The following is a 57,671-nucleotide window of genomic DNA, read 5'->3' as shown; positions in this document are numbered from 1 at the left end:
CCGGGTGGTGGATCCGTGGGGATCGGCTTTGCCGTGCCATCCGATTTGGTTAAGAACATCGTAGCGGATCTGTCGGATGATGGCAGTGTGACACGCGGCTGGTTGGGTGTGAGTATCCGCCCGATGTCGGCGGAAGTCGCTCAGGTGTTGGGCTACGACGCACCCAAAGGTGCCGTTGTTGAGGCCGTGAGCACCGACAGCCCCGCCGCCAAGGCCGGCTTGCAAAAAGGCGACATCATCCTGTCCTTCGGCAGCACACCGATCGACGAGTTGCGCGACCTCACCCGCGCAGTGGCCCAGACCACACCAGAGCAATCCGCCGAAGTTACGTTGCTGCGCAAAGGTGCGGATGTGACCTTGGATGTGACCATTGGCACCTTGGCTCCCAAAGGGGCCTAACACACCGAATACCCCGGCGCTCGGATCCCCCCTATCGCCAGGGCACTTGCCACCCAAACTTGGCGTGGCGCCATATGCCCCGGCACCAATTTCTGGCTGCCGGGGCATGTGTGACAGCGGCATCATTTGCAATATTTACAATGCGGCAGGTGTCCAACGACCTTATCCTCAGCCAATATCTCTGACATAGCAGAACCCAAGGCGCAGCTTGCGTCCGCACCGATTGCACGCGACGGGTCAAAAAAGAGTTTTGCGACACAGTATGGGCCGGCACATGGCAAACATCGCCAACGACGGTCTAATTGAAGCCTAGAGGATTAAAAATGAAGCGGTCTCGGATAAATCAAATCATGGCCGAAGCGGATGAGATGATCCGCTCTTACGGTTTCGTCTTGCCTCCTTTTGCCAACTGGACACCAGAAGAGTTCAAGGAGAAGGCGGATGCAGCGCGCCACGTCATCGACGCGCGTTGTGGCTGGGACATCACCGATTATGGTGCTGGAAAATACGACGAATTTGGGCTGTTTCTGTTCACCTTGCGCAATGGTCGCCTGGCCGATCTGCAGCGCGGGGGTGGCATGTGCTACGCTGAAAAATTGCTCATCTCAAAGCGCGATCAAATCTCGCCGATGCACACCCATGTCATCAAAGCCGAAGACATTATCAACCGCGGCGGAGCCACCCTGGTGATTGAACTCTTCGGTTCCGACGATAACGGTAATTTCGCCGAAGATCGTGGCGGCATTGTGTGGTGTGACGGGATCAGGCAGCCCTTCAAGCCCGGTGAAAAGCTACGCTTTGCGCCCGGTGAAAGCGTCACATTACAACCCGGTGACTGGCATGCATTCTGGGGTGAAGACGGCGATGTATTGATCGGCGAAGTGTCGACCGTCAACGACGACGAGACCGACAATATTTTCCGCGAACCCATCGGCCGGTTTAGCAATATCGACGAAGACGAAGACCCGACGCATCTGTTGGTCAGCGACTATCGCAGTTGGCTCAGCTGAGACCGGTTATCGGCGGGCACCCAACGTAAGTGCCCGCCTTAAATGTTCTGATGGCCTACGGCTTTTTGCCCTAAGGCCGACCCGCACAATCAAACGTAGCGATTGACGACATTCTCCAGTTTTTCTTGCTGGCCTGAAACTGGCTGCGGGTTGACCCCACGTGCTTCAGCGTCATCGGCGATTCCATCAAGCGTCGCCCCTTCGGCTAGCATTGCCTGAGCGGCTGGCGTTTCCCAACCAGCATAGCGCAGATCCCGCGGCCCTTCGAGAGCACGGTCTGCAATCATCGCATGGGCAGATTTCAAACCACGTGCACAGATATCCATGCCGCCCACATGGGCCGCAATTAGATCGCTCCCATCCAGCGATTGACGCCGGAGCTTGGCGTCAAAGTTCGTGCCCCCCGTGGTAAACCCGCCCGCCATCAGGACCTCGTAATAGGCCAATGCCGCCTCAGACGGAGAGTTCGGGAACTGATCTGTGTCCCAGCCGGATTGATAATCATTACGGTTCATGTCGATTGAACCGAAAATCCCCAAAGCATGCGCTGTTGCCAACTCGTGCTCAAACGAATGGCCCGCCAGTATCGCATGGCCCTGTTCGACATTGACCTGCACCTCATTCTCAAGTCCAAAGCGCTTGAGGAAACCGTAGACCGTCGCCACATCAAAATCATATTGATGCTTGGTCGGCTCTTGTGGTTTCGGCTCGATCAGGATCGCGCCTTTGTAGCCAATTTTGTGCTTATACTCGACCACCATATTCAGGAAACGGCCCATCTGCTGCAACTCACGCCCCAGATTGGTGTTGAGCAACGTCTCATACCCTTCGCGACCGCCCCAAAGCACATAGTTTTCGCCTTCAAGCCGGTGCGTTACATCCATGCAGGCCCGCACAGTCGAGGCACAATAGGCAAAAACATCCGGGTCAGGGTTCGTCGACGCGCCGGACATATAGCGCCGGTTGGAGAACATATTTGCCGTTCCCCAAAGCAGTTTCGGGCCGCCATTCGCCATCTTCTCAGCAAAGTAATCAGCCATCTCATTCAGGCGTTTATGGCTTTCTTTAAGCGTGTCACCTTCAGGACGGACGTCGTGGTCGTGAAAGCAAAAATAGGGCACGCCAAGGATGCGAAACATATCGAACGCATCATCTGCTTTTTGCTTGGCCAGCGCCATTGTGTCAGCAGGAAACCAAGGTCTTTCAAAGGTTTGCCCGCCAAAGGGATCGTTCCCCTCCCAGACAAAATTATGCCAATAGCAGACTGCAAACCGCAGGTGGTCCGACATCGTTTTATCGCCCAGCTTTTGGGACGGATCATAGTGGCGAAACGCCATCGGATCGTTGCTGTCTGATCCTGCAAATGTAATTGGCTCAATGCCCTCAAAATAACGACCCATTAGATGTTCTCCCGATTATAAATATTCAGTCTGATTTTTCCGACCTCTGCCGGGACGGCGCGTCCTTCTGTCAGGTTGCGCATGATAGTGATGGCCGCCACGATTTCGGCCGTTGGATCCTGATCAAGAACCAGATCGATGCTCCCGTTGCGCAGTCCCGCGCGCGAGGTTGGCGTCAACTCGTGCACGATTTTGACAAGCGGCGATTGTATGTCTTTCGTCGCGTTCACAAGGCCTCGGTTGCCTGCGCCAATGGCGTAAATTCCTGCCAAGGGACCTGCCAGTTCAGCATCCCGAACTAACTTTTCTACGGCCTCCGGATCGTCTTGCCCTTCAACAGCGGGCAGCAGAGTAAGGGCAGGAAAGCGTTCTTCCATGACATTGCGAAATCCCATCAGGCGTTCGCTGTGATCGCGCGCGCTCAGCGATCCTGCGATCATCAAAACGGGGCCAGGTTCCCGAATGAAACGCCCCATGAAATCCGCCGCCGTCCGGCCCGCACCAACATTATCAAGGCCTACATAGGCCTCCCGATCAGACCTAGGCAGATCAGCCACAAGGGTCAGCACACGAACGCCTTCCGTCCTCAAGCGGCGCACTTCTTCTTGCAAAGCAGGCGCTTCGCTGGCCATCAAAGCCACCGCATCGCAGTCCAGATCGCGCAACGCAGCAACCTGACTGTTGATATCAAAGGCACGTGTTAGCCGTATCTCGATCAGGATTTGTTCTTCCATCAACCTGAGCTGTTCTCGCTCAAGCGCCGCACGCAACAGAGCAGAAAATCCCGTCTCTCCCCCCGGCACGACAAAACAAAACCGGTATACTCGACGGCGCGCAAGATTGGCAGCCGCCAAATTACGAACATACCCAGTTTGGGCCACGGCGGCTTTCACACGCTCCGCAACTTTGGTCGACACCCCGCCACGGTTGTTCAAAACCCGGTCTACGGTGGCCACGCTTACCTGCGCAGTCTGTGCAACATCTCGAACGGTTGGCGCTGACATGATTCCCCCTAGCTTAGGTTTCAGTCAAACTTTGAGGTACGTCAATCAAAAATTAGAAGTATGACCTCAAAAGTACCTGCGTGCGAGCCCACACTGACCGCCGATTGGCACGAACGGCCCCGCATGAAGTTTAGGAATTTGTTTTAGGTGCGAAATGCCTCCCTGCGGATCACGCCACCCCAACCGACACCACAGAGGCACATCAGTATGGCTTTACTAACTCACGGGCATTAACCAGTATGGATACGCAAGTTCGACTTCTGGAGCAGGCCCATCGAAAAGACGCTCTTCTCCTTTATTTGGAAATACTCAAAACGCGAGCAGATGGTCCTATTGCTGGTGACACTGACGCTATTTCCACTGCTTTATTTGACGCTGGAACTGCCCAAGCGGATCATCAACGACGCCATCGGTGCAACAGATTCAACCGTCACTGTCTTGGGCATCAACTTGGGTCAGATCACCTTCTTAATTGTGCTCTGCGTTTTGTTTTTGACGGCAGTCCTTGTGCACGGCCTGATGAAAATGCGCGTAAATACGATGAAGGGCATGATGGCCGAACGCCTGCTGCGCAGGTTGCGGCATTCGTTGATCGCCCGTATTTTGCGCTTCCCGCCGCCGGTCATGGCCCGCACCAGCGAAGGCGAATTAGTGTCGATGGTCATGTCTGAAACCGAGCCAATGGGTGGCTTGATGGGCGACGCGATTGCACAACCCGTCCTGCAAGGCGGTCAGATGTTGACGATCCTGACTTTTCTCTTTGCACAATCTGCAACTTTCGGCTTCGCGGCGATCGCCTTTATACCGCTGCAGGCCTGGCTCATCCCCAAATTGCAGCGCCGGGTGAACCTATTGAACAAAGAGCGCGTGATCGAAGTGCGCGCGCTCGCTGGCGAAATTGGTGTAAACGCCGTTGCGGCCAGTGCGCTGCGGACCAATGGCGGCTGGCATCACCGCACAGAATTGGTGTCGGCGCGTTTGGCGCGGCTATTGGCGATCCGGTTTGAGATCTTCCGCAAGAAGTTCTTTATGAAGTTCGTTAACAACTTCATCTCGCAACTCACGCCATTTTTCTTTTATGCCGTGGGTGGTTATCTGGCCATTACGGGTGAGATCAGCATCGGTGCACTGGTTGCCGCGCTTGCCGCTTTCAAGGATCTCTCGGGGCCCTGGAAAGAGCTTTTGACATATTACAACCAGTCGCAGGAGATGTCGCTGCGCTGGGACATGATCCGAGATAAATTTACCCCGTCGGGTTTGATAAAGGCGCATTTGATTGACGGTCAGCCGACCGAGAACCCAACGCTATCGGGTGATCTTGAACTTGCAGATGTGAGCTTGCGCACCGCCGACGGCAGCGTCGTACTTGATGGGGCGGGCGTGATTATCCCCCAAGGTCAGACGGCCTCAATCGTGGCCCCCACAGCTGAGGACCGGCAGGCTCTGTGCAGCCTGCTACAGCGTGAACTCGCCCCCAGCTCTGGCACAGTCACGTTGGAAGGGCGCAATCTGGCTGACCTGCACCAGCTGACGATTGCGCGGCGCATCGGACGAGCGAATGCACAACCGATGATCTTTGATGGCACCTTTCGGGATAACGTACTGATGCCGCTCACGGCGTCCAGCGTACCGAAAGTCACCGCGCTCGTAGCAGAAGGCATGCCAAACACCACGGCACTGGTGCCCCAAGACCATCCACTTGCGCCCCCGGAGGCGCTGCGCGATTGGTGGTTCAACCTGCTGACGGTGTTGGGCATCGACCGCCCCTTGTATGAACGCGGCCTGATCCTGAGTATGCCCGACGACCCAGCCAACCCGCTTGCCCAAATGGTTCCCGGGCTGCGATCAGATGTGGCGGCGGCCATTGCAAAGGCTGACCTACAAGACAGCGTTGGGTATTTTACACCAGATATCTACAACACTGCCTTGCCAGTTGCGGAAAACCTACTGTTCGCACTCTCCAACACCCGGTTGAGCTGGCAGGTCATTGCCGAGCAACGTGGTTTTCTTGCTGCCCTCGCCGCGGTCGATGCCGAAAGCGAATTGCTAGAGCTTTCGAAGGTCATCGTAGGGTCACTGCTACAGGTATTTGGTAAAGATGGAGATGATCATCCCCTCTTTCAAAAGTTGGAATTGGACGTTGAAACCTATTACCACGTGGTCCGCTTGGTAGAGCAGGAAAGCCCGGTATCTAGCGCGAGCAAGACAGACAAGGCGCATTTGATTGCAGTGCTCTTTGCGATCTCGTCGGACAAATTAGGCAGCGCGTTTGAGCCCGAAACCATTGACCGTATTTTGAACAGCAGAACACGCTATGGCGCGCAGTTGCGAAAAGCCCTTTTGGGTGTGGTTACCCCCATTGAGCACGACACTGCCATCCCGGGCCTGTCGGTGTTCGAAAATGCGCTATTTGGTAAGACCCACGCCCGCACCCGGCGCGACGAGCAGGCATTGCGAAATCTTGTCGGCGAGGTCTTGCACAAAGCGGGATGTGCACGCCCCGTGTTAGATCTGGTTCTCGATATGCCCGTGACACGCGCCGCCGGGCTGCCCGCGTTCCTCGGAGAAGTGTTGTCGCTAAGCAGGGCTACGGTCAAAGAACCTAGTTTGATGTTGCTGGACAATGCACTTGCCAGTTTTGACACTGAGGTCCGCGAGAGCCTACCAGCCAAACTGCGCACCCTTTTGCCCGACGCGACGGTGATTTTTTTCGACCTTCAAAACCCGCAGTCAGAAGGTTTTGACAGCCATTGGCGCTTGCAGCACGGGCGCATAATTCCCGCAACCGACGCGGGGGCTGGTGAGGACGGCGGCGTGGTCCCAGCCGAGTTGAGCCGCAAAATGCAGGTCCTCCAACAATCCGATCTTTTCTCAGGCCTCCCACGCAAACAACTTCGCCTGCTTGGGTTTGGCGCGCGCTGGTATGAAGTGCAGGCAGGCGAATATGTATTTCGCAAGAATGATCCCTCCGACAGCGGAGCGTTTTTGGTGGTCAGCGGGTCGGCAGATTTGCTGATGCCTGACGACAACGGCAAAGAAACCCGCGTGACAACTGTCTCTGAGGGCACGCTTGTGGGCGAACTTGGCCTCATCCGTCATGAGCCACGCTTTTTGGGTATGCGCGCAACCCAAGACCTTGTTTGCCTCAACATCGGGCGCGAAGAGTTTCTGGCGGTTGTGGAAAATGATGCCGCTACAATGCTCAAACTGCTTCAGGTTTTTGCCGGATACATCGCGGACTAGCGCCGAGGGTCCGGAAAAGTTTTGGGCTTTTGCCGTTTTTTAGGTCAGGATTGGCCCATTGTTCTCTGCAAGGATATTTGAAGCGATGAAACCTGTGTCGACAGACGCGTCTCAAGCCGGCTTTAAGCAACGCTCCCTTTTGCCCCCACACATTCTGGCGGCCGTTTTGAGCGCGTTCATGCTGTGCAGCTTGTCTTCGACCCAAGCCACAGCGGAGGACCGTGTTTGCATCATCGATAAGGTCTCAAACGGGTGGGCAGAAATTCTGCGGGGCGGAGATACGATAGTCGACCCGCAGGGCCAAGCAATCCAGCAAGGTGATCGGCTGCGCAAAAATCGTAAATCGCAAATCTCGATCTCTTGCAGCGATGAGGGCGAGATTACGATTGGCCAAGACACAGAAATCGACTTGGACGACCTTGTTAAAGCTCCCATCGGCGAACCACGCGTGTTTCGCATTTTACGCGGTATTTCTGGCTTTGTGATGCCTGGTCGTGCGGCACCTGTTCAGGTCAAAACCCTCAATGCCGTGGCATCCGTTCGATCCACCGAATGGACGGTGGAGGTGGAAGGCAAGATGACCCACGTCTTTGTGCGCAAAGGCTTGGTTGATGTGAGTGCCAAGAACGGTCAAACCGCTGCTTTGTCGACAGGCGAAGGCGTCACGGTGATGGCTGATGGCACGATGGGCCCGGTCGAATCTTGGGGGCAGTCGCGCATCACCGCAATGAACGGACGGCTGGGTGGGCGCTGGCGTTGACGCCGATCCGGCGGGCTATTGTTGCCTCATTTTACTTTGCGATAGTGTTTGCGTGGCTCCAACCTGGCAATCAGGGCGGTGCGCTCTCACGGTTTGAAGGACGGCTGCTGGACATCCGGTTTACCCTGCGCGGCGAGCGCCCCTCCCCTGCAGATGTCATAATCTTAGCGATTGATGACGCCGCGTTTGAGAAAGCCCAAACTTTCCCCTTGCCCCGCACGGATATCGGTAAAGCCATTGAAATTGCCACTCAAAAAGGTGCCAAGGCAGTTGTGTTGGATCTCTTGCTCGTTGGTGAAACCGCAGATGATGCAGCACTGGCGTCAGCACTAGCGGCGGCTGTGAACCCTTCGATCGCGCTATCGCTGATGGACGAGGGCACGCCGCCGTTAGGCCCCATTGCAGATAAAATCGCCGACAGTAGTTTTGCCTTGGCCCGCAATCCGGTGCCGGCAGGTCCAAAAGGTACCCTTGGTCCGGAATTTAGTTTTGCGCAACACGCGCAGCTCGGCCACGTTAATCTGATGCTTGAGGATGACGGGGCATTGCGGCGTATCCCTGTGGCGCTCAGACTGGGCGATCAAGGGCCGGTTTTACCTTCACTTGCCGTCGTCGCAGCGCGGCTTCAGTCCGGCGCAGACCCATCGGACATGACGCTCATTTCCGGCGAGATGCTTATTCTGGGCAATCAACGTATTCCCTTAGACCGGCAAAACCGCGCAGCCCTGAATTTCTTTGGACCTGCGGGCACAATCGAGACGTGGTCCATTACACGCGCTGCAGAGGCTGACCTTGCCGGCAAACTGATCTTTATCGGGGCCACCTCGGAAGGCTACAAAGACGCATTTCTCACGCCATTTGATCCCGCACTGCCGGGTGTTGAAGCTTTGGCAACGATGGCCGCAAACGTTTTGTCACAAACGACCTTGCGGCGTGATGAAACCACGTGGGTCATAGATACCCTTCTCGCGATGATCGCTGGCCTGTTGGCTGCTTGGCTCGCTTCGCGGAGCAATGCGTGGGTGGCGGGCATCGGTACCCTTGCCTTGTGGTCCGTTGGTCTGGCCGGTCTGCAGACTGCGCTGTCATGGAACATGTGGCTGGATGGGGCGACGTTGATCGGTGCGCTAAGCATCGGCGCAATATTGGGTTTCGCGGGCCGTTGGGTGGAAAACAAGCAGCGCGCCGCAAACCTGTCGCGCTATCAGTCGCCACAAATGATCGAAGCCCTCGCCGCGCAGGCCAACCCCGAGTTCGACGGTCGCATGCAAAATGCCGCTGTTCTATTTGTCGACATCGCGAATTTCACTCACCAAAGCACCCAGATGACGCCCGCGGAAACTGGGCGATTCCTCAACAGATTTCACACAATTATCAACGCAGTTTCGGCCCAATGGGGCGGGATGATCCCATCAACGGCAGGCGACGGTGCCATGATCGTCTTCGGTCTGCCCAACGCGGAACGCGATGACGCGGCGCGGGCATTGGCCTGTGCGGATGATCTGCTAGGAAAATTTGCCGGAACCGATGCGACGGCCCCGCAAAATCAATCGATACCGGTTCGCATTGGCGGGCATTTCGGAGAGGTTTACGCGGTGATCTTAGGCGAAGAGGGTCGCTCCACCCCGACCGTCACGGGCGACATCGTAAACGCGGCAAGCCGTCTTCAAGAAGAGGCCAAGACCCATCATGCTGTGCTGGCCATTTCAAATGCGCTTTACCTCGCCGCGGGGCAGCCAAAGGTGGCCGGGCTGACGTATGCAGGACCCACCCTATTGCGTGGCCAAGCAAAAGAAGTCGATATCTGGCTCCGGGTGTAGGACCCTGTACAAAACGCGAGTCTAGAAACCTAAGTCTCGCAGCAGCAACGTTGTGTGGTTAAGTCGTCGCGCCATGTGCCGCGCGATCAGCTTGTGAAACGCCGCCGCAACTGCGGGGTTTTGGCGCTCTAACCCCTCGAGCCGGCGGGCATCAATGCGTGTCAGTTCTGACGTCCGATCTGCGATAATATCCGCTGACCGAGCGCGGCCTGTATAATATGCCATTTCGCCGATCACAGAACCGGGCCGGATCAAAGCAACAATTGCCGGGGCTCCGTTTTCCTGGGGAACCGAGACGACAAGCTGTCCGGATTGCAAAATAAAGATGTCGTCTGATGCAGACCCCCGCTCGATCACCGTCTCACCTGCGCGCAACTTTATGGTTTCGACATAGGCGTTCATGCTGCCTTGCAAAAACATCTCTGCCACTAGGCCAGAGACTTCTCCCTCATCGCTCGGATTTGTGGATAGCAAAATGTCTTCAATATGCTCAAGCGCCTGATCAAGCGTGCCAAAGCGTTCGCATTGCATGGTGCGCTGCACGAGGTCCATATCGGTCCTGCCCGTGTCGTTAATCCCGCTGAGCACCAAAGTAACGTCACCTTCAGCGCAATCCCTCGCCACGCGCTGCAGCGTATGCCACGTCGAAATATCGATGCCACTGACGTGCTTGAAATCTACGACCAGCCAGCGCGGAGATTGGGTGCCATTTAGCAGCAACGCCTGCACCCCCTTACGCAGCACATTTGCAGACCCAAAGAACAGATACCCCGAAAGCTCAATAATCTGTGCCTGCCCGCCCACTTTGGACAGAACTGCCAATTGGTCGTCTGGCCGCTCCACAAAGGATCTGCGCACCGCACCACTGCTCTGCGATCGGATGACATCAAGCTTCGCATAAGCGATCACAAAGAACCCAAAGGCCATAATCAACCCGGCAGCAATCGCCGCCAAGAAGCTGAACGTGATCGCGATGACGGGGATTATCGCCACAATCCCGTAATCGCGAAGCGTCAATTTGCGGCGCTCTTCCCAAAGCCAAGTATAGAGCAAGTCCACACCGAGAAACGCGATCACACTGGCAAACAGGCCAACAGGTAGCACCTCTAGAATATGCACGCCCAAAACCAGCACAGCGGCACATCCCATTGCAGCGCTAATTCCCGCCAACGGCCCAATGAGGCCAAGGCGGCGCGCGAGGATCGTCTCGCCCAGCAAGTGATATCCAGGTATCCCGCCAACAAAAGCGCCAAGTGCATTGGCAATACCAACGCCCTTAGTCTCGCGGTTAATGTCCATATCCTGACCCAAGCTCAGCTCCAGCCCAGTAGCGTTCAGGGTCGTTCCTATCATTGACACTGCAACGATTGTGACGATGACAGGCGCCTGCGCAAAAACAGCACCCCAATCTGCGCCTTGAAGGGTTTTCGGGGCCAACCCACCCAGCAGACCACCATCCTGAAACGGACCCAGCAAGAACCCAGCGCTGCGCGCGGCATCCATCGACAGACCCAAAACGCCAATATATGCATAAAACCCTAAGGCGGTGACTAAGAGTGCCAAGGGTAGTGTTAAGCTGCCGGGAAACAGCCGCGTCGCTAATACGATGCCGATTGCAGCAATGCTGACAGGTACCCATTTTTGCAACGCATCAGGGGATGCCAGCGCGGATAAATGTTTAATCTCCGGAGACAGCCCAGTTGCCACACCAATCGCACCCAGAAACAGAAGCAAGCCCGTGGCAGCGAGAAATCCGGCAAGCACGGGATATGGAATAAACCGGGCCAAATTGGCGAATTTGAAATGCCCAAAGAGCATCGCTGCAAGCCCCATCGACAAGGAAGCAAGCGCGGTCAGGCTGGCGGTGCTGGCAAAGAGCACCTCGCCCGACAACTCGTTCTTGGCGACCAGTGACCCGGCGGCCCCCGCAAGCAATATAGCCGGCACGTCCTGTGCCTGTAAAATCGAACCCCGGTAGGACAGCGTAAATGCACCGCACACACCCAAAACAACGCACCCCATCAGCGTCAGACCAATTCCGCGATCCAGATAGGGCGTCAGATCGCCAGAATAGATGATAGCGGCGAAGGAAATAGCAAAAACCGCTGAAACAGCCGCAATGAAAACCGCGCCGAACGCGTTTCGCAGGAGGGTGACCACTTTAACTCTGCCCCTTCAATCCCTGCGTTCCCAATAGATTGACCTGAGGTCAATTCTGCGTCTGACTTTGTTGCAATCTGTGCGCTTTGGCAATGCTGGCGCGCAGCCGTATTCTGGCACGACACCGATTTGGAGCCACGATGAGTTTAGCGACCACCGGGCAAGGAGCGGTAGATTTCCTTGGCACATAGCTGAAGAATGCTCAGGCAGGTTTCATGTGTGGCGGGGTCTTTCATGAAGGACACGGGGGCAGATATACCAAGCGCCATTCGCGCGGCGTCGGGGCGTCCAACCGGAACAGCCAGACCTGCTATTCCCCCTTCGAATTCGTTGCTCACAACGGCAAACCCATGCGCCCGCGCGGCTGTGATCTGATCGCGAATGGCATCTCGGTCTTGCAAACTTTCTGAGGTGTAGAGCGATAGATCAGCATGCTCGATAAGGGAATTGGCATGATCCGGCGGCGCATAAGCCAGCAGCATGCGCCCAATTGCCGAATGCAACAGCGGCAGGCGACTGCCCACGGTAAAGCCAAAGGAGACATTCGAGCCGGCAACAATCGACTGCGCAATATAGACAGCGGAAGTGTCCGCAATCGCCGCAACAGAGATTTCACGCCCCAGCGTTTGGGAGTGTCGGTTCAGGGTTGGCTGGACCGTCGCACCTACGCTATTGCCCCGCAAATAGCTGCCCGCCAGCGTCAGAACCTTTGGCGTCAACGAGAAATACTTATCCGCCTTTTCGACATAGCCAAGGTCAACCAAGGTGATCACCAACCGGCGCACGGCGGCTCGGTCAAGCTGCGTGGCCTTACCGATCTCAGGCAGAGTAAGTCGCGCATAACCATCATCAAAGGCGGCGAGCACTTTTAGTCCCTTCACAAAGGTCGTGGAAATATCGCGCTCAGCGTACCACCCCTCATCCTGACCTGAGTTCATCTCAATCCCCTCGGTATAGCGCTTGACATGTGGGCGCAGCATTCGCCTAATATATATACAAACGTGCGATATATGAACATATCTAATTTGACGCAAAAGGACCCCAGCCATGATCAGCCAGGAGTTGAACGACACGCTTACCCTCACAGGCCCCGGTACAGATGCCGGCGCTGTTATGCGCCGCTATTGGCAACCCGCAGCCCTCAGCGACGAGTTGGCGGGCAATCGTCCCGTCGTTCCCGTCAAGCTGCTGGGCGAGGGTTTGGTGCTGTTTCGGGACAGTGACGGCAAGTTGGGCTTGATCGGGCGCGCCTGCCCGCACCGCGGCGCGGATCTTTGTTATGGGCGGCTTGAGGACAACGGGTTGCGTTGTCCTTTTCATGGCTGGCATTTCAACCGCGACGGTCAATGCGTCGAGCAACCCGGAGAGCCCGAAGGCTCAGCGATGCACGAACAGATCCAGAATACATCCTACCCCGTTGTTGAAAAAAACGGCATCATCTTTGCCTATATGGGTCCGGGCACCCCGCCAGAATTTCCTAATTTTGACTGCTTTCGTGCGCCTGAAACCCATGTTTTTGCCTTCAAAGGCCTTTGGCAGTGCAATTGGCTGCAAGCTATGGAAGTCGGCATTGACCCAGCACATGCATCTTTCTTGCACCGTTTTTTGCAAGATGAAGACCCCGATGACGGCTATGGAAAACAGTTCCGCGACAAGGCCGCAGATACCGATATTCCTATGACCAAACTGTTGCGCGACTTCCCGCGACCAGACATTTCGGTCGAGGAAACTGACTACGGTATGCGCCTTATTGCCCTGCGTGATCTGGGCAATGGCAAAACCCATGTGCGCATCACCAACCAAATATTCCCCGAAGCAATTTCGATTCCGATGAGCCGCGAAATGATCATCACCCAGTGGCATGTGCCCGTCGATGACACGTCGTGTTATTGGTATTCGATGTTCACCAGCTTTGACAAACCTGTCGACAAAGATCTGATGCGTGCCCAGCGGCTTAAGGAACACCGTCTGCCTGATTACGCGCCGATCAAGAACAAAGCCAACAACTATGGCTTTGACCCACAAGAGCAGCAGCGCGAAACGTATACCGGCATGGGGCTCGATATTAATGTTCACGACCAATGGGCAGTAGAAAGTCCCGGGCCGATATTTGACCGCACCAAAGAGCATCTGGGCAAGACTGATGTCGCTATCATCAAGTACCGCCGCATGATGCGCGCAGCGATTGCCAGCCTGAAAAACAACCAAGCCGATAGCTTGCCAATGCTAGGCGGCGTTGACGTCAGCACGATTTATGGTCCCATATCCAATGATACGATTGGCGACGCGGAAAACTGGAAAGACGCAATCGAGGCCAGCGACCGCGAACGACGGGCCGCTTGCACCGGATGGGACGCAAAGGTTTAAGTGCAGAATATGCGGGTCCTTGCGGGCCACAGAAATGGAATGCCCAACCTATGACGGACCTGAAAAAACAGATCGCCGACGGGGCGCTCGCGCGCGCAGGATTACTCGACACCGATACAATCGACAAAGCCGCAGCCCTCGTGGGGCGTGTGGCCCAAAGTGATTTGGAAACGGTACGGGTGCTTTTTGCTGATCAGCACGGCATCCTGCGCGGCAAGACCATCGTGGCAGAGGCACTTGCATCGATCTTTACCAATGGCCTCGCGGCACCTTCGACTCTTTTGTTGAAAGACACCGCGCATAAAACCGTTTTCCACGTCTGGTCGGCTGACCCCGGCGTTGAAGGTGGCATGGCTGGTGCGGGTGACATCTTGATGCTGCCAGATCCCGATACCTTTCGCATTCTGCCCTGGTCGCCGCATTCCGCGTGGGTTTTCTGCGACCCGCGTTTCAAATCTGGTGAGGTCATCCCTTTTTCGCCGCGCGATGTCCTCAAGCGCGCGATTGCAAAGTTGGCAGATCACAACATGGCACTTGTGGTTGGGCTGGAGGTCGAATTTCACGTATTTGACTGTGTCGACCCCATGCTGGAACACAGCGATGCGACCATGCCCGGCCAACCGGCCAAGACGCGCAATCTGGCTCCGGGCTATCAGTTTTTAACTGAAACACATTACGGCGCGCTGGAGCCGGTGATGGATGATCTGCGCCGGCATTGTCAGGCGCTTGGCCTGCCTGTGCGCTCCATGGAAGTCGAAATGGGCCCCAGCCAGTTTGAGTTTACCTTTGATCCAGCTGATCCGCTGACACATGCCGATAACATGATGATGTTTCGCGCAATGGTCAAAGAATCTTGTGCACGCAAAGGGTTACACGCAACCTTCATGTGCAAACCCAACCTTGAAAATGCGGCGGCAAGTGGCTGGCACCTGCATCAATCTGTAGTGGACCGTGAAACAGGTCGCAACCTTATGGTCCCTAGCGAAGACGGCCAGCTAAGCGATGTTGCGCGCGGATGGATCGCAGGATTGCTGTCCCATGCCGAAGAAAGCTGCTTGCTGACGACGCCTACCGTGAACGGCTACAAGCGATACCGCCCGCACCAACTGGCCCCTGATCGCATCCAATGGGGGCGCGACAACCGAGGCACAATGATCCGCGGCCTGATGGCACCGAACGACCCTGCTTCGCGGATCGAAAACCGCGTCGCAGAGACCACCGCAAACCCATATTACTTCTTTGCGAGCCAGATCTTGTCAGGCCTCGACGGCATCCGGTCTAACTTGCCGCTCCCCGACCCGGTGGAGACGCCCTACACGTCAGATGCCCCTCGCCTGCCAGAGAGCTTGCTCAGTGCAATCCGGCGTTTTGAACAGTCCGATTTTTTCCGCGCGGAGCTTGGCGATGCATTTGTCGACTACCTCACAAAAATTCGCCGCGCCGAATGGGATCGGTATCACCTGACAATTTCGGAATGGGAACAAGCCGAATATTTCGGGCTTTACTGACCCGACAATCTGACGGCGTTTTGGAAAATACTGCGCACCGAGCGCTCTAACGCGGCTTCCCTCTGAATTTCTGAACCCTTGCCATTTTACTGGACTGTTTCAGCGGTGCAACGAGGGGCTCCATAATGGGTAGCCGTCGCTGACCAAGACGATCCTCGCGCCCCTATTCGGCCTTAGCGATTGGCGTGTGGGTTCCAATGTCCCAGAAAAGACCCGCCATCACTTGCATCCCTTCTCGGCAAACCGATTTCAAGACGTGCTCGTTCGGGGCATGTTGATTGCAGCCCAAATAGCTATGCGGAATCCAGATGGTCGGCAGTCCGAGCACGTCTGCGAAACAATCGTTGGGCAATGAGCCGGCAAGGTTGGGCAAGACATGCGGGTCTTTGCCTGTGGTCTTCTTGAGAGAGGCTTTGACGTAGTTAACCCACGGATGATCTGGGTTCAGGCGAGTCGCGCCAAACACCCCTTTCTCATGCGGCACGATCATGACCTTCTCAAAACCATGCGCATCAAGATGGCGGCGCAAGGACGGAATGATCATCTCTGGGTCCGTGCCCACCACAAACCGCAACTGGCAGCACGCGCGCGCCGAGGGCGCAATTGCATTCACGGGTGCATCCGGAATGCCGGCCGTCATCGCAAGAATGGCAAAACTGTTCCACCCGTAAGCGCGCTCTGCTGGCGTCAGGCTTTCCTCGCCCCAATCGCTGTCCACCTTAGCAGCATCCTCTGCGCCTACGGGCAGACCGCGCAAGGCTTCACGTACATCCGGTGTCAGGCTCGTTGGGTGCCATTCGGGAATGCGAAGCTGGCCGCGCGCATCCGTTATACACGCGAGCGCATGCGCCAGAATGATGGCGGGATCTGCCAGCAAGCCACCCCAATTGCCCGAATGATGTGCCCCTTCGCGCAGGTCCACCACGAGATCAAATCCAAGCCCCCCGCGCGATCCCATAAACATCGTAGGTCGCTGCGCACTCAATCGCGGGCCGTCGGACGCGATAAAGACATCCGCACTCAATGCCTCGCAGTGCATGGCCATCATCTCGGCCAGACCGGGCGACCCGATTTCTTCGCTCATTTCCAGTACAATCTTGACGTTAAACCCAAGCTTGCCGCGCGTGGCGATCACCGCTTCAAGAGCAGCAATGTTGATCAAATGCTGCACCTTGTTATCGGCCGATCCCCGACCAAAAAGTCGGTCGCCTTCCTCAATAAGCTCGAACGGTGTCAGCCCTTCGCGCCAAGCACCGTCTTGTCCCCAGACCACATCACCGTGCCCATAGGTCAGAACCGTCGGCAGCGACGCATCTTCAATCCGGGAACCTAACAAAAAAGGCCCGCCTTTGGTTTGGGTGCTCGGGTTGTCGTGCAACGTGCAATCAAACCCCATCGCATCCAAACGCGGTTGAATGGCTTGGGTCAGATACTGTCCAAGCACGGCTGCTTGAACGGGTGCTTGGCTTTCGCTCCGGTAGGCCACGAGCTTTGCAAGATCTGATTGCAGGTGCCCGCTGTCAAAATATGTCGTGGCACGGCTAACAGCATCATCGCGGGTCATATTCTGCTTTCCTATTTTACTGCCATAAAACCACGATCGGACGCGTCGCTCTGTTGAATATTTATAGGCATGGCAGCACTCCAATTGCCATGTCAGCGAAACATAAACTGCACCTTTTGAACTGGTTTTTCACAAGGCGTACGATGAATTGGAAGTCTTGCGCTAATAAAATTATGCCAGCCTATTTCAAAGGCCGTGGCGGGAAGTACGCTAGACGCATGATTGAGGATGTATCTTGAAAGATTGACTCTTTCAGGGAAAAACTCTCGCGAGAGCACCAACATGATCAAGGCACAGCCAATGATGTTTGAGATAGCCATCGCGTCCACCCCGACAGCCGAGTAACAGCGGGGCGGGCCTCAAAAATTATTCAACTCGTTACAAGAACGGCATCTGGGATCGGCGAACCCTCAGATGCTTTGGGGATCCGTCATGCCACAGACAGGCATGCGCACTTAGCAGAATGATTGATGCGTTGCGTCGTGCTCCCGAGCAGCAGGCTTGAGACAGCGTTCAACCCGCGTCGTCCTGTCACGATCAGATCCGCGCCAGTTTTGTCCGCGCAAGCTAAGATCTCGGTCACCGCATCGCCGTGGGCCAGGTGTGTTTTCACAGCCTTACATCCGGTGCCCGCGGCAATCTCGGACGCGTTGTCGAGTATTTGGCGCCCGGCCTGTTCAATCTCTGACAGTGTCGGCTTGAGTGTTGCTGCGTGATAGCCAGCCATTGCGCCGACGACAAACGCAGCACTTTCGGCATGAGGGACGTGCACAAGCGTCACGGTCCCGTCATAGTGCTTTGCCAGATCACACGCGATGCCGATTGCCGTTTTCGAAGTATCCGACCCATCCACGCCGACAATAATTTCCTTAAACATCACGTTCATCCTTTTCTTGATTTGGTTCGAGGCCTTTGATCCACATACGTTTCTCCTGTGAATTTCTTTCTGTTTGGCAGGTCTGTTTGGGCAAGCATTGAGCAATATCAATTGCCCCTTGCGCAAATCGGCGAGCATTTGGCAGGCTCACCAAAAAATGCGATGGGTAAGAATGAAACAGACGACGCAAGAAAGTGCCCTGCTGCACGCCATTCTAGAGGCGGCCGTTGATGCTATGATCGTATCGGATGATGCGGGGATAATCCTGCAAGCCAATCCCGCGGCTTGCAGCCTTTTTCAATACGACGCGTCTGAGATGATCGGGCAAAACGTGAAAATGCTGATGCCAAAATCATTGGCAAAGCAGCACGATGGATTTATGCGCCACCACATTGAAACCGGTGAGAAAAAGATCATCGGGATTGGGCGAGATGTTGAAGGGCAACGCAAAGATAAAACCGTCTTCCCGTTGCATCTTTCGGTCGGGCATTCGCAGGTGGGTGACCAACGTCTTTTCATCGGCATTCTACACGACCTGACCCGCCGCAGAGCTACTCAAGATGCGCTTTCCCGATCGCAACGCTTGGATGCGATCGGTCAAATGACGGGCGGTATTGCGCATGATTTCAACAACCTGCTGACGGTTGTCATTGGCAATTTGGAACTACTGCAGATGCGCGGTGTTACGGACCGCCAGTCACCACTTGTCAAAGAAGCGCTGGAATCGGCGGAAATGGGTGCCGACCTCACCTCACGACTGATGATCTTTGCCCGCCAAAGCAACCTCAAACCCGCCAAGACGGACCTGCGCGACCTTTGTGGCGATACCCTGACGCTCCTAAAACGAACCCTTGGGGCCACCTACCACATTCGGACCGACTTTGCGCAGCAGGTAGACCCGGTCATGGTCGACCCGGTGCAGCTTCAGTCGGCGCTGATGAACCTCGCTCTGAATGCGCGCGACGCAATGGATGGTCGCGGCGAGCTGCTTGTCTCCATCGCCAACGTCACAATCGACGACACTTATATGGCGCAGGAAACCGATATTGCTCCTGGCGATTACGTCCGCTTGTCTGTCAACGACGACGGCGCGGGGATGAGCGTCGAAGCCCAGCAGCGGGCGTTCGAGCCCTTCTTCACAACCAAATCCGAGCACGGTGGCACTGGGCTGGGCCTTGCGATGGTCTACGGGTTTGTGCGCCAATCCGGAGGGCATATAACCTTGTATAGCGAACTAAATCACGGAACGAGTTTTAGGTTGTATTTTCCGGCGCTGCCGGTCGTACATGAAGCAGGTGCTACCAAGGTACCATCCGGCGAAAATAACGGCTTGCCACGCGGAAAGGGCCAGACAATTCTGGTGGTTGAGGACAATCCAAAGGTGCGAAGGTTGTCTTTGGAACGCATTCGAGACCTAGGGTATGTCACCCAAGAGGCTATTAGTGGCGATGATGCTTATGCCTTGCTGAAAGACGGTATGCAGGTGGATCTGGTATTCTCTGACTTGGTCATGCCTGGCGCGTTGAACGGATATGATTTGGCCGCAAAGGTGGTCGCGGAATTCCCCGACGTGAAGGTATTGCTAACCTCTGGGTACGCTAGCGACGTCGTCACAACCGCCATGTCTCACGAGCGGGTCTATGATATTCTGCACAAACCGTACCGGCAGTCTGATCTAGCATTCAGACTTCAAGCCCTGTTTAGCTAGGCCTCAGGCGGTTGGGTGCGACGCACGTCACAGGCGAACGTGTAGCCTACTCCGCGTACCGTTTTGATCAGCTTTGGATCGGATGGGTCACGCTCGACCTTTTTGCGCAGACGCGCGATTTGATTGTCTATTACTCGGTCAAGCGGGCTCCACTCAGGGCCCCCGATTAGATTCATTAACTGATCTCGCGACAGCACCCGCTTGGGACGCTCCAAGAAAATCACCAACAGTTTGAAATCACCGCTAGTTAGCCCACAATCCGAACCAGAACGATCTATCAGCTCAAACTGGTCGGGAATTGCGACCATCCCATCAAAGCTTAAATGGGCGTTTTGCCGGGGCGCAGATGAGGCGATTGTTTCCACAGGCGGTGCGACGTCACCAGTCCGGCGCAAAACGCTGCGGACCCGCGCGATAACTTCACGCACGTGGAATGGTTTTGTGATGTAGTCGTCCGCACCCACTTCAAGACCAACCACCCGGTCAATAACGTCATCTTTGCCGGTTACCATGATGATAGGCACATTGGAGGTACGGCGAATGTCGCGCGCCAACTCTATGCCGTTATCAGTGCCCAGATGAATATCCAGCGTCACAAGACTGATCGCTCGGGTAGACATATGTGCCATGGCGTCATGCGCGCCTTCCGCCTCTAAGACAAGGAACCCCTCATCCTCCATGACATTACGCAGCAAGGTTCTGATCTTGGGATCGTCATCAACGACCAAAATCGTTTGATCAGTCATGCATGGTGCCCTTGTTTCCTCGCGAGACGCCCAATGATTGCAGGAAATTACCCCGGTTCATTTTGGCAGTTACTTAGTGATACAAAACGATACATTTTCTCATAAAGCAAAGGTAGTCCAGATTACACGGACTGTCCAAATTAGCCTCACACCCGATGGAGGCACTTGATATGTATGTCACGATCCCAACCGATCACATTGACCCAACACCCAACTTACCGTTCGCTTGTTCAAACGCCAAAAATACCCACCAGAGCCTGAAGAAAGCTGGATCGTACATCTTCTTTGAGGGTGACCAAGCGGGCTGGCTCTATCAGGTCACAAGCGGTGTTGTGCGGCAGAGCCGCCTCTTGGAAGACGGGCGCAGGCAGGTCATCGCATTCGGATACCCCGGCGACATCGTTGGGTTCCCATCTGAGGGTTTGTATCACACAGATTGCGATGTCCTAGTCGAGGCATGCTTGCAACCCTACCGCATCTCTGTCCTCGAAACTGGCGAAGGCGATCCCGAACTGCACGACCAGCTCCTTCAGGCCGCATTGCGTGAGATCAGCGCCATGCAGGATCACTTTATGATGCTGGGGCGTAAATCAGCCGTCGAAAAAGTGTCTTCGTTTTTGTCTGTTCTGTCCAACCGCGTAGGTGAAGATATTGGGGGGTACAGACAGGTTACCTTGCCAATGGGCCGTACAGACATCGCCGATTTCTTGGGCCTCACCACAGAGACCGTAAGCAGGACCCTAACCCAGCTGCGTAAAAGCCGGATCATTGCAATCGATGCCATTCACACGATCGTTGTTTTACGCCCCACAGCATTGTTGGGTCTTTCATCGGGAGGGCACGCTTAACCCCTTCTTGGTCGATTGTTCTTACGATCATTGTGCCAGAATTGATCCCGATCAATCTCGTCTCCTAGCGGCGCATTATGAGTACAGGCGTGCTCTGCCGCACCGATTTTGAGAAGGAAATCCGATGGGACTGAAAACACTCCTCGTCTGTCTGACGACGCCTGAACATGCCGAAACGCTCTTGAAGGTCGCCGTACCATTGGCCCGTAAACACAATGCACATCTTATCGGGCTCCATACGGTTGAAGCATTGCTGGTCTACCCGGGCATTGCGATACATATTCCAGAACCGGTTTTCGCGACCTTCCAAGACAGCCAAAGAGTTGAAGCCGAACAGATCAAAGCGGTTTTCGCCAAGCATACCGACAATGAAGACTTCCAAAGCGAGTTCCGACTTGTGCGCGCCGAAGCAGTGTCCGCCTATGAGAGCATTGTCGAGAGCGCCCGCGCCGCCGATTTGGTCCTCATGGCCCATGAGAATAAGGACTTAGACCGTCATGATCAGCGCAACACGCAGATTCAGGTTATTCGCGAAAGTGGCCGTCCGGTAATTGTTGTCCCCCTTGGATATGATGGCCCGCCAATTGGCGAAAATATCCTGCTGGGTTGGAGCGATACCAGAGAAGCCGCGCGCGCCGCCCATGATGTTCTGATTGTCGCCGACAAAAACGCGTCGCTGACCATTTTGCGGGTCAACGACGCGGCGCAGGATGTCTTGGAAGACGCCGACGGGATTGAGCAGGCAGAGATGTTCTCAAGGCACGGATTACGGCCCTCTTTGGAGCATCGTAAGCACGGCAAAACCGCCATATCAGATGTGCTGGAGCAGGTCGCATTTGAGAGAGGTGCCGATTTGATCGTCACTGGTGCTTTTGGGCACTCAAAGGTCTATGACTTCGTTATTGGTGCCACGACATATGCCTTGTTACGCGACGCAAAACGTCCTGTGATGTTCAGCAAGTAGGCGCGGCCATCGGGACATCGATATCAGCCCATATCGGCAAATGGTCCGAGGATACTTTGGCAAGCGCACCCTGCTCAACACCTGCATCACGTAACTGAATGCCTTCGCTAAGCGCGAAGCGATCAAGGGCCGCCATTGGGCGTCTAGCATGGAACGTTCGACCCGGCGCATGAACATCGAAACCGTGCTCTAGGGGCTCAAGCCCTTTGTGCTGCGACCATTCGTTGAAATCCCCGGCAATGACAGTGTGCGCACAGGAGGCCGTCGCATCACACAGCGCATTCAGCTGAGCCCGTCGGTCACGACGCATCAAGCCAAAGTGGGCCGCAATTACGCTCACTCCCGCGCCAATATCGAGATCAAAACGCACAGCTCCGCGCGGCTCCAGGCCCGGCAATTTCAATCGCTCGACATGAGACACTGCAAACCCTTTGCGGACCAAAACAGCATTTCCGTGCCAGCCAAGACTGATCCCGTTCTCCGACAACTCAACAAGTTGAAAATCAGTTTCGCTCTCGATCATCATTCGAGGCAATGCCGGTTCGCGAACTCCAAGCCGTCTGTCGGCCTCTTGCAACACTACAACATCGGCACTCAGGGTGTTAATAACGCTCAATATCCGATTTGGCATACGCCTTTGGTCAAGGCCGCGGGCCTTGCGAATATTATAGCTGGCAATTCGTATCGCGTTGTTCGTCATAGTTTCGATATAAGTACCGGAATGGTATAGTTTAACCCCTGAGGGGATGCGGCCGATGCAATTGATCAAAAACACCAGCCCACTGATGCTTGTGATTTGGGCCCTTCTCTTGTTGGCTGGATTGGTTGCTTTGGGTCTGTCCCGCTGGTCTCTCGCCTTTGTCAGCTTGGCCACTTTGGGCCTCTCACTTGTCCCACCTATTCTTGCAGCGCGCTGGTCATTTACCCTGCCGGTGCCCTTCCTTATGGCTACGACACTGTTCTTCTTCGGGTCAATTTTCCTAGGCGAAGCCTTCGATTTTTACGAGCGGCTATGGTGGTGGGATTTGGCGCTGCATGGGCTATCCGCCATCGGTTTTGGGCTGACCGGGTTTCTATTTGTCTTTATGCTTTTTGATGGCGACAGGCTCGCAGCTCCGCCATCGGCCATCGCCTTCATTACCTTCTGTGTCACCATGACGATCGGGGCCACTTGGGAGATATTCGAGTTCTCGATGGATATGATCTTCGGGTTGAACATGCAAAAATCTGGCTTGGACGACACGATGGGGGACCTGATTGTGGACGCTGTCGGCGGTCTCATCGCGAGCGCGACCGGGTACTACTATCTCATCCATAATTCCGCGGGTTTGCTAGGAAGCAGCTTGGCGCAATTTATTGAACTAAACAAAGATCTGTATCAAAAATCCATAAGCCGCTTAAAGAAATAGCCTCTCAGCCAACCTTTAGAACAGCTCACATCAGGGCAATTTGCGCAGGATAGCATCGCGCTGGTCCAACAAATCAAGCACCATCGCGATACCTGCAGCATTGATGCCGAGATCTTGGTTCAATCGGCGCGCCTTCTTGGCCCGCACAATGCTGAGGCCCCGAAAACGCCAACTTTGGATTGTTGTCCCGCTGGGATTGAGAACACCGTGCTCCACCAATTCAACCACCCAAGCCTCATCCGCTTGGCAAAAGCGGCACAGGTCCTGCAATGACACGATATCGACGACATCGACGTCTGGCTCTGTCTTTCTCATGATGCAGCCCTTTCAAGTTGCGCGCGCGGATCAAAGTCCATTTCCGTGGCCATCTTTTCAAAAACCGCACGTTCCTTGTCTGTTGAGACATTCGGGTTGACGATTTTGAGGGTGGCGAAGATGTCGCCTGCGGGCGTTCCCGGCAAACCTTTACCTTTAAGGCGTAGCTTTTGCCCGCTGCGCGCGTTTGGGGGAATTTGCAGGTCAACTTTGCCGTCGGGAGTTGGCATCACCACATGCCCGCCCAGCGCGGCCTCCCAAGGGGTGATTGGCAAATCAAGGAACAAGTCTTTGACGACCGCATGGTAAATCGGATGGGGCGAAAACGTGACCTCAAGAAACAAATCGCCGCTCGGCCCCGCGCCCAACGATGGTGCGCCTTGTCCTGCCAGCCGAATATGCTGGCCTTCGTAAATACCTTTGGGAATACGAACCGATATATTTCGGTCCTTTAGCGAGACCTTCCCATTCGGTCCAACCACCGGAGACCGCATGCTCAAAACGCGCGCCGCACCTGTGTACGCATCAGCGATGTCGATCTCGATCTTTGCGTGACTGTCTGATCCGCCCTGCCCGTGCATGCCGGCGTGAGGCTGTGCTCCGCGCCGGAACAACGTCTCAAAGAAATCACTATATGCCTCTTGGTTGTCTGGCGCGCCTTGCGAGAAATCCGAACCTCTGCCCCAATCGGGAGGTGGCTGAAACCCACCACCACCCGACGGCGGAGGCTGTCCCAACTGATCATAGGCCGCGCGCTTTTCGGCGTCCTTCAGCACTTCATAGGCCTCATTCACTTCCTTGAATTTGGATGCGGCATCTGCGTCAGGATTGATATCCGGATGGTACTTTCGAGCGGCTTTACGAAACGCCCGCTTGATCTCATCAGCGCTGGCATCCGGCAGGACACCGAGTGTTTTATAATAATATTTGAAGTCCATGTACTCAGGCACCCATCCGTAATCTGCTCCGAACATTTGACATGTCCTAGAAGCCAGCATTTGATCCAGATCAGTTGGCCAAACATCTGCTCTGCCATACTGCCTACAACCCCTAAACGGAGACTGGACATGAAGAACACTACAACCTTATTTGTGCTTGACCAAGACACACCTGACGCCATCGTCCGAGACATGGCCGAGGCGGCCGGGCACGACAATACGCACCTGAAATGCCTGATGTTAGGCCTTTTACCCGCGCTGCCCGCCTATGCCTACGGCATGTCAGCATATGGAAGCATGGCGGTGCCTGATAACTGGGCAGAGCCGATAGATACGGCACGCCGAGCACTCAACTCGCGGGTTCAAGACCTGGAAATCATTTTGAGCAAGAGCGGCGTATCAGGAGACGTTCAATCGTCCCTCTGTGCGGCCGCTGACATAAAGCATGTCGTTACCCAGTGCGCCCAAGTCTCCGATATCGCTTGCATCGCGCCAAACCTGCGACAGTCATCGGATCTCATGCGCGAAACCGCCTATGGCGTGCTCTTCCGTTCACCCGTCGGCTTGTTGTTGAATGCGACCACACCAGTGACCCCCAAGCGTGTGTTTGTTGCTTGGGACAACAGCGCTCCTGCAGCACGCGCCGTTCATATCGCATTGCCGTATTTAAAAGCCGCGCAAGAGGTGGTCGTTGGGTGCTTTGATCCGATCATGACGCCAGAGCATGGCGGCGGTGATACCGGAACTGACGTTGCCGCCTGGCTAAGCCATCACGGTTGCCAAGTGACAGTGACCCAGTACCCCAGCGGCGGACTTGAAATAGGTCAATGTATCTCTCTTCGCGCAAAGGAGTTGGGTGCCGACCTGATCGTAATGGGTGCTTTTGATCGTTCGCGCCTATTCCAGATTGTTTTTGGTGGCACCACACAGACGATGATCGAACAGACTGATCTGCAGGTGCTAATGGCCCACTAAGATCCCTCTGTCTTGACCTCGATCAATGCCACAGAGGCATGCGCAGGCTAAATTGGGCCTGAAATAGCCACAAAATAGGAGACCTTGAAGTGACACAGAACCTAGGAAGACTGGATCGCGGCTTGCGCCTACTCGTTGGCCTGTTCCTAATCGCAGCCCCCTTTCTCAACTTTCCAGTGACATGGGCAAGCTCTGTTTGGACGTATGCAGCGCTGATTGTGGGCGTGATACTAACGGCAACCTCCCTCCTGAAGTTTTGCCCAATCTACCGAGTGCTGGGTCTATCAACCTGTAAACGGTCATGAATGTTGATCACCTCAGCCCGCAGCTCGCGACATGCGGACAGGTCACGACAGATGATATCGCGCTCATCCATGCGACTGGGGTGAAAACCCTCATTTGCAATCGCCCTGATGGGGAGGATCTCGCCCAACCGCTGTTTGAGACGGTACAAACCACGGCCCATCTGGCAGGGTTGCACACAATCTACTTCCCAATATCGGCCACCGGCCCCTCGCACGGCGACTTCAAGAAAATCGCAGATATCGTTGCGACCTGCCCAAAACCGATACTGGCATATTGCGACACGGGTGCACGTAGCAAGGCGCTCTTGAGCAGTGTTTTAGAGGGAAATTCTAACTCGAAAGGCAGCTAACGCCATAGTCGCCGAAGGGGTATCCACTATGAGACGACTTACACTCTTGATTGCGGCGGTGTTGTTGCCCGCCAATATTGCCTTCGCTCAAGATCGGGACGAAGGCGAAGATTTGTACATGACGTATTGTGCCTCCTGCCACGGGGCCGCTGCGCGCGGCAAAGGTCCGATGTCCGCCATCCTCATGCTTGCACCGACCGATTTAACGAAACTCACCACCGTGAACGGCGGCGACTTCCCTATATCTAGGGTCATCGCCCGCATAGATGGGCGGGATCCCTTGGTTGCGCACGGCAGCCCAATGCCCGTTTTTGGCAATTTCTTTGAAGGGCGGGGCAAGACGATGCGTGATGAGACCGGCGTCTTGATTATGACTAGCCAACCGATCCTTGATATGGTTGCCTTCCTTCAGGCCGTCCAAGAATGACAGCGTCCAAATAGATGATCGAGTGCATTATGAACTTCAAAACAGGTCCATTCCTTGGTGCAGTGGCACTGATAGTCCTTGCAGGATGCGAAACATCCTCTCCTTCAGTCGATGCCGCGCAGGGCGCGAACCTTTTCGCGCAAAATTGCGCAGCCTGTCATGGGCAAGATGCGCGCGGTGCCGGGCCGGAAACACTTAGGATTGGAAAAACCCCGCCTGATCTCACCGGCTTATCTCGTAGTTCTGGCGGGGTCTTTCCCCGAGACCGGGTTTTAGACACCATCGATGGCTTCAACCGGAAAAACCATCCGCAAAGCGTGATGCCAGAGTTCGGAGCCGGCGACTTAGGACCGACCGTGATCGTAGGCGACGATGCCAACGCGACCCCGATCCCAGCCGATCTATTGGCGCTGGCCACCTATTTGGAGAGCATTCAGCAGTAGCAGTTTTTATCGTGCGGACGACCGAATAGCTTAGTGTCTTCTGGCGTTCGCTGACGGGTGGCGCATTGCTTGGACCCACATAACAAGCTCGGGCCAAGAACCCAGATCAATACAAGAGCAGTTAATTGAGGGTTTTTGGCATGTGGCTTAGATAGGCGCACATTTCGATCAAGGATCAAAAGAGACGCACCCTCAGTTGACCAAAATGGTCAACACTGAACGGGAAAACGTTCCGCACGCTGAATATCATCGATGACTTTAACCGCGAAGGCTTGGCCATAGATGTGGACTTCTCACTGCCAGCGGCGCGGGTCGTGCGCAGCCTGAACCAGATTATCGCCTGGCGTGGAAAGCCTGCGATGATGCGCGTGGATAACGGCCCAGAATATCTAAGCGGCAAGCTTATCGACTGGGCCGCAAGCACCACATAACGCTCAGCTACATCCAACCGGGGAAGCCGCAACAGAACGCATATATCGAGCGATACAATCGAACTGTGCGCAACGAATGGCTTGGATCCCACATCTTTCACAACATTCAGGAGGTGCAAGATCACGCCACGAAATGGCTATGGACTTATAACAACGACAGACCCAACATGGGCATCGGCGGCATCACACCCGCTATGAAACTGAACCAGTACCAAATGGTCGCTTAATTCTAGTTTCAAACAGCCCCATAAATGGGGGGATTACCCCGTTAGTGCCAGGCAAATAGTTGATATGAACGAATGCTCATGTCACGCGACAAAACAAACCGACCAAGAAGAAAACTCAGGATCAATTTGACGAATAGTGAAAGGGGGACAAACAACATTTCATTGAGACTTTGGCCAAATACAGTTGGCTAGACATATTCTGCATTAGGTTTCAGGACGACCTTACGTTCCGAAGATCATTGTAGCGTACAAAAAGTCACAAAACTGAGTGCGCTGGGTTTGCATTCTAGAACCCGAAACCTGTCGTCGATTTTCGTTACGTCGACGACCGCTTGGCCCCTTCAACCAACAACGTCCGGCTTCCTCAAACGCAGGCCTTCGGCATTGTGAAATTAAGTGAACGCTACGCGGATTGAGCTGCCACTCGCGCACATTTGCGAATGGCAGGTCTTTCCATTTCCGGCGGTCTTTCCACTTAACCCAGTAGAAGAATGTCAGATGCACCGGCACTGCGACGCAGCGCATGTACATCCGCAAGCTCAGGATCTTTAGACCAAGCAATGGCCGCACTCTTGTCGGGAAAGCTGAGCAACGCACATACATTGGGTAGGTCAGGCGCACCGTCTAAGACAGTGAATTCGCGCGAGGCGCTTTCGACTTTGCCGCCATGTTTGGCAAGTGCCGCACTGGCGACATCACGATATTCGACCAGGGCTTCAGGGTTGGTTACGGTAATTTTTGCATAGGCGTAGATCATGATTGTCTCCGTTGATTGATGATGAAGACAACATACCGAATGCCCCACATGTAAAAACGCGTGTATTTGCATGTAAGGCATGCAATAACGCATGCATGAGTGTTGCATGGGATGATTTGCGCACAGTCATGATGTTGGTTCGCCATCGCTCTTTGGCTGGTGCTGCTGAGGCTTTGGGTGTGAATTACACAACCGTTGCACGCAGAGTGCGCCGTGCCGAAGACGCGTTGAACCAATTGTTGTTTGAGCGACTGTCAGATGGCTACAGGCCCACGGAAGCCGCACATATTCTCGCAGTGCATGCGGATCAGATGGAAATAACCGAAAACAGCATGATGCGCCAACTACAGGGCGCTGAAACCGAACTTTCGGGCGTGCTGACGATAACTGCCCCGCAGCTGCTCATTGCCAGCTTTTTGGCACCCGTCATTGACCAATTCACGAAGGCGCATCCACGCATCGAACTGCGCATCCTTGCGACAAATGACCTACTGGACCTAACGCGCCGCGAAGCCGACCTCGCCATTCGAATTAGTAAAAATCCGGGCGATACCTTGACGGGTCTGAGACTTTTGAGACAAGAAAATGCAAGCTTTTCCAGTCAAGATGTAGCGGACCGTATCGCCTCTAAGCCTAAGGAGATGATCGATTGGATCGTCTATGACGCCTATCCAAACGTCCCCAAAGGGATTGGGCCAGAGTTTCCCAACAACAACGTAAGGTTTCGTTTCGACGATATGGTCGCAATGGTCGGTGCTGCTCAGGCAGGGCTAGGAGTTGTCCGAATGCCGGTGTTCCTTGGACGTGCCACAGCGGGGTTGGTGCAGGTTCCTGTTCTACAACCGCAACCTTATGCCGATATTTGGGTGGTGGGACATCCGGACGTTTGGCCCTCTCAAAAGCTACGCGCATTCCGCGATGTTCTAGTGGGTTACTGTAAAACGCACCGTCAGCAGTTTGTAGCCTAAGAGGGATTATTTGGAGCATTTACGTAGATCGGACACTCTGTGTGCGGTGGTGAGTGAAAGGGTTAGGCCCAATCCGACGTCAGCCGCACGTTGTCCAAAGGACCGCTTTTCAATAGAACACCCTAGCAAAAACGAAAGGCTCCGTCGCAAGAACAAAAACCGAAATGTCATCTAAAAAGTGTGGAACGTCGCGCATCTTCGACTCGATCAAGCGGGTTTTCTGAATCCCATCAATGGGCGCGTCACGCAACGTTGACCCATACGTCAAGCATTCCTAACCCAGAGCGGACTTTCACCGCTGCTGGTGCCTAGGTCGGCAACGTGGGCAAAACGAGCTTTCGCGGCGCTTGCATCAATGTCAGCTTCCACATTCTGGTTGTTGCCGGTTAGATGTCTTTCTCGCTTTTTGCACCAATAGCGCAACGTTCAAAATGGCTAACCCAAACGAAAAAGCCCACACTAAAAACTCGTGCGGGCTTCCCAACTTTATCAGCTGGCTGCTTCGATCATTGCAACCGCTTCTTGCGTGCTCCACACAGCGTTCGCGATGAAGCGGAAGTTGGTCAAAGCGGCCAAGTAGCCATCGCCGTCTGGGATGATCGCAGCTGCAGTCGCGTCCTTAACAACAGCAACTTCAAAACCTTGCTCTATCAGTTCACGCATGTGAGATTCAGTGCACAAGTTTGCTGACATACCTGACAGGATGACCTGATCAACACCTTGCTTACGCAATTGCAGGGACAGATCATTCGTGTCGTTACCGTAAACTTTGTGCGGCGATGTCACGATTGTTTTGCCATCGTTGATGTATTTTTTGTACTGCGGCATCCAGTCGGCGCCAGACCCGTCAAAACCCTCGAGATTCAATGGGCCTGGCCGGTCAAACATACCAATTTTGTGCATCAGCTTTTCCAGCGCGCCCTCGAATTTCCAACCATGGTCGGTCGGGTAGTAATAGTGCGGCGACACGGCAACTGTAATGTCCGCAGCTTTTGCAGCTTTAAACAAGGTTTCGATGTTTTCGACAGTGTTGTTCTCTGTCACAGATGCACCTACCACGCCCCACGTCACGCCATCGGGGCTTAGGAAATCGACCTGAGGATCAGTAACAACCAATGCAGCACGGCTGAGGTCCAGTTTCATGTTAGAAGGTGGCAGAACGGAATTTTCTGGATCTGCATAAGGGCTTGCCGTCTGGGCAGATGCCGTTGTTGCAGTTGTTGCAGCTGCCGCGGTTGCCGCTAAACCTCCGCGCAGAGCTGCGCGGCGAGAGATTTTACCGTGCTTGTGGTTTGGATCATCGCAATTACACATCTTAGCATTCCTTTTGTTGGTCGGATGTATCCATTTGATACGATGCTGTATGTGCCTTTTCGTCTTGATATGGTCGCATAGAAATAAAATAGGTGTCTTTTCGTCCAAAAACGGGATCAAAATGGGCTCATGAAATTTGACCATATCTTTGACGAACTGGAAATCACGACAAACCCTTTCGCCATTTGCCAATTGCAAGGGACCTGTAATCTTGGTCTTGAGCGCGATGCTTCTGCAACGTTGCACTACATTCTATCTGGTGAAGGTGAAATCATTGTGCGGTCTCGCGCACCCTTAAAGGTTTCCCGTGGATCGCTTGTGCTTATCCCTGCGCTGCAAAGTCATGCACTCCACAGTTTTGGCGTGACCAGCGACCCGGTGCCAAAATGTAAACCTGCCGCTCTGAGCCTTGGACATCTCATGGCTACATCCGATTGTGGTGGAGAGGGGCAATTGATTGCCCTTTGTGCCCATGTTGATGTTGGCTTGCGCGGGGTCGCAGACATCATTGATCTGATACGTGAGCCACTGATCGAGAATGTTTCGTCGCCCAACCGGATGCACACGACCTTACAAGCCTTGCTGTATGAAATAGCCAATCCCGGTCTTGGCAGCCGGGCCATGATCCGTGCCCTACTGACGCAATGTATGATCGAAATGCTCCGCAAACGGTTGGCCGTGTCCGATAACGCATTGCATTGGATGGCTGCCTTGGCGGATCCGACGGTATGGAATGCGTTGCGCGCCATGCTCGATAAACCCGGAGACAATCATACTGTCGAAAGCCTAGCAGACAGTGTCAGCATGAGCAGGGCGGCGTTTGCCAAGCGGTTTGCCAGCGCGTATGGATCTGGTCCGATAGAGTTGTTGCGCGACCTGCGGATGCGGCGCGCAGGTACATTGTTACGTGACACAGATATACCCGTAAAACGAGTTGCCGAAATGGTTGGTTTTACATCCCGCAGTGCATTCAGTCGCGCGTTTGAGACAACGACGGGTCAACCGCCTCGGAAGTTCCGAGCATCCTCACTAAAGACGTGACACACCAGATTGATGCAGACTCAAAATTCAATTTCCACCTGCAGGGGGCTATGTCAGGTTTTGACGCTCGTATTGTTAACTATCGGGAGACCGCCGCTTGAGCTGTTGACGCGACCCAAAGGCGGACTTTGGTCACGTTGCAGCATTCAGGTAGTTTGTGCGGGAAGCGAACATTCGCTGCGGTGTGCTTAGAGTTCCGCTATGCGGGACAATGCCGACACAGTGTCTATGGATCAACGAAATTCAATGCCAGAGATGCTGTAAGATGCGCCCAAAGAGAGCCACTGGCTTTCGCTTAAAGTCAAAAGGCGGTACTCAGAACAGCGAACATGGAGGGCTTATATGCGCATTCTCTTTACAGGCGGATCGGGCAAGGCGGGAAAGCATGCGATTTCCTATCTTATTGAAAAGGGACACCGTATCCTCAATGTCGATCAGACCGTCCTGGATCATCCGGGAGTAGAAAATCGCATCGCGGATGTCACCGATGCAGGTCAGATGTTCGACATCATGGCAAGCTACTCAGGTTATGATGAACTTGAAAGTGGCACTGGCGTTCCGCGCTTTGATGCGGTCGTTCATTTCGCTGCAATCCCACGCCTGCTTATGACCTCTGACAATGAATGCTACCGCGTGAATACTCTGGGAACCTACAATGTAATTGATGCAGCGATCAAATTTGGCGTCAGGAAGATCATATTTGCATCTTCGGAAACGACCTACGGCATCTGCTTTGCTGACGGAGAACGCAAGCCCGAGTATTTGCCCATTGATGAAGAGCACCCTGTTATACCCGAAGACAGCTACGCCATGTCAAAAGTTGTAAATGAAGTCACAGCCCGAAGTTTTCAAAAGCGCTCCGGATATGACATCTACGGATTGCGCATCAATAATGTGATTGAGCCCCACGAATACGAGCAAGACTTTCCAGCATATATTGCCGATCCCAGTTTGCGCCGCCGAAACATCTTTGCCTACATTGACGCCCGTGATCTTGGGCAAATGGTTGATCGATGTCTTGAAACCGACGGGCTTGGATTCCAGATTTTCAACGCATCCAACGACGATCACTCGGTTGCCGAAAGCTCCTCGGCGCTCATCGAACGCTATTATCAGGGCGTCCCGGTCGGGGACATTGGATCTAGTGAAACGTTCTTCTCCAACAAAAAGGCTAAGACGGTTTTAAACTTTAAGCCCGAACACAGCTGGCGCATGTATTTGGACGGAAAAGCCAGTGAATAGCCGGCCACTGTGGGCTCGAAGCGGTCTTGCGGCAGCGCAGCGGATCATGTTTGAACCACGCCCCAAAAGCCGCCGTTCCCAAGGCTCAGAACTTCATTCTTTTCAATCAGATGAAGCGGTGACCGGACGTTTGGCGCTTTGAGACTATGAGGCGCTGGACGATGGCTTTGAGCCCATTCCAGACGCGACGAGAAACTTTTTCTTAGAGATTTTCGCTGTTTTGCCTTAATATTGAGAGCGAACCTGATGCAGGCGCGTCGGGTTCTTGAACTCAGGGGGAAATGATATGCGCCTCTTCGTCACGGCTTTCGCACTGTCATCAACTGCATTCCTGGCCAACGCCCAACCATCCGTTGAGCGAGGTGAGTATCTGGTTCGAGGTCCAGCGGGCTGCGGGAACTGCCATACGCCACAAACGCCTGAAGGCCCTGACATGTCTAACGAACTGGGTGGGTTTATGGTCGACAAGAACCCTGCGTTCGAAGCTTGGGCGGTGAATATTACACCGGGTGGGCGCGTCGCTAGTTGGACCGATGATGAACTTGCAAGAGCGATCCGAGAAGGTATTCGCCCGGATGGCACAATTATCGGACCGCCAATGCCGATGACCCTTTACCGCAACTTGTCTGACGATGATCTTTATTCCATCGTAGCTTTCCTACGAACGGTTCCTGCAAGCCAAAATGAAACGCCGTTCTCAACATATAATATTCCGCTACCGCCCGCGTATGGCCCGCCGGTTCAAAGCGTTTCTGCTCCACTTCGGTCGGTAAGCGTCGAATATGGCGAATACCTTGCTGGACCGGTCGCACATTGCATTGAATGTCATACGCCGATGGGTGAGCGAGGACCAATTTTTGATACGCACCTTGGCGCAGGTGGATTTGAGTTCCACGGGCCTTGGGGAACGTCTGTGTCAGCCAATTTAACCACACATAAAGATGGACTCGCTGGCTACAGCGATGAAGAACTAAAGACTATGATTACCAAGGGTATACGGCCCGACGGTTCCAGGATGCTTCCACCTATGGGGTACCATCATTATGCGGCGATGACAGAACAAGATCTGGACGCCGTTGTTTTGTATTTGCGTCAGTTACCACCTCTTCCGAACGGCGGCTAAGTATTGGAGACTGTTGGCAGAAGGGAAGTCCGGGGAAACATCGATTAGCCCTTCAGAAGCCTTGGTTGCGACGATCACAAAGCCGCCAATATTTCTGAGCGTTACGCCGGCGACCATGGGCACGGAATCATCGGGCTAATGAATTATGGACCACAGTCGGCCTGTTAGCCAAGACACCCAGTCGAATGTCCGGGATATCTTATTGTCCGAGAAGCCGTTTGGGACTTGATTTGCGGAAACCATCAGGGCCAGCGGCCGCGTGTGCCGCGCAAACAGGTCGGACACATGTCTGCCTCTGACCAGTGCTAAATCAGCTTCAGATATGTCTTGCTTTGCAGCATTTATCCACACAGGTCGTTCGCAATAGTCAGAAGAGAAGAAACCCAAACCGGTTGTTCGCTGCGCCCGTACTCAATGTCTCAGTTGCGGGACAAAACTGCCGTTGAGCGCAGGAGACACGACCGCTGCTTCCGGCGGCGATCTCAACCGGTCGATGCAACACACTCTGCGGACATTGACGCCGGCCGCAGCGAACTGCAGGTTTGAGCCCAATGCGGTCGGATCAAAATCACGGTTTTTGCGGGTGCAGCAAAGAGGTCGCTTTGGCCGGAAAGATAGACCGCAGTGAGCATTTGGCGACCAACCGCGCAGCACTCAAAACCTCAACGCATTGACAGAGCGCTACCGTCGCAGTTGTATACTCTTCAAGAAACGTTGGCTTCGAGCTGGTGCGTGCGCACGACAAAGGCACCTTAGTGAACCCAGAGCTCTGGCTTGAACGCAATGCCCTAACTGGGCAAATTTTAGCATAGAAAGGTAATCGCAAATGAAATGGATACCTAGGAACTTTCTTTCGGCTGTAAGAGGCGCTTGGTCTGGTCCCGCACTGGTTTTGGTGTTGGGGGCAATTGGTCCCACTGCGGTTGCTGCGGACGAAGCAGATGCCAAGTCCCTTTTGAAAGCCATGTCGGACTATATCGCGTCTCAGGATGCCATTTCATTTGAGTATGATGCCAGTTTGGAAGTCATTACGAAGGAAGACCAACGTCTCGCTCTGAACAGTTCGGGAACAGTTTCACTGGACCGACCCGGGAATATCCATACGACCCGCTCAAGCGGGTTTGTGGATACAGAGACATTCTTTGATGGAAAATCTCTAACGTTGCTCGGCAAATCGGCAAATGTTTACCTGCAGATTAATGCCCCTGGCTCGATTGATGATCTGATCGATATGATGGAGACTAAACTTGACCGATCGCCACCGGCAGCACAGTTTTTGCTCTCCAACCCCTATGATCGGTTGATGGAGGGCGTAACCGATTTGAAGGATTTGGGCAGCGGTGTAATCGGGGGCGTTGAATGTGATTTCTTTGCCTTCAGAACCGCCGAGATTGACTGGCAGATTTGGGTCGCTCATGGCGACAGGCCCTATCCATGCAAGTATGTTGTAACGTCCAAGGATATCGCCGGTGGGCCGCAATATAGCATCCAATTCAACAACTGGATGACCGGAGGCGACGCAAAAAAAGATGGGTTTGCATTCGAAAATACGACAAATGCCACACAAATCGACGCGGCTGACCTCGCTACTAAGATGAGCGAACTGCCAGGCCACTTTAAGACGGGAGAATGACAATGAGAGTATCAAAAAGACTTGGGCTGATCGTGCTCACGCTCATCTTGGGAGCTGGCGGATTGGAGATCGGAGAACGGGTAGGTGTTCCGGGCATCCAAGGCCCTGTTTCGAGCGCTGAAGCTGAAGTCGGACGCCCCCTGACACCGGTAAGCGTGGCCGGCGTAGCTCGGCGGAACAACCGACGGAACTAAGACGTTCATAAAAGCTGACTGTTAGCATGCCGCTGATGAACTCCAGCCAACACTCAAGTTTGGTGCAGCTACGAGTGTTTGCTGGTGTTAGCTGCGTCAAACATCAAGTTCGGCAAACATTGCTAGAACTGGCCTCATTCGCGAGCACTTTAATGGACACGGAAAACAAAGAGACTGGAAATAGTAGGACCAACGGGCGGATGTCGGCGGTTACAATAGTGCTGGCTTTATCCAGTATGTTGTTGTTCTTGGCGCTGGTGTTTGAAGATTTGGGTGAGATCGCAGATGCAGATTGGTCAAACCTGCCGATTGGTCTGATAGTTCGTTATTTGATAGCGATGGGTTTGGGTGGTGCGCTTGCCGGACACATTCTGTCCGGCTTATTTGGCAGAACCGGCTTCCTCGGTTGGCTTCTTGCTATATTCGGTGGTGTTGTAACCGCAACGTTTGCCGGAATGGTTGGAAGCGCCATCGGGCTTGCTCCAGACCTGTTCTTGGATGGTTTTCAGACACGTGATTTCGTCGCGATTGGAGCAGGGGCATTGGTCTTTCCGCTTGCTCTGATCGGCTGGCCAGTACTATTGCCAATTTGGACTGCTTTAGTTTCCACAGCTCATATCCTTGCGCGCCGACGACGATGATGGTTGTAGCGCAGGCCTTGCGCGCTAAGAAGTCATCAATGTTTTGAGCAAGGAATGGCGGATTTGAGTCCATACTGACAGTTGCTGCGTAATGCACGAATGACCGATCTGGGGATGCAAACAAAACGCCTCCTGAAACCCCGGCCCTGACCATCCAACAGTCTCGACAATCAACGCTCCGGTGCTGCTACCCAAAACCAGACATTGCCAGACGAATTGTAGACCGAGCTAATTTTCTGAATCGGCCGGTTTGTTATTGTCATCATCCAGAAGAATGCGGGCTGCGTTGCCGAGCGCGTCATCGTACTGATCAGACCGCACGGTCCACAAAAAGGCAATAAGACCGACAGCCCCAAGAACAAGCGAGACGGGGATCAGGACAACAAGCACATTCATCATACGAACCTTATTCTTTGAGAATTTAAAAGAACAGTTATTGACGAGGCAGACATCGCGAGTGCGGCTGCCAAAGGTGTCGCGAAACCAGCCAAAGCGATGGGTACGGCAATGCAGTTATAAAGTGCTGCGATAGTGAAGTTTTGTTTCGACAGGCTACGGCTTGCCCGTGCAACGCTTAAGACCAATGGAATTGCTGCAAAGCTTGACTTAAGAGCAACAACGTCGGCCGCATTGCGCGACGCTTCAAGCGCAGTTGACGGCGCAATTGAGGCATGTGCCGCCACAAGTGCAGCGGTATCGTTCAGCCCGTCACCAACCATAAGAACTCGGTGTCCCTGTTGGGTCAGTGTCTTCAAACGATCCAGCTTATTTTTGGGCAGTGCTTTGAATGTAACCGGTAACGAAAGTCGATTTGCAACATTCATCGCGGGTCCTTCACTGTCCCCTGTCACGATTTCACAGCCCAGTGTCACTGCGTTTAAGGCTTCAAACACGCCTTCGCGCAGGCTTTCGGACACTTCGATCTGTTGGGCGGGGGTGTCACCTATCTTCAGACCAAACCCTGTGAACTCAGCGCCCAACCAGCTGCCACGGCCTAGCCTTACAGGTGTATCCCCATGTATCCCCTGAATGCCTTGTCCTGTCGTTTCCACTATATCCGTGACCTTGGCAGCGGTCACATCGCGGCTCACTGCGACCAGTGCTTTGGACAAAGGATGCTGGGAGGCTTGTGCAAGTGACTTTGCTATCGCTTTGTCTAGATTGGACAGAACGCCAGACAGATCCACTGAGGCAGTGGTCAATGTGCCGGTCTTGTCAAACACGATATGATCGACCTCGGCCAAGCGTTCTAAGGCGGTCGCATGTTTGACAAGAAAACCTTCGGAAAATAGCCTGCTGATGGCTGCTGTTGACACAGCAGGGACGGCAAGGCCCAACGCGCAAGGGCAGGTAATGATGAGAACCGCTATGGCGACATTAAGCGCCACGCGCATATCGCCTGTAACGGCAACCCAGCCAATGAACGCTGCCAAAGCCAATAAATGCACCGCCGGTGCATAAATTTGCGCAGCGCGATCCGCTAATGCGGTATAGCTGTTGCGACCGTTTTCAGCCGTTTCGATAAGAGCAGCCATGCGTCGCAACGACGTATCTTCACCGACTGCCGTCGCGCGCAAATGCAGAGGTGCGCCAAGGTTGATCTCGCCTGATTGTAAGGCGTCCCCTGCCTTTGCGGTGATCGCGGCGCTTTCACCCGTCAGCAAAGAACGATCCATCAATGCTGCCTCAGACATAAGCTCGCCATCCACAGGAACCCGAGACCCTGCCGCAACCAAGACCACGTCCCCAATCGACAGATTTTGAACGCTGATGGTTTGCGTGCTGTCCCCTGTCAAACGCTCGGCGGTTTGCACCTCGAGCGCCGTTAACTCCTTGGCTGCAGAGCGCGCAGCACTACGGGTTTGATGGTCCATATAGCGGCCAATCAACAAAAAGAACGTAAGCGAGAGGGCCGCGTCAAAATAGGCATGCGCCCCCCCATTGAGAGTCTCGAACAATGACATGCCAGCGGCAAGAAAAATGGCCAGTGATATGGGAACATCCATGTTTAAACGACGGACGCGCAGTGCACTCCATGCGTTTTGGAAAAACGGCTGACCTGAAAAAGCGACAACTGGCAAAGCAATCATCGCAGAAATGAGATGAAATAGGTCGCGGGTGGCATCGGCTGCGCCAGACCATACAGCGACTGACAAAAGCATAACGTTCATCATTGCAAAGCCTGCCACTGCCATACGAAGTAAAAGGGTCTTGCCTTGATCGTCGCGCGCAGCATTCAGCGCATCCAGGTCGAGGGGATAAGCCTCAAAGCCCAAATCAGATAAAGCAGCTTCGATCTGTTTGGGGTCAACGGCCCCCTCAATCGACAAGCGTTTCATGGATAAGTTCACGCGCACAGATCGCACACCAGCCAAAATGTTCAATCCGCGCTCGATTTTGCCGATGCATGCGGCACAATGAATTGTCGGCAGTGAGAACTGCAAAGTGGGGCATGCTAACGCGATGTCTTCAGCCAAAGGAGCCGCAGCACAGGCAGGGCAGGCAGACATCATGATGCGACCTCAACGATGATGCGCTGTTCAAATAGGGTTCCATCATCCGAGCGCGCCCGCAATCGCAGGTTCCAATTTCCATCCTCACCCTGAATGACCGCACGTAGTGCCTGCCCATCAAATTCAAACGCAAGGGCTTCATCTTGGCCTACATGTGTTGCCCGCCCAAACGTTGCCGTCTCAATCACTGGTGCGATGGCCACGCCGTTTTCAAGGATGAAAAGGGACAGAACCTGGCCATTCAGCTTTGCTGATACGTCCCAGCCGAGCGCCATTTGCGCTACGCGATTTTCATCAAAAAACTGGCTGGCAACGTAGGAATTTTTGACTTCTAACCCCGGAAACGTGCGCACCGCATTATAGGCCAGCGTAAGGTTCACTGAGACAATCACCCCAAAGGCCAAACAGAAACAGGTCAAAACATGCCACCCTTTGATTTCCTTGATCATTATTCTCTCCCGTTGAATGTGGTGGCTTGGTTTGCGCGCACGTTTGCATCGAGATCTTCAACCCAAAAGGTCAAATCAGTTATATGAAGTGACGCGGCTGCATCATTGGGGCGCGCGGTGACATAAACCCGTTGCAGGATGGTTGTATCTGCAGGAATTTCGAGCTGTCGCAGACCATCGCGGCCCTCTAGATCAATCCGCAATATCTCGTCACTGGTCAGGCTCAGATGTAGGATACGAGCATCACCCGTCTTGTTGCGTAGTCGGATGTCATAAATGTTGCGCACAGCGCCGTCCGATTGCAACACATAGGTTGGATTACGCACCGGACTGACCGCCAGTTCCAAGTCCGTGCGAATGAACAGCGCATAGAGAAGGCCCACTCCAATCGACACCCACATTGCCGTATAAAGCAGCGTTCGAGGCCGAAGGACGTGTTTCCAAATCGGCGTGGCTGGCGTGCCCGCACGTTCGGCAGGTTCGTCGGACAGTGCCAAATAATCGATCAAGCCGCGCGGCTTACCGATCTTGCCCATCACATCATCACAGGCATCGATGCACAATGCACAGGTAATGCATTCCATCTGTTGCCCGTCGCGAATGTCGATCCCCATAGGGCAAACGTTAACGCAAGCCATGCAATCGATGCAGTCCCCGGTCTTGTTCTCATGTTTCTTTCCGCGCTCTTCACCGCGCCAGTCACGGTATGCGACTGTAATCGTGTCGGGATCCATCATTGCGGCCTGAATGCGTGGCCACGGGCAGGCGTAAATGCAGATTTGTTCGCGTGCAAAACCACCGAACAGAAATGTTGTTGCTGTTAAAATTGCGATGGTTCCATAGGCGACGGGATGGGCCGAGTAATTACCTAAGTCGCGCAAAAGTGTTGGTGCATCCGTAAAATAGAAAACCCATGCGCCGCCGGTTGCAACTGCAATCGCGAGCCAGACGACCCATTTAGTAAGACGCAAGCGCCACTTCCGAATATTCCATTCTCCGTGGTACAGACGCACACGCGCATTGCGGTCTCCCTCGATCCAACGCTCAACTAGAATAAACAGGTCCGTCCACACTGTCTGCGGGCACGTATAGCCACACCAGACGCGCCCCAAGGCGGAAGTGAACAAGAATAGCCCAAGCCCTGCCATGATCAATAGACCAGCGACGAAATAGAATTCGTGCGGCCATATTTCGATCCAGAAAAAGTAAAACCGTCGGCTTGCCATGTCTACCAAAACCGCCTGATCCGGCAAATTAGGTCCGCGGTCCCATCGAATCCATGGCGTCAAATAATAGATACCGAGCGTCACGGCCATGATCCACCACTTCAGATTGCGAAATTTGCCCTTCACCCGACGCGGGAAAACTGGCTCTTGAGCAGCATAAAGTGACTGGCTTGACATGATCTAGGTTCCTGTTCGCATTTTCACCTTAGTCAAGCCAACATCCTGGTGCCTTGATCTGAGTCAAAGAAAAGCCCCGAAACGAAAGTGTTGCGAACAGGTTCGTTTCGGGGATGAGGCCGCAAAATCAATTAAGATTAGGGGCCTTTGCTGCCTACTCGCCTCCTCCCAAGGAATGCACGTAGACAGAAACAGCGCGAACGTCGGCATCGGTAAGACGTTGCCCCCACGCGGGCATGACCCCAAAGCGGGCGTTCTCAACTGTGTATTTCAAAGCCTCCCTATCCCCACCATAAAGCCAGATTGCATCGGCAAGGTTGGGTGCGCCCAAATCACGGTCCCCCGTTGCCTTCTCGCCATGACACGATGCGCAATTGTCCTGAAATAACACAGTACCCATTTCAGCCATGCCTGCATCAAATTCCGGCATGGACAGGCTTGTGACATATTCGACAATTGCGTCTATTTCTTCGGTTTCCAAAATCTCGCTAAAGGCGGGCATTTCGGAATAGCGCGCGTCGTCGTCGGTGTCGTTGCGGATACCGTGGCGGATGGAATGGGTGATATTGTCCATATCACCGCCCCATAGCCAGTCGTTATCAAGTAAATTCGGATAGCCGACACCACCCGCAGCACCCGAGCCGTGACATTGGCTGCATTGGGCGCGAAACACAGACCCGCCACGCGCAACAGCATACCGATTCAGATCGCTGGCTGGGTCCAAGGCAGCCAGTTCAACGGCGGCAAATTCAACGACAAGGCCTTGGTTTTTGGCCTCATGTGCGGCGATGTCTTCGGCGACTTCGCCGCGTGACGAATAGCCAAGAACGCCAGACGTGGCCCCTGACAGCATCGGCCACGCAGGATAGGCAATCGAATAGGCTATTGCCCAAACAATGCAGGCATACAGCGTCCAAAGCCACCAGCGCGGCAGCGGGTTGTTCAGCTCTTCGATACCGTCCCAGACGTGACCAGTGGTTTCAACACCTGTTTCTTCGTCAACCTTAAGATCAGACATTGGGTTGTCCTTTCAACTGTTCACTTAGGCGTTTGGCTGCGCAGTCGTTGCACGCCCCATTGCAGGGAGATTTAGCTGCCTCTTCATTGCGAAACGGGATCAAACTTGCGTCCTCGCGTGCTTGTTTCTGACTCGGCAAGAAGGCCCAAATATAGGCTGCTATCAGAAAGCCAAACATGGCGACCAACACCCAGCTGTCGGCAAGTTCACGTAAGAAGGTATAGGTTTCCATCGGTGCCTCCTATCGGCTTGCATCTGGGGTGAATGTTGAAAAGTCGACCATAGTGCCCAAGATCTGAAGATAAGCGATCAAGGCATCCATTTCCGTAAGTTCCGGCTGCCCGTCAAAATTGGATACTGCGGCACCAGGGTAGCGTTCAACGAGCCCATCCCAATCTTCATCCGGCTCGGCTTGCACCTCGAAATCAGCTGCCGCCTGTTCGATCTGTTCGTCACTATATGGCACGCCCACAAAACGATGGGTCTTAAGCAGCGCTTCAATATGTTTCGCTTCAATCTCGACGTCCGCTAAGAACGCATAGCTTGGCATGATGCTCTCGGGCACGACCGACTGTGGATCCATAAGGTGATCGACATGCCAGGCATCCGAATAGCGCAAACCAACTCGTGCCAAATCTGGCCCCGTACGTTTGGACCCCCATTGGTGCGGGTGATCATACATCGACTCCGCAGCCAGTGAGTAATGCCCATACCGTTCGACTTCATCGCGCATCGGGCGGATCATCTGGCTGTGGCAGGTGTAGCACCCTTCGCGAATGTAGATATCGCGACCGGTCAATTCCAGCGGGCTGTACGGGCGAACGCCTTCTACCTCCTCGATCGTATTTTCCAACCAGAACAACGGTGCAATTTCCACAACCCCCCCGATTGTCACGACCAACAGTGAGAAGGTCAAAAGCAAGGTCGGACTTTTCTCAAGAATTTTATGTTTGTTTAAGATACCCATGATCCTGGCTCCTTATTCTGCCGGAACGGCGGTTGGGTTTCGGTTGGGAACGGTCGTGGTCACGGGTGTTGCCCCGCGAATGGTCATCCACATGTTCCAGCACATGATCAGCGCACCTGATAGGAACATCACGCCACCCAGTCCACGCACGACATACATCGGGAACTTGGCGGAAACGGTGTCAGCAAAGCTGTTCACAAGGAAACCTTGGTCGTCAACCTCGCGCCACATCAGGCCTTCCATAATACCGGTGACCCACATGGATGCCGCGTACAAAACGATGCCAAGCGTGGCGAGCCAAAAGTGCCAGCTGATCGCAGGCATGGAGTACATTTGCTTTCGGCCCCACAGCTTTGGCGTCAGGAAGTATAAGCAAGCAAAGGTAATCATGCCGTTCCAACCCAAGGCACCGGAATGTACGTGGCCGATGGTCCAGTCTGTATAATGCGACAGGCTGTTGACCGCACGGATCGACATCATCGGACCCTCGAATGTGGACATGCCGTAGAACCCAAGTGCCAGAACAAACATCCGCATGATCGGATCGGTGCGCAACTTGTCCCACGCGCCTTGCAGCGTCATCAAGCCGTTGATCATACCGCCCCAACTGGGCATCCAAAGCACGATCGAAAATACCATGCCAAGTGTAGAGGCCCAGTCAGGGAGAGCGGTGTAGTGCAAGTGGTGCGGACCCGCCCAAATATAAAGAAAGATCAGTGACCAGAAGTGAATGATCGACAGTTTGTAGCTATAAACCGGACGCTCTGCCTGCTTTGGCACGAAGTAGTACATCATCCCGAGGAAACCCGCCGTCAGGAAAAAGCCCACAGCGTTGTGGCCATACCACCACTGGGTCATAGCGTCTTGGACGCCCGAAAAGACCTGCACAGATTTGGAGCCCCAGATCGACACGGGCACGGACAAGTTGTTGACCAAATGTAGCATCGCCACAGTGATGATAAAGGAGAGATAGAACCAGTTGGCGACGTAGATATGCTTTTCACGGCGTTTGATGATCGTTCCCAAGAAAACCGCCAGATAAGCCAACCAAACGATTGTCAGCCAGATGTCGACGTACCATTCGGGTTCTGCGTATTCTTTGGACTGAGTTGCCCCCAGTAGGTAGCCGGTTGCGGCCAGCACGATAAAGAGCTGGTATCCCCAAAAAACAAACCACCCCGTGTTACCGCCCCAGAGGCGCACAGCACTGGTGCGTTGTACAACATAGAACGATGTCGCAATCAGCGCGTTGCCACCAAAAGCAAAAATCACCGCACTGGTGTGCAAAGGGCGCAGGCGACCAAAGTTCGCATAGGGTTGCGCCCAGTCAAAGTTCAATACCGGAAACGCCAGTTGGAACGCGATAAACGTCCCGACTAGAAAACCGGCGATGCCCCAAAAAGCTGTGGCAATCACGCCTGCACGTATAACACCATCAAAGTAGGCATCTTGGTTAACGGCTCGCACTGGCTCGTCTGTGCGGCGCAAGACCCAAATGAACATTACAAACGCGATGACCATAATCAAGAACGCATGGATTTGATAGGCAAGGTCATGCGCCCAACTTGTTGCCAACGCAGAAAAGAAGGTAACAAGACCGAGCGCGATTAGCTTCACATAGTCCATGAAAATTCCCTTAAGTCAAAACAGCGCGTAAAACGCGTTACAATAGGGGCTTCTTAGAATGTGGAAAAAAGCTGCACTTTGATCTGGATCAAATTTGGCAACAAGCTAGCGCGAAGATCAGTAAAAAACGCCACCATCAGCGTCATCACCCGTTTCGTCGTGGAGTGCGGCATGGTCTTTTACAACGAACTGACGACGGTCCGAGAAATCAATTACGCCATCCTTCTTGAGCGCATTGAACTGGCGACTGACCGTTTCAAGCGTCAGCCCAAGGAAGTCGGCAATTTGGTCCCGCGTCATATGCAGGTTCACCAGTTGATCGGCGCTAGCCCCAGTTGGAGCAGACCGCCTAATTAACATCTCAATAAACGTACAGATCTTCTCGCGCGCGGTTTTACGGCCCAGCAGAACCATCCAATCACGCGCAGCGTCCAGTTCGTCCAAGGCAAGTTCCATTAGCCGTTGGGCAATTTGGGGCGTGTCCTGCACCAGTTTTTCAAACTTTTCGCGGTGGAAACAACACAGCGTCACATCGTCCGTTGCCACAACATCAAAGTCGATGGTGTTGCGGCCTGGCCTGCCAATGAAATCTGATGGTAACAACAGTCCGACCATCTGAGTACGACCATCTTCCATTGTCTTAGCAAGCGTCGCGACACCTGTTACAATACTCGCCACATATTCTAGCGGTTCGCCACGCCAGAATATGGTTTCTCCGGCTTGGAACGAACGATAATCTTTCATTTTTTCCAACAGGGCTAACTCATCTTCATCGCACCTCGCGCACACAGCGCGGTGACGGATCGGACAATCAGAGCATTGGTTTTCTATAAGAGCGGGAACATTCATATTGTTGATCTGTATCAAAGAAACGTTGACTAGTTCATTGTTTAAAGAGCCACATGGAAAAGATCGATACCTTGCGCGACTATGGACTTTTTGACGCATTGGTCCCCCGTTACAGAAGCTACCCACCTGCAAATCACTTTGTGGACCGCGTGGGCCAGCAAAACCAGGAAAACTGGCTGGGGATGGTGCCAAGCGGGTCGGATGTTTCGGTCTATATTCATATCCCGTTTTGCAAACGCTTATGTTGGTTTTGCGCATGTCGCACCCAAGGTACAAGAACCTTGCGGCCAGTCGATGCATACGTTGAATTTCTGATCAAAGAATTATGGGGTGTCAAAAAGCAACTGGCTCCTGATGTTAAGGTGGCGCGGTTGCATTTGGGCGGGGGCACACCAACCATCTTATCGCCTGGGACGATGACTTTACTACTGAACGAGGTATTCAAGGCCTTTCCCAGGAGCGCGCAGTTTGAATTTTCGGTCGAAATTGACCCTACTGAAGCATCTCGAGATCTATTGAGCACCTTGATTGATCACGGCCTAAACCGCGCAAGTCTAGGCGTTCAAGACTTCGCACCGCGCGTGCAAGACGCCATTGGGCGGCCACAATCGCTTGAACAAACCCGTGATGTCATTGCGTTCTTGCGTGACAAAGGGATCACGGCCCTGAACCTAGACGTTTTATACGGACTTCCCCATCAGACTGTTGAAAGTTTTGGTCAGACCTTGGATCATGTCATTGGCCTGAAACCCAACCGACTCGCCATCTATGGCTATGCGCATGTCCCTTGGATGTCCAAGCGGCAAGTGATGATCAAAGAAGCTGATTTACCCGGCAGCGAAACACGGTTTGCGCTGGCTTCGATGGCACGTGCGCGTCTGCAAGACACAGGGTTTGAAACCATCGGTATTGACCACTTTGCGACCCCGCGAGATGGCTTGTCCAAAGTGCAAGCGAGCGGACAGGTCCGCCGGAATTTCCAGGGTTATACCGACGATCAATCCCAAACGTTGATCGGCATTGGGGCCTCTGCCATTTCTAAGTTTCCTCAAGGGTATTTGCAAAACGCGGTTGCAACATCCGCCTACCAAAACAGAATTACACAGACCGGTCTTGCCGCGCACAAAGGCTATGCGATGAACGGTACTGATAAGTTGGTGGGCTGTATCGTAGAGGACCTGCTTTGCCGATTCGAACTGAACACGGCTAAACTGGCACTGGACTTCCCCCAAGGCCAAAGTGCCGTTCGCGAAATATGCGTCTTGTTGGTGCGCCAATTCCCCGATGTGTTTTTCATCAATCAAGCGGGATTGAAAATGCATGATTGGGCGCAACCGTTAGTCAGGATCATCGCCAATGTGGTGGACGAATTTACAGCAACTGAATTATCCCATTCGACGGCAATCTAGCGTGAGGAGACATGACACTCCAATCAACAAACATTCCTAAACTTCGCAAACCTACGCTAAACGACTTTAGGTCCAGCATGGCTTTGGGGGTTCAGGATTTCTTGGCAGCACCACGTGCTGCGGCCTTCTTTGCAAGCTTTTTTGTAGGGGCAGGTATCATGATGGCCCTCATCACCTATTGGACCGGACAAACCTTTTGGTTGGTATTGGCTGTCTTGGGGTTCCCACTAATCGGAACATTAAGCGCTGTTGGGTTCTACGACATCAGTCGACGCCTGAACGAAAGCAGATCAATAAAACTGCGTGATGTCATGCAGTTTGTTTGGTCCTTGCGGAAGGGTCAACTGCCTTGGCTCGCAACAATCATTGTAGTTATTTTCTTATTCTGGTTTTTTCTAGGCCACATGATCTTCGCGTTGTTCTTAGGTTTATCGCCCATGACCAATATCACAACATCTCTAGAAGTCTTCGTGTCTCTCCAAGGTGCTATGATGCTTGGTCTCGGATCCGTAGTTGGTGCTGTTTTTGCCACTTTGGTCTTTGCGCTTAGCATCCACGGCATTCCTATGCTGGTTGACCGTGACATAGATTTTATGACGGCGGCACTCACATCAATCTCAGCCGTTGCAAATAGCCTTCCACGCTATCTAGCTTGGGGAATATTTATCGGACTTATGACATTGATTTCGATGTTGCCTTTGTTCCTAGGCCTCTTCATTTCAATGCCAATCCTTGGCCATGCGACTTGGCACCTTTATCAAACACTGTTGGGTGATGGTGCTTAAAAAGCACCTAGTTTTCTTCATCGCAGCCAATAAGATATTTTCCAGAACGACTTGCATGACACATTCGCGCCGATAAGAGCGGATTTAGAAAATTCATATAAGAAATTTCCTAAGGCCTCACTTGCTCGTCTGTAGAATTGTGGCATTTCTTTTCTATGTCCGCTTTCAAACAAACTACAAACCCTCGTCACATCTGCAGCGAAAGCCGCTTCCCACCCATGCTGCATTTCGTTGCGTGTGCAGCATGGAGAAAGCGATCATAGGTGATAAAATTGCGAAGGTAGGTTTCGCCCGCAAAGTAGACCTTAGTGCTACCCGCAGCGAATGATGGCTTGGAGCCCTGAATGACAAATACTGCACGGTGCAGGGATGTCAGTTTCGCACGCATCACCTCATAATCAAAGCGGTAAGAGAACCTACTGACTGGAAGTTATGCCACCATCGACGTACATTGTTTGCCCCGTGACAAAGCCAGATGCAGGCGCGCAGAAAAATAGCGCGGGCCCGACGACATCTTTGGGATCGGCGATCCTTCCAAGTGGAATACGGTCAAGCAGACTTTGACGAAATTCATCGTTTTCCATGACGTGTTTGATCATTTCCGTATAGACAAAAGTAGGTGCAACGCCGTTAACCGTTATACCCTTTGGTGCCAGCTCCATCGCATGCTGTTTGATCAACATGACCATCCCGCCTTTGGTACTACAATAAGCGGAATAACCCCTGTCACGCAGCCCAAACTGAGAACGAACTGATAGTAAGTGGACTTGTTTTCCACCATTGCTGCCAGCAATTTGTCGTTTGGCGACGGCTTGCGCCAGAAACATCGCCGACTTCAAGTTCACCTGATAAACTTCGTCAAAGGCCTCTTCGGTTACTTCAAGCAGAAGCTGTTCCTTTTGGGTACCTACGCAATTCATCAAGATGTCAATTTGACCATAGGCATCCATCGTATCTTGAACCGCTCGGTCGATATCAGCTACGGATGTTGCATCAACAGCAATCCCCGTGGCATCTTGCCCCGCGTTTGAAAGCTGAGCAGCCAATTTTTTAGACTTTTCAAGATCACGCCCGGCGATCATGATTTTGGCACCAGACAACGCAAGCCCCCAGGCGATAGCCTCGCCTATGCCACCATAACCCCCAGGTACAAACGCTACTTTGCCTTCTAAATCAAACTGGCCCGAAAGCTCTTTTTGAAAGTCAATTTTTGGAGTTATGCTATTCATTTTGGTTTCCTAAACAATCCTAAGTCACTTACGGCTATCACCGGAATTAGGCAGGAACAAATATCGGGTGTATTCCGCGATCATTGTCGGGGTGAAATTGCAGGCATTTACCTACGAGCCGCGGAGGTCCGCTTTGCCCCGCATAGCAGACATCGGTGCACGGTGCATCTAACGACAGCTTTGAGTCTTTAGTGACCGATGCTGCGGCATGTAGATTTGGTACTAAGGGCGGATTGCGGACTTTCGCTGCGCTTCGCACGGAGGTCTGCAATGCGGGGTGGCCTCAACTGGTCGACGCAACACTTTAATCTTTAGAAAGAGATGGAGTGTTTTGAATGAAGTATCGTCGCAGGATTTACTATTCAGCTGAGCAGCGTGCCGAGATCTGGGATCGATGGCAACGTGGGGAGTCGATGAGTTCGATTGGGCGGGTCTTTGATCGCCAATCGTCGTCGGTATTTTCGGTCATCTCACCTACGGGCGGGATACGGCCGCCGGATCGCAGGCGTGGCAGTTCTGCATTGAGCCTCTCTGAGCGCGAAGAGATATCCCGCGGGCTGAGTACCAAGCAATCCTTGCGTGCGATTGCACGCCAGTTGCGACGTGCGCCCTCAACGATCAGCCGGGAGGTGCGGCGCAATGGCGGATCAGTCGGCTATCGTGCGTCTAGTTCAGATCAGGCTGCTTGGAACCGGGCTCTGCGTCCAAAGATATGCAAGCTGGCTTGTCACCCGACATTGGCCCGCGCAGTATCAGCAAAGCTACGGCGCAAGTGGTCTCCCGAGCAGGTTGCGGGTTGGCTCAAACGGGCGTTCCCGGAGGAGGCGCACAAACAGGTGTCACACGAGACTATCTATCGAAGCCTTTATATACAGGCACGTGGCGTTCTCAAAAAGGAGCTGCTGGCGCACTTGCGCGCAAAACGCACAGTCAGGCGTTCCCAGCATGCCAGCCTAAAGCGCAACGGTAATGGCCAGATTAAAGATGCTGTGTCCATCAGCGAAAGGCCTGCATCCGTCGAGGATCGCGCTGTTCCGGGTCACTGGGAAGGCGACCTGATTGGCGGATCGAAGAACAGCTATATCGCGACCCTGGTCGAGCGGCATTCACGATACGTGATGTTGGTGAAAGTCGCGAACAAGGACACTGAAAGCGTCGTCACTGCGCTGATCAAGTCGGCTCAGAAGCTGCCGCGAGAACTTTACAAATCCTTGACGTGGGATCGTGGCAAAGAGCTAGCAGATCATCCGCGCTTCACACTGGCCACGGATGTCGATGTCTACTTCTGCGACCCGCAGTCACCTTGGCAACGTGGATCAAACGAGAACACCAACCGGCTTTTGAGGCAGTATTTGCCAAGAGGAACCGACTTATCCGTTCATTCTCAGGCAAAGCTCAGCGCAATTGCAAGGCAACTTAACGAACGTCCTCGCAAGACCTTGCAATATCAAACCCCAGCAGAGAAGTTCGCTGAGTGTGTTGCATCGACCGGTTGAGGTCGCCGGACTTTCCCGACATTCGTTTTTCCCACTTCGCTCACGCAGCATTCTCTCGCGCGCGCAGCATCAAAATTCTCTCGCACGCGCAGCATCAAAATTTTGGCGGCGCAGCATCAAAATTTTGGCGGCGCAGCGATTTTCACCAAACCAGCCATTGGATCGGGCAAAAACGGGTGGACTCCAAACTGACCTTTCGCTGCGACTTGCCGGAACTGGAAGTGAGCGGATGGGGTCGTCTAATCGCATAGTGTTTTGCAAGCACTTTTTCCCATAACCCAGCAATCGCGGTACCTTTTCGGGCTCCTACGTAGATTGGCAAAGCTGGTCTTGCACTTTGCTCCTGAGGGTCGAGATCTCGTATGCCGGGTGCAGGGTCGTCTTCGCGGTCGACATATAGCCGCCGCATGATGGGTTTAGCAGGTGGAGCTTTCAATGTGGATGACGCACTCAACAGTGAATGCCGGTGCAGCCCATCAAACGGAATTACTCAACCCACGTCCCGGCAGGGACGTCTCGCCGCGCTCAGGATGTCGAGCGCAAGAGGGTGTTTAGAGGCTTAATGGTTGAGCAATCGGATTGAACGCTGATCCGGTTTTCAGCATCGCATGCATTGTGACTGCCAATTTGCGTGCCAATGCGACTGCTGCGCGTTTCGTGCCAACACGTTCCTTAAGCTTGAGCGCCCATGTTCGCAGATCACTTTGCATCTTTGACCGGGTTAGGATGACGAGTGCGGCCTCGTAAAGGAGCCCTCTGAGATGTCGATCTCCGCGGCGAGATACCCTGCCGCTGTAATCAACCTCCCCAGATTGGTATCGTCGGCTGGTCAGTCCGAGCCAGGCCCCGACAGCGCGTGAGTTTTTGAAGTTACCCGGATCTTCAATAGCTGTCGCATAGGACGTGGCTGTAATTGCACCCACTCCAGGGATGGTCATGAGAAGTCGACAGGCGTGGCTTTTGCGCGCCACCGCGAGCAGCAGTTTTGTAAGATCCGCTGCGCGCATCCGCATGTCGTGCCAAGCATTCAACAGTGGCAATAGAATGTTGGAGAGCTCGGTCTGATCCACCAGAAGTCTACGAACATTTGCGTCAAAGCTGCGTCCTTTGCCCGAAGGCACAATCAATCCGAACGTCTTCATGAGCCCACGGATTTGGTTTGACAATTCGACTGTGATCCTGACCAGTCGAGTTCGCGCAGCTATCAGTGAACGAGCAAGCATACTGTCATAACCTTTCACGCGAACCTCTCGATAAAAACCGACCTCAGCTAACTGAGCCAGACCATCTGCATCATTTGCATCCGTTTTGTTCGCCGCCATGTCGAGCGCCGCCTTAGCGTGGCGTGCATCGATACAAATAGCAGGCAGTCCCTCTTCCTTCAAAGCATGATAAAACCACACTGACAGCGGACCAGTTTCGAAAATCACCCGCACGACGCCGGGTGCGCGCTTTCTAACAATTTGCGCAATTCGCGCTGGATCTGAATTGCATTTCCCTCGCCAAACGCGCGCACCTGCGCGCCGAATGGAAATCGCAGTCTCTTTCATTGATACGTCGAGTCCGATATAATCGGCCATGGCTGTTCTCCAATGATGCTTGGGCCAGACACCTCGTCATGAGCCCGTATTTTCATCTTATCGGGGAACAACCACCATCAACTTCTTTTGAAGTTTCATGGCGACTCATCCCGCGATTACACCATGTGGATGGCGTCTGCAGCCAACGGTCGCGCTTTGCGGCATACTGTAGAAGTCATCTTCTGTCAGGAAAGGAACCCCACCATGGAAGTTACAACAGTAGGACTGGATCTTGGTAAGGACGTTTTCCAAGCTCACGGTATCACCTCGGACGGTACAGTCGTCTTCAATCGAACAATTCGGCGTAGACAGTTGCTCAAGTTCTTCGAGAAGTTGCCGTGTTGCCTTGTCGGGATCGAAGCCTGCGGGTCGGCTCATCACTGGGCGCGTGAGCTGACCGCAATTGGTCATGATGTACGGCTCATGCCTGCGGCCTACGTCAAGCCGTATGTCAAACGCGCCAAGACCGATGCTGTTGATGCAGAGGCGATTTGCGAGGCCGTCACGCGACCCACGATGCGATTTGTCGCTGTAAAATCGAAGGAACAACAAGCACTGTTGACCATCCATCGGGTGCGTCAGCTTATCGTCCGCCAAAAGACCCAGATGTTGAACGTGATCCGCGGTCTTCTTCGTGAATTTGGCCATGTGGTTGGAAACGGACCAGTCGCCGCAATGCGTTTCATCAAGACGTTCCAGACGGATGATAGTTTGGACATGCCTGATGTGGCGAAGAGCATGCTCAAAACACTCTGTGAACAGGTTATTGCTCTCGATGAGCGGGTGACTTTCTATGACAAGCTGATTGAGTATCACGCTCGGATCGACGAGCGCGCCAAACGGATCAGGACAGTGCCAGGCGTCGGCCCATCACGGCCTCAGCCATTGTGGCCACTATCGGTGATGGCAAGCAGTTCAAGAACGGACGCGAGTTTGCTGCCTGGTTGGGGCTTACGCCGTTGAACAGGTCGAGTGGCGGAAAAGAGCGGTTAGGCAGGATCAGCAAGAAGGGTGATCGATACCTCCGACGATTACTTGTGATTGGCATGACCTCTCAGGTGCAGCGTGCCCGTGGGTATCCGGAGCGGGTGCATCCATGGATCATGCAACTTCTTGAGCGCAAACCTGTTCGCCTCGCAACTATTGCGATGGCAAATAAAGCGGCGCGGATCATCTGGGCGATACTCACCAAAGAAACGTACTACCACCGCCAAACAGCGGCATAGAAGGAGTTAACTAAACCCGAATTGCAAGACGAATGTCATGATGGCACGTGTGGTCATCCGAAAACCTGAAATCCCGTGCTTTGTCCTGAACTCACAGGTTCGCGTTGCCGATTGGGAGCAGGTTTGCGGAACCCATCAAGGCCAGCGGCAAACATCGACGCCGCGATCAAAGGCCGGACACAGGACCGTACTGACCAACCGCGTAATCAACACATTTTATCCTTGCAATGCAGACGCCATCCACACAGGATAAACCAGCCTGATGCGACTGCAGCGCAGATCGTGGCGTCGACACACGATACAGACACACAGGTTCTGCGGCAGCGCAGCGCGAATTCCCCATACCAGCCATTCAAAGCATGCCAAATCTCCAAAATCCAATCCGACTGGTCGCCGTGCCCATACGAGACGGCGGGCTTTGAGACAGGCGATGCGCCAGAATGTCCGCCTGTGGTGGCATACAGGCAGTAGTTCCAGATACGGGCAGCCAAGGAATTGGTACTGTCGCCAGACGGACCGCCTATCGTTTTGATGATGAGTGCTTGTGCCTTAATACGGTAGCAGGCTGGTGCGCAACGCTGCACGCACCTCGCGTGTCTTTAGCTACAACCAATGGAGCGGAGATCACTCAATTAACTCGAAGTCGTTCAGAACCCACGTTTTTTCAATGTAGCCTTCAAGCGGGCCGTAGAAGCGGAAAACTGTGAAGAACCCCTTGGATGGGTCGGTCTTGATCCAGTTCGCCTCGAATCCCTCAGGTGCCGATTGACCGAAATACAGATCCACCGAGCCGTCCGCGTTGACCACCGGGTCTGTCGGGCTGCCAACCGTGATTTGGCCGTCCGATGCCAACAGTCCGCGGGTGGCCGGATCATAGGCCGTTACGGCCCAGAACCGTTTGACCGGCGTATTTGCCGGGACGTTCAGCCGGTAGGACTTGCTCCCATCAAGAAACCCCCCATTCGCATCCCTGAAGGACGTGAGATAGGCCGTCCCCACACCCGGGGTGGTCGACAGCAGGTTGGGCGACACCACAATCGCCTGGTAGTGCCACAGCGTGCGGGCATCGATGTCATTGGCGCCGCTGTCCCGGGTGAACTCGGTATTGCGAACGAACATCTTTTCCCACTGCCGCTCCGGCCAATAGCGGATATCAGTCTCGCGCGATGCGTAGACGATGGCTCGCGACATAGCCGTGCCCTGCTTGGCCCCCTGATCGAGAATTGCGGCCATGCGCGCATCCGGGGCGAAGGGTTTTCCCTTTTCGATGCCCAGAGTGGCCAGACGACCGAGTTGCTCGGGGTCAAACAGTTCGGACGGCTCGTGCTGAATGATCTCGTTCAGCATCTCGAAGACCGTTCCGTCCTCTGGAGGAAGCGGGTTCATGCCCACCTCGCTTGTGTTGACGTAAAGCGCCTCGCGCGGGCCGGTCTCAAGCGGGTAGACCTTGAAATTCTGCTCGAACCACTCCACCGCCTTGTCGCCGGTTCCAACATCGACGAAAGCGCGCATCATGGTCCAGATCCGGTGGCCGGGCGAGCGCAGCACAAAATATCCGTCGGGAACGGCGCCGTCATAACCAGGGGGCAGGAAAAGGTATTTCCCGCCTTCCCCCTTGTCCGGGCCAGTGGCGCCAAAATCGGTCAGGTACTTGAACACCGCGTCATTGGCGGTTCCGTACATCCCCGCCGGTATCTCGACAACGGTGGGCCCGTCGACGCCCAGGTCCAGCGAGGCGAAGGCGTAGATGGTCGAGTTGTTCCCGGTCAGATATGGCTGATTGGAGTTCATGTAATTCGCCATCACACCAATGTCTGACGAAGTTTCGAACTGAAGATCACGGGCCTGGGATTTCACAATGCTGTAAAGCGACAGCGCTGGCAAAAAGTCCATATAAGCTTGCGTGGCGCGTTGCAGATCCAGCTCATCATACAACGCCTGCGCGGACTCTTCGGTCGGGAATCCACCGCCAACGAATTCCATTTTACCGAAGTCGGTATCTATGCTCATCGGCGCGGATCGGAAATCGCTGCTGGTTTGTGGCGCACCGGGGTTGGTGAACAAATCGCCAACAGGCTGGGCCTCCTGAGCCAAGGCGCTGGTGGCCATGCAAGTCGAAACAAGAAGGGCGGCTGTCAAAGTTCCATGCATCATTTTCTCCATTTATACTATTTGGCAAACTGAAAGTTGACGCCAGCAAATACGCCCCATTCCATCTGTCCATCTCCATCGGACGCCACTGAATATTGCGGCTCGACAAAGTAGTTGATGACGACATTTGGTTTCGTGACCACACGCCCTGCACCAAATCCGATAGGGATGTTGTAGTTGTCAGTCTCAAAGTCGTAGGTCCAGATCGCTGTTGATCTCAGGTACCAGCCATTGCCCACTTGCTTGATTAACAAAGGTTGAAATGCGCCTGAATTAACATCAGCGCGGTCGCTGTCGCCCGCGAAACTGGCCTGCCACGTCAACAGATACCCCCACTGAAATCCAGGTGTGGCCGTATTGAACAACACGTTGGCCAGACCTGCCGACCATTTCCCGGACCCCGTCGCATCCTCGGTTGCGGTCGGAGCCGTGATTTGTGGCCCGATACCAAAGCTAAGGTTGGGGTTACCGGTATCCATCAGATAAGCCGCGAAGACGTTGAAGTCTCCAAGTCCGTTGGTTTTTCCACCATTGAAAGGATCGGGAAAATCGTTGATGGGCAAAGTAGCACGTACCAGCCAATCTCCTCCAAAGGCAGAAACAGGTAGAGCGCCTCGCAGAAAGAACGAATTGGCAGTTGAATCTGTTCCAGTCAGAGAGCCGTTGTACTGGTTTTGCAAATTGAACGTCTTGAACGCCGCGAGAGGATTGTTGGCCTGCGCCAGAGATGCAGCGTCTGTCCCCTGCGCCGCGCTGACAAGTGGAATGAATGCCGCAGTCGTGGCACCAAGAATGATGGCCGCGGATATTTGCTTCAAGAACGTCATTTTCGTCTCCTTCGCTCAATCACTGTTAAGGGCTCAAGACAGTGCCCGGGATCTATCCCTGACATCTGAACGATTCTGAAGCATCCGTTTGGTCCGATCACGCCATTCAAGAAGAATCCGGTGCCCACCCGCGAGGCTGAGGCAGCGTTTGCAAAGCTGAACGCGTCCTGCTTCGCGGGTGAATGCAATCGATCGCAACATGCGATAGGATGCTTAGTTCGCCGGCGGCACATACGGATCAGGCGTGCCCGGCTGGATTACTGGTTCTTTGGCCAACGACTCCTGATGCTCTACCAGAATCGGCCCAGGCCCCCAACGTACCCATAAATTATCTAATAATGATGGGTCCAAGTTCATTGGATATTCTTCTTTGGGGTCATCATAAAGGTTGAAAAAGCGAACAAACGGAAACTCGTTCAGTATCCCATTACCCAGCCCTCCTTCAAGCTCCTTGAACATCATCTTATAGTTTTGCCACTTCACGCCGAAAATATCGTCACCGACATAGATCACAAAGCCGTCTCGACCGGACTCTTCTTTTTCTCCGAGGAAGAAATCCGTCATATCCATACTGTCGATGACACGATCTGTCGGCACCTCACCACCGGCAATATTTGCCAATGTAGCGTACAGATCAAACTGGTGCACGATCTCGTTGGAGACCTTGCCTGCCGGAACTTTGCCAGGCCAGCGCACAATAAACGGCACCCGTAAGGACCCTTCCTTAGCCGTGAAATAGGAACCACTCCATGGGCCGTTCCATCCCTGGAAAGTGGGGGTCATTTCGCCGCCGTTATCCGAGCTAAAAATAAAGACGGTGTTATCGGCAATACCCAACTCATCCACCTTATCCAGCAATTCACCGGTATAGGCATCGATCTGCATTAAAATATCACCCCAGTGGCCATTGCCACTCTTGCCTTTAAACTCAGCACTCGGTGTAACCGGCGCATGCGTCTGGGTGTAGGGCAGATACAGGAAGAACGGTTTGCCGGCTTCGGCCTGGCGTGTCATGTAATCTTTGGCAAGGTC

The 57,671-nt window shown here is 53.8% G+C and carries 52 protein-coding genes and 2 pseudogenes (2 of these 54 running past the window's edge); 28 read left to right on the top strand and 26 right to left on the bottom strand.

Annotation, left to right across the window (positions count from 1 at the left end):
• Together C1J03_RS03985 and C1J03_RS03980 are read left to right on the top strand one after the other, a co-directional pair.
• Window positions 1-399, top strand: partial view of a trypsin-like peptidase domain-containing protein gene (locus C1J03_RS03985; RefSeq protein WP_114883938.1) — the end only. It extends 705 nt beyond the left edge of the window; 399 of the gene's 1,104 nt are visible here — the last part of the coding sequence; its start codon lies off the left edge, out of view; the stop codon is at window positions 397-399.
• 323 nt (window positions 400-722) lie between these two features.
• Window positions 723-1,409 carry a D-lyxose/D-mannose family sugar isomerase gene (locus C1J03_RS03980; protein WP_114883936.1) on the top strand — a complete coding sequence of 229 codons (687 nt, stop codon included), beginning with the start codon at window positions 723-725 and terminating at the stop codon, window positions 1,407-1,409.
• Window positions 1,410-1,498: 89 nt separating this feature from the next.
• Here the strand turns inward: C1J03_RS03980 and xylA are convergent, their stop codons facing one another.
• Both xylA and C1J03_RS03970 read right to left on the bottom strand, forming a co-directional pair.
• The gene (gene xylA / locus C1J03_RS03975) at window positions 1,499-2,809 is read right to left on the bottom strand and encodes a xylose isomerase (protein WP_114883934.1); all 1,311 of its coding nucleotides are present in this window, start codon (window positions 2,807-2,809) and stop codon (window positions 1,499-1,501) included.
• Complete coding sequence (locus C1J03_RS03970) at window positions 2,809-3,813, bottom strand: LacI family DNA-binding transcriptional regulator (protein WP_114883932.1); 1,005 nt, start codon at window positions 3,811-3,813, stop codon at window positions 2,809-2,811. Before C1J03_RS03970 ends, xylA begins: the two co-directional genes overlap by 1 nt.
• A gap of 324 nt (window positions 3,814-4,137) precedes the next feature.
• On the opposite strand from C1J03_RS03970, the gene C1J03_RS03965 reads away from it, so the two are divergent.
• The 3 genes from C1J03_RS03965 to C1J03_RS03955 all read left to right on the top strand — a co-directional run bounded on the left by C1J03_RS03965 (window position 4,138) and on the right by C1J03_RS03955 (window position 9,636).
• A complete protein-coding gene (locus tag C1J03_RS03965) occupies window positions 4,138-7,056 on the top strand; it encodes a cyclic nucleotide-binding domain-containing protein (protein ID WP_114883900.1) in 2,919 nt (972 codons plus the stop codon).
• Between the two features lie 85 nt (window positions 7,057-7,141).
• Complete coding sequence (locus C1J03_RS03960; protein ID WP_114883898.1) at window positions 7,142-7,816, top strand: FecR family protein; 675 nt, start codon at window positions 7,142-7,144, stop codon at window positions 7,814-7,816.
• Window positions 7,813-9,636 (top strand): CHASE2 domain-containing protein, encoded by a 1,824-nt coding sequence (locus C1J03_RS03955; protein ID WP_162798440.1) that lies wholly within the window; start codon window positions 7,813-7,815, stop codon window positions 9,634-9,636. Before C1J03_RS03960 ends, C1J03_RS03955 begins: the two co-directional genes overlap by 4 nt.
• A gap of 21 nt (window positions 9,637-9,657) precedes the next feature.
• On the opposite strand, the gene C1J03_RS03950 is transcribed toward C1J03_RS03955, so the two are convergent.
• The gene (locus tag C1J03_RS03950; protein WP_114883894.1) at window positions 9,658-11,796 is read right to left on the bottom strand and encodes a SulP family inorganic anion transporter; all 2,139 of its coding nucleotides are present in this window, start codon (window positions 11,794-11,796) and stop codon (window positions 9,658-9,660) included.
• Between the two features lie 146 nt (window positions 11,797-11,942).
• Window positions 11,943-12,776 (bottom strand): IclR family transcriptional regulator domain-containing protein, encoded by an 834-nt coding sequence (locus C1J03_RS03945; RefSeq protein WP_162798439.1) that lies wholly within the window; start codon window positions 12,774-12,776, stop codon window positions 11,943-11,945.
• 67 nt (window positions 12,777-12,843) lie between these two features.
• Between C1J03_RS03945 and C1J03_RS03940 the strand changes: the two genes are divergently transcribed.
• Window positions 12,844-14,163 (top strand): aromatic ring-hydroxylating dioxygenase subunit alpha, encoded by a 1,320-nt coding sequence (locus C1J03_RS03940; RefSeq protein WP_114883889.1) that lies wholly within the window; start codon window positions 12,844-12,846, stop codon window positions 14,161-14,163.
• 50 nt (window positions 14,164-14,213) lie between these two features.
• On the top strand, window positions 14,214-15,671 hold the full coding sequence (locus tag C1J03_RS03935; RefSeq protein WP_114883887.1) for a glutamine synthetase family protein: 1,458 nt from the start codon (window positions 14,214-14,216) through the stop codon (window positions 15,669-15,671).
• Between the two features lie 163 nt (window positions 15,672-15,834).
• Here C1J03_RS03935 and C1J03_RS03930 read toward each other — a convergent pair whose 3' ends face one another.
• A complete protein-coding gene (locus C1J03_RS03930; RefSeq protein WP_114883885.1) occupies window positions 15,835-17,235 on the bottom strand; it encodes a M20 family metallopeptidase in 1,401 nt (466 codons plus the stop codon).
• A 430-nt stretch (window positions 17,236-17,665) separates the two neighbouring features.
• The gene (locus C1J03_RS03925) at window positions 17,666-18,112 is read right to left on the bottom strand and encodes a universal stress protein (protein WP_162798438.1); all 447 of its coding nucleotides are present in this window, start codon (window positions 18,110-18,112) and stop codon (window positions 17,666-17,668) included.
• 172 nt (window positions 18,113-18,284) lie between these two features.
• Here C1J03_RS03925 and C1J03_RS03920 point away from each other — a divergent pair, with 172 nt between their 5' ends.
• Complete coding sequence (locus tag C1J03_RS03920; protein ID WP_114883882.1) at window positions 18,285-19,820, top strand: PAS domain S-box protein; 1,536 nt, start codon at window positions 18,285-18,287, stop codon at window positions 19,818-19,820.
• Here C1J03_RS03920 and C1J03_RS03915 read toward each other — a convergent pair.
• Window positions 19,817-20,566: a response regulator gene (locus tag C1J03_RS03915; protein WP_114883880.1), complete on the bottom strand. Its 750-nt coding sequence runs from the start codon at window positions 20,564-20,566 to the stop codon at window positions 19,817-19,819. The two genes, C1J03_RS03920 and C1J03_RS03915, sit on opposite strands and share 4 nt — an antisense overlap.
• Before the next feature lie 170 nt (window positions 20,567-20,736).
• On the opposite strand from C1J03_RS03915, the gene C1J03_RS03910 reads away from it, so the two are divergent.
• The gene (locus C1J03_RS03910) at window positions 20,737-21,414 is read left to right on the top strand and encodes a helix-turn-helix domain-containing protein (RefSeq protein WP_114883878.1); all 678 of its coding nucleotides are present in this window, start codon (window positions 20,737-20,739) and stop codon (window positions 21,412-21,414) included.
• A 124-nt stretch (window positions 21,415-21,538) separates the two neighbouring features.
• Window positions 21,539-22,378: a universal stress protein gene (locus tag C1J03_RS03905; protein WP_114883876.1), complete on the top strand. Its 840-nt coding sequence runs from the start codon at window positions 21,539-21,541 to the stop codon at window positions 22,376-22,378.
• Here the strand turns inward: C1J03_RS03905 and C1J03_RS03900 are convergent.
• Entirely contained in the window at window positions 22,368-23,078 is a 711-nt protein-coding gene (locus C1J03_RS03900) for an endonuclease/exonuclease/phosphatase family protein (protein WP_114888830.1), read from the bottom strand. The genes C1J03_RS03905 and C1J03_RS03900 overlap by 11 nt on opposite strands.
• 55 nt (window positions 23,079-23,133) lie before the next feature.
• On the opposite strand from C1J03_RS03900, the gene C1J03_RS03895 reads away from it, so the two are divergent.
• Window positions 23,134-23,787: a hypothetical protein gene (locus C1J03_RS03895; RefSeq protein WP_254694168.1), complete on the top strand. Its 654-nt coding sequence runs from the start codon at window positions 23,134-23,136 to the stop codon at window positions 23,785-23,787.
• A 30-nt stretch (window positions 23,788-23,817) separates the two neighbouring features.
• Here C1J03_RS03895 and C1J03_RS03890 read toward each other — a convergent pair whose 3' ends face one another.
• Together C1J03_RS03890 and C1J03_RS03885 are read right to left on the bottom strand one after the other, a co-directional pair.
• Window positions 23,818-24,102: a chaperone modulator CbpM gene (locus C1J03_RS03890; protein WP_114883872.1), complete on the bottom strand. Its 285-nt coding sequence runs from the start codon at window positions 24,100-24,102 to the stop codon at window positions 23,818-23,820.
• Window positions 24,099-25,076, bottom strand: a complete 978-nt coding sequence (locus C1J03_RS03885) for a DnaJ C-terminal domain-containing protein (RefSeq protein WP_254694167.1) — start codon at window positions 25,074-25,076, stop codon at window positions 24,099-24,101. Before C1J03_RS03885 ends, C1J03_RS03890 begins: the two co-directional genes overlap by 4 nt.
• A gap of 93 nt (window positions 25,077-25,169) precedes the next feature.
• On the opposite strand from C1J03_RS03885, the gene C1J03_RS03880 reads away from it, so the two are divergent.
• The 6 genes and pseudogenes from C1J03_RS03880 to C1J03_RS03855 form a co-directional block, all read left to right on the top strand.
• Window positions 25,170-26,015 (top strand): universal stress protein, encoded by an 846-nt coding sequence (locus C1J03_RS03880; protein WP_114883870.1) that lies wholly within the window; start codon window positions 25,170-25,172, stop codon window positions 26,013-26,015.
• An 89-nt stretch (window positions 26,016-26,104) separates the two neighbouring features.
• Entirely contained in the window at window positions 26,105-26,320 is a 216-nt protein-coding gene (locus C1J03_RS03875; RefSeq protein WP_114883868.1) for a YgaP family membrane protein, read from the top strand.
• The gene (locus C1J03_RS03870; protein WP_114883866.1) at window positions 26,317-26,670 is read left to right on the top strand and encodes a beta-lactamase hydrolase domain-containing protein; all 354 of its coding nucleotides are present in this window, start codon (window positions 26,317-26,319) and stop codon (window positions 26,668-26,670) included. The genes C1J03_RS03875 and C1J03_RS03870 overlap by 4 nt, the downstream gene beginning before the upstream one ends.
• Before the next feature lie 28 nt (window positions 26,671-26,698).
• Window positions 26,699-27,097: a c-type cytochrome gene (locus C1J03_RS03865; protein ID WP_114883864.1), complete on the top strand. Its 399-nt coding sequence runs from the start codon at window positions 26,699-26,701 to the stop codon at window positions 27,095-27,097.
• 29 nt (window positions 27,098-27,126) lie between these two features.
• A complete protein-coding gene (locus tag C1J03_RS03860) occupies window positions 27,127-27,540 on the top strand; it encodes a c-type cytochrome (protein ID WP_114888828.1) in 414 nt (137 codons plus the stop codon).
• 218 nt (window positions 27,541-27,758) lie between these two features.
• A pseudogene (locus tag C1J03_RS03855) lies at window positions 27,759-28,198 on the top strand (integrase core domain-containing protein); the annotation flags it as partial.
• Window positions 28,199-28,673: 475 nt separating this feature from the next.
• Here C1J03_RS03855 and C1J03_RS03850 read toward each other — a convergent pair.
• Window positions 28,674-28,955: a DUF1330 domain-containing protein gene (locus C1J03_RS03850; protein WP_114883862.1), complete on the bottom strand. Its 282-nt coding sequence runs from the start codon at window positions 28,953-28,955 to the stop codon at window positions 28,674-28,676.
• A 95-nt stretch (window positions 28,956-29,050) separates the two neighbouring features.
• On the opposite strand from C1J03_RS03850, the gene C1J03_RS03845 reads away from it, so the two are divergent.
• Window positions 29,051-29,923, top strand: coding sequence for a LysR family transcriptional regulator (locus tag C1J03_RS03845; protein ID WP_114888827.1), 873 nt, complete (start codon window positions 29,051-29,053; stop codon window positions 29,921-29,923).
• A gap of 489 nt (window positions 29,924-30,412) precedes the next feature.
• Here C1J03_RS03845 and C1J03_RS03840 read toward each other — a convergent pair whose 3' ends face one another.
• Complete coding sequence (locus C1J03_RS03840) at window positions 30,413-31,237, bottom strand: cysteine hydrolase (RefSeq protein ID WP_114883860.1); 825 nt, start codon at window positions 31,235-31,237, stop codon at window positions 30,413-30,415.
• Between the two features lie 129 nt (window positions 31,238-31,366).
• Between C1J03_RS03840 and C1J03_RS03835 the strand changes: the two genes are divergently transcribed.
• From C1J03_RS03835 to C1J03_RS03810, 6 genes are all read left to right on the top strand, one after another.
• Window positions 31,367-32,278, top strand: a complete 912-nt coding sequence (locus C1J03_RS03835) for an AraC family transcriptional regulator (RefSeq protein ID WP_114883857.1) — start codon at window positions 31,367-31,369, stop codon at window positions 32,276-32,278.
• 342 nt (window positions 32,279-32,620) lie between these two features.
• Window positions 32,621-33,520 (top strand): NAD-dependent epimerase/dehydratase family protein, encoded by a 900-nt coding sequence (locus C1J03_RS03830; protein WP_114883855.1) that lies wholly within the window; start codon window positions 32,621-32,623, stop codon window positions 33,518-33,520.
• A gap of 286 nt (window positions 33,521-33,806) precedes the next feature.
• Entirely contained in the window at window positions 33,807-34,643 is an 837-nt protein-coding gene (locus C1J03_RS03825) for a c-type cytochrome (protein ID WP_114883853.1), read from the top strand.
• 826 nt (window positions 34,644-35,469) lie between these two features.
• Window positions 35,470-36,276, top strand: coding sequence for a DUF2092 domain-containing protein (locus C1J03_RS03820; protein ID WP_114883850.1), 807 nt, complete (start codon window positions 35,470-35,472; stop codon window positions 36,274-36,276).
• A gap of 2 nt (window positions 36,277-36,278) precedes the next feature.
• Window positions 36,279-36,470, top strand: a complete 192-nt coding sequence (locus C1J03_RS03815) for a hypothetical protein (RefSeq protein WP_114883848.1) — start codon at window positions 36,279-36,281, stop codon at window positions 36,468-36,470.
• A gap of 200 nt (window positions 36,471-36,670) precedes the next feature.
• A complete protein-coding gene (locus C1J03_RS03810; protein WP_114883846.1) occupies window positions 36,671-37,111 on the top strand; it encodes a hypothetical protein in 441 nt (146 codons plus the stop codon).
• Between the two features lie 228 nt (window positions 37,112-37,339).
• Here the strand turns inward: C1J03_RS03810 and ccoS are convergent, their stop codons facing one another.
• The 9 genes from ccoS to fnrL form a co-directional block, all read right to left on the bottom strand.
• A complete protein-coding gene (ccoS, locus tag C1J03_RS03805; protein WP_114888826.1) occupies window positions 37,340-37,507 on the bottom strand; it encodes a cbb3-type cytochrome oxidase assembly protein CcoS in 168 nt (55 codons plus the stop codon).
• Window positions 37,507-39,624 (bottom strand): heavy metal translocating P-type ATPase, encoded by a 2,118-nt coding sequence (locus C1J03_RS03800; RefSeq protein ID WP_114883844.1) that lies wholly within the window; start codon window positions 39,622-39,624, stop codon window positions 37,507-37,509. The genes ccoS and C1J03_RS03800 overlap by 1 nt, the downstream gene beginning before the upstream one ends.
• Entirely contained in the window at window positions 39,621-40,073 is a 453-nt protein-coding gene (locus C1J03_RS03795; protein ID WP_114883842.1) for a FixH family protein, read from the bottom strand. Before C1J03_RS03795 ends, C1J03_RS03800 begins: the two co-directional genes overlap by 4 nt.
• Complete coding sequence (ccoG, locus tag C1J03_RS03790) at window positions 40,073-41,476, bottom strand: cytochrome c oxidase accessory protein CcoG (RefSeq protein ID WP_114883840.1); 1,404 nt, start codon at window positions 41,474-41,476, stop codon at window positions 40,073-40,075. The genes C1J03_RS03795 and ccoG overlap by 1 nt, the downstream gene beginning before the upstream one ends.
• Window positions 41,477-41,630: 154 nt before the next feature.
• Window positions 41,631-42,494: a cytochrome-c oxidase, cbb3-type subunit III gene (gene ccoP, locus C1J03_RS03785; RefSeq protein WP_114883838.1), complete on the bottom strand. Its 864-nt coding sequence runs from the start codon at window positions 42,492-42,494 to the stop codon at window positions 41,631-41,633.
• A complete protein-coding gene (locus C1J03_RS03780; protein ID WP_114883836.1) occupies window positions 42,487-42,726 on the bottom strand; it encodes a cbb3-type cytochrome c oxidase subunit 3 in 240 nt (79 codons plus the stop codon). Before C1J03_RS03780 ends, ccoP begins: the two co-directional genes overlap by 8 nt.
• 9 nt (window positions 42,727-42,735) lie before the next feature.
• Window positions 42,736-43,461: a cytochrome-c oxidase, cbb3-type subunit II gene (ccoO, locus tag C1J03_RS03775; protein ID WP_114883834.1), complete on the bottom strand. Its 726-nt coding sequence runs from the start codon at window positions 43,459-43,461 to the stop codon at window positions 42,736-42,738.
• 12 nt (window positions 43,462-43,473) lie between these two features.
• The gene (gene ccoN / locus C1J03_RS03770) at window positions 43,474-45,087 is read right to left on the bottom strand and encodes a cytochrome-c oxidase, cbb3-type subunit I (protein ID WP_114883832.1); all 1,614 of its coding nucleotides are present in this window, start codon (window positions 45,085-45,087) and stop codon (window positions 43,474-43,476) included.
• 117 nt (window positions 45,088-45,204) lie between these two features.
• Window positions 45,205-45,936: a transcriptional regulator FnrL gene (gene fnrL / locus C1J03_RS03765; protein WP_114883830.1), complete on the bottom strand. Its 732-nt coding sequence runs from the start codon at window positions 45,934-45,936 to the stop codon at window positions 45,205-45,207.
• 53 nt (window positions 45,937-45,989) lie between these two features.
• On the opposite strand from fnrL, the gene hemN reads away from it, so the two are divergent.
• Together hemN and C1J03_RS03755 are read left to right on the top strand one after the other, a co-directional pair.
• Window positions 45,990-47,345, top strand: a complete 1,356-nt coding sequence (gene hemN, locus C1J03_RS03760) for an oxygen-independent coproporphyrinogen III oxidase (RefSeq protein ID WP_114883828.1) — start codon at window positions 45,990-45,992, stop codon at window positions 47,343-47,345.
• Between the two features lie 11 nt (window positions 47,346-47,356).
• Complete coding sequence (locus C1J03_RS03755) at window positions 47,357-48,130, top strand: DUF2189 domain-containing protein (RefSeq protein WP_114883826.1); 774 nt, start codon at window positions 47,357-47,359, stop codon at window positions 48,128-48,130.
• A 416-nt stretch (window positions 48,131-48,546) separates the two neighbouring features.
• On the opposite strand, the gene C1J03_RS03745 is transcribed toward C1J03_RS03755, so the two are convergent.
• The gene (locus tag C1J03_RS03745; protein ID WP_114883822.1) at window positions 48,547-49,359 is read right to left on the bottom strand and encodes an SDR family NAD(P)-dependent oxidoreductase; all 813 of its coding nucleotides are present in this window, start codon (window positions 49,357-49,359) and stop codon (window positions 48,547-48,549) included.
• Window positions 49,360-49,694: 335 nt separating this feature from the next.
• On the opposite strand from C1J03_RS03745, the gene C1J03_RS03740 reads away from it, so the two are divergent.
• Window positions 49,695-50,855 carry an IS30 family transposase gene (locus C1J03_RS03740; RefSeq protein WP_114883801.1) on the top strand — a complete coding sequence of 387 codons (1,161 nt, stop codon included), beginning with the start codon at window positions 49,695-49,697 and terminating at the stop codon, window positions 50,853-50,855.
• A gap of 551 nt (window positions 50,856-51,406) precedes the next feature.
• Here the strand turns inward: C1J03_RS03740 and C1J03_RS03730 are convergent.
• The gene (locus C1J03_RS03730; protein WP_114883818.1) at window positions 51,407-52,435 is read right to left on the bottom strand and encodes an IS110 family transposase; all 1,029 of its coding nucleotides are present in this window, start codon (window positions 52,433-52,435) and stop codon (window positions 51,407-51,409) included.
• A 204-nt stretch (window positions 52,436-52,639) separates the two neighbouring features.
• On the opposite strand from C1J03_RS03730, the pseudogene C1J03_RS03725 reads away from it, so the two are divergent.
• Window positions 52,640-53,661 (top strand): annotated as a pseudogene (locus C1J03_RS03725) (IS110 family transposase).
• A 624-nt stretch (window positions 53,662-54,285) separates the two neighbouring features.
• Here C1J03_RS03725 and C1J03_RS03715 read toward each other — a convergent pair.
• The 3 genes from C1J03_RS03715 to C1J03_RS03705 form a co-directional block, all read right to left on the bottom strand.
• A complete protein-coding gene (locus tag C1J03_RS03715) occupies window positions 54,286-55,815 on the bottom strand; it encodes a DUF1254 domain-containing protein (protein ID WP_216825897.1) in 1,530 nt (509 codons plus the stop codon).
• A gap of 14 nt (window positions 55,816-55,829) precedes the next feature.
• A complete protein-coding gene (locus C1J03_RS03710; RefSeq protein ID WP_254694166.1) occupies window positions 55,830-56,639 on the bottom strand; it encodes a hypothetical protein in 810 nt (269 codons plus the stop codon).
• 213 nt (window positions 56,640-56,852) lie between these two features.
• Window positions 56,853-57,671, bottom strand: partial view of an arylsulfatase gene (locus tag C1J03_RS03705; protein WP_216825896.1) — the 3' portion only. Its footprint extends 687 nt past the window's final position; the window shows 819 of its 1,506 coding nt (coding positions 688-1,506); the start codon falls outside the window, past its right edge — the gene reads right to left on this strand; its stop codon occupies window positions 56,853-56,855.

Origin of the sequence: Sulfitobacter sp. SK012, from assembly GCF_003352085.1 — a bacterium.
In the GTDB taxonomy this organism is placed as follows: Bacteria; Pseudomonadota; Alphaproteobacteria; order Rhodobacterales; family Rhodobacteraceae; genus Sulfitobacter.
The sequence above is the reverse complement of the archived record's forward strand: the minus strand, read 5'-3'. Positions and strand labels throughout refer to the sequence as shown.

Bases quoted from the DNA above. Each gene is read 5' to 3' on its own strand.
- C1J03_RS03830 (WP_114883855.1), top strand. From the start codon at position 32,621: ATGCGCATTCTCTTTACAGGCGGATCGGGCAAGGCGGGAAAGCATGCG.
- C1J03_RS03800 (WP_114883844.1), bottom strand. From the start codon at position 39,624: ATGATGTCTGCCTGCCCTGCCTGTGCTGCGGCTCCTTTGGCTGAAGAC.
- ccoP (WP_114883838.1), bottom strand. From the start codon at position 42,494: ATGTCTGATCTTAAGGTTGACGAAGAAACAGGTGTTGAAACCACTGGT.
- C1J03_RS03825 (WP_114883853.1), top strand. From the start codon at position 33,807: ATGCGCCTCTTCGTCACGGCTTTCGCACTGTCATCAACTGCATTCCTG.
- C1J03_RS03835 (WP_114883857.1), top strand. From the start codon at position 31,367: ATGAAATTTGACCATATCTTTGACGAACTGGAAATCACGACAAACCCT.
- C1J03_RS03815 (WP_114883848.1), top strand. From the start codon at position 36,279: ATGAGAGTATCAAAAAGACTTGGGCTGATCGTGCTCACGCTCATCTTG.
- C1J03_RS03885 (WP_254694167.1), bottom strand. From the start codon at position 25,076: ATGTTCGGAGCAGATTACGGATGGGTGCCTGAGTACATGGACTTCAAA.
- C1J03_RS03940 (WP_114883889.1), top strand. From the start codon at position 12,844: ATGATCAGCCAGGAGTTGAACGACACGCTTACCCTCACAGGCCCCGGT.
- C1J03_RS03740 (WP_114883801.1), top strand. From the start codon at position 49,695: ATGAAGTATCGTCGCAGGATTTACTATTCAGCTGAGCAGCGTGCCGAG.
- hemN (WP_114883828.1), top strand. From the start codon at position 45,990: ATGGAAAAGATCGATACCTTGCGCGACTATGGACTTTTTGACGCATTG.
- C1J03_RS03900 (WP_114888830.1), bottom strand. From the start codon at position 23,078: ATGACGAACAACGCGATACGAATTGCCAGCTATAATATTCGCAAGGCC.
- fnrL (WP_114883830.1), bottom strand. From the start codon at position 45,936: ATGAATGTTCCCGCTCTTATAGAAAACCAATGCTCTGATTGTCCGATC.
- C1J03_RS03870 (WP_114883866.1), top strand. From the start codon at position 26,317: ATGAATGTTGATCACCTCAGCCCGCAGCTCGCGACATGCGGACAGGTC.
- ccoS (WP_114888826.1), bottom strand. From the start codon at position 37,507: ATGAATGTGCTTGTTGTCCTGATCCCCGTCTCGCTTGTTCTTGGGGCT.
- C1J03_RS03895 (WP_254694168.1), top strand. From the start codon at position 23,134: ATGCAATTGATCAAAAACACCAGCCCACTGATGCTTGTGATTTGGGCC.
- C1J03_RS03715 (WP_216825897.1), bottom strand. From the start codon at position 55,815: ATGATGCATGGAACTTTGACAGCCGCCCTTCTTGTTTCGACTTGCATG.
- C1J03_RS03810 (WP_114883846.1), top strand. From the start codon at position 36,671: ATGTCGGCGGTTACAATAGTGCTGGCTTTATCCAGTATGTTGTTGTTC.
- C1J03_RS03890 (WP_114883872.1), bottom strand. From the start codon at position 24,102: ATGAGAAAGACAGAGCCAGACGTCGATGTCGTCGATATCGTGTCATTG.
- ccoO (WP_114883834.1), bottom strand. From the start codon at position 43,461: ATGGGTATCTTAAACAAACATAAAATTCTTGAGAAAAGTCCGACCTTG.
- C1J03_RS03880 (WP_114883870.1), top strand. From the start codon at position 25,170: ATGAAGAACACTACAACCTTATTTGTGCTTGACCAAGACACACCTGAC.
- C1J03_RS03745 (WP_114883822.1), bottom strand. From the start codon at position 49,359: ATGAATAGCATAACTCCAAAAATTGACTTTCAAAAAGAGCTTTCGGGC.
- C1J03_RS03845 (WP_114888827.1), top strand. From the start codon at position 29,051: ATGAGTGTTGCATGGGATGATTTGCGCACAGTCATGATGTTGGTTCGC.
- ccoG (WP_114883840.1), bottom strand. From the start codon at position 41,476: ATGTCAAGCCAGTCACTTTATGCTGCTCAAGAGCCAGTTTTCCCGCGT.
- C1J03_RS03970 (WP_114883932.1), bottom strand. From the start codon at position 3,813: ATGTCAGCGCCAACCGTTCGAGATGTTGCACAGACTGCGCAGGTAAGC.
- C1J03_RS03840 (WP_114883860.1), bottom strand. From the start codon at position 31,237: ATGTGTAATTGCGATGATCCAAACCACAAGCACGGTAAAATCTCTCGC.
- C1J03_RS03850 (WP_114883862.1), bottom strand. From the start codon at position 28,955: ATGATCTACGCCTATGCAAAAATTACCGTAACCAACCCTGAAGCCCTG.
- C1J03_RS03780 (WP_114883836.1), bottom strand. From the start codon at position 42,726: ATGGAAACCTATACCTTCTTACGTGAACTTGCCGACAGCTGGGTGTTG.
- C1J03_RS03980 (WP_114883936.1), top strand. From the start codon at position 723: ATGAAGCGGTCTCGGATAAATCAAATCATGGCCGAAGCGGATGAGATG.
- C1J03_RS03910 (WP_114883878.1), top strand. From the start codon at position 20,737: ATGTATGTCACGATCCCAACCGATCACATTGACCCAACACCCAACTTA.
- C1J03_RS03965 (WP_114883900.1), top strand. From the start codon at position 4,138: ATGGTCCTATTGCTGGTGACACTGACGCTATTTCCACTGCTTTATTTG.
- C1J03_RS03935 (WP_114883887.1), top strand. From the start codon at position 14,214: ATGACGGACCTGAAAAAACAGATCGCCGACGGGGCGCTCGCGCGCGCA.
- C1J03_RS03960 (WP_114883898.1), top strand. From the start codon at position 7,142: ATGAAACCTGTGTCGACAGACGCGTCTCAAGCCGGCTTTAAGCAACGC.
- C1J03_RS03755 (WP_114883826.1), top strand. From the start codon at position 47,357: ATGACACTCCAATCAACAAACATTCCTAAACTTCGCAAACCTACGCTA.
- ccoN (WP_114883832.1), bottom strand. From the start codon at position 45,087: ATGGACTATGTGAAGCTAATCGCGCTCGGTCTTGTTACCTTCTTTTCT.
- C1J03_RS03905 (WP_114883876.1), top strand. From the start codon at position 21,539: ATGGGACTGAAAACACTCCTCGTCTGTCTGACGACGCCTGAACATGCC.
- C1J03_RS03920 (WP_114883882.1), top strand. From the start codon at position 18,285: ATGAAACAGACGACGCAAGAAAGTGCCCTGCTGCACGCCATTCTAGAG.
- xylA (WP_114883934.1), bottom strand. From the start codon at position 2,809: ATGGGTCGTTATTTTGAGGGCATTGAGCCAATTACATTTGCAGGATCA.
- C1J03_RS03820 (WP_114883850.1), top strand. From the start codon at position 35,470: ATGAAATGGATACCTAGGAACTTTCTTTCGGCTGTAAGAGGCGCTTGG.
- C1J03_RS03915 (WP_114883880.1), bottom strand. From the start codon at position 20,566: ATGACTGATCAAACGATTTTGGTCGTTGATGACGATCCCAAGATCAGA.
- C1J03_RS03710 (WP_254694166.1), bottom strand. From the start codon at position 56,639: ATGACGTTCTTGAAGCAAATATCCGCGGCCATCATTCTTGGTGCCACG.
- C1J03_RS03945 (WP_162798439.1), bottom strand. From the start codon at position 12,776: ATGCTGCGCCCACATGTCAAGCGCTATACCGAGGGGATTGAGATGAAC.
- C1J03_RS03860 (WP_114888828.1), top strand. From the start codon at position 27,127: ATGAACTTCAAAACAGGTCCATTCCTTGGTGCAGTGGCACTGATAGTC.
- C1J03_RS03795 (WP_114883842.1), bottom strand. From the start codon at position 40,073: ATGATCAAGGAAATCAAAGGGTGGCATGTTTTGACCTGTTTCTGTTTG.
- C1J03_RS03865 (WP_114883864.1), top strand. From the start codon at position 26,699: ATGAGACGACTTACACTCTTGATTGCGGCGGTGTTGTTGCCCGCCAAT.
- C1J03_RS03930 (WP_114883885.1), bottom strand. From the start codon at position 17,235: ATGACCCGCGATGATGCTGTTAGCCGTGCCACGACATATTTTGACAGC.
- C1J03_RS03730 (WP_114883818.1), bottom strand. From the start codon at position 52,435: ATGGCCGATTATATCGGACTCGACGTATCAATGAAAGAGACTGCGATT.
- C1J03_RS03925 (WP_162798438.1), bottom strand. From the start codon at position 18,112: ATGTTTAAGGAAATTATTGTCGGCGTGGATGGGTCGGATACTTCGAAA.